Genomic DNA, 57671 nt, shown 5'->3' with positions numbered 1-57671 from the left:
TTTTCGTGCTTCTGGGCGAGCAGCTTCCAGGCATATTTTCGGGTGCGGTCGACAACGTCCATCACGTGGGGAGGGCGAGTTACTGGTGGCTGCCGGTCTATGTGGTGGTTATCTATGCGTCGCTGGTCGCGCTTCGCTTTGCGTGGGTCTGGGTCTCGTGGCGCTTCGCCTTTCGCCGGTCTTCCAAAAATGGACAGCCTGTCGTAAGGCCAAATTGGCAGCTCGTCGCCGCCATGTCCTTTGCCGGGGTTCGCGGCGCCATCACCCTGGCCGGCATCCTGACGCTGCCGCTATTCCTCAATGATGGGAGCTTGTTTCCCGCCCGTGATCTTGTGATATTCTTGGCCGCCGGCGTCATCATCCTGTCCCTCATCATGGCAAGCATCTGTCTTCCGCGCGTGCTCAAGAATATCGACCTGCCGGTCGAAGATTCCCACCAGCGGGAGGAGGACTACGCCCGTATTGCCGCCGCGGAAGCCGCGATCATGGCCATCGAAAAGGCCCAACACGAACTCGCATCCGGCCGTGCCGACGCCGATGCTTTCACCGATGTGGCCACGCAGATCATGGAGCTCTATCGCAAGCGCATCGACGGGCGCATGCATCTTGGTGAGGAACGCGAACAGGCGGCACGAAGCGAGGAAATCGGAAAACAGCTGCACATTACCGCGCTGAAGGCAGAGCGGCAGGAAATCTACCGTCTGGTGCGGGCGCGGCGGCTGGAAAGCACCGTCGCCAGCAAAATGGTGCGCGATATAGATTTGCTCGAGGCAAGATATAGCTGACTAGGGTCAGGACTCATTAACATGATCGAAATGGCGCCTGAAACGGCAAGAAGATGCGAGGAGAACTGGGAAGGGCGGGGTCTTTCCCCCGGCCGAGCGGTTCGACACTGCAGCTTACAGCCGTTTGGGCGTCCGGAGGATAGGGTCCATTTGCTCCTCGTAGCCGCGCAAATGGCCTCCTACCATTTCGACCAGATTAACGGGTCCTGACCCTAGGGCGCGGGCTCACTAACCCTATGAGGACGCGCCCTAGTGCGGCTCCTAACCCAACAAGGGTCAGTAGTCCCAGAATATCGGTACCCAACGAAAGGTATCGCCGTCGGTCGCTACATGGCCGATGGATGGGAACGGCAGGTGAGTGGCCACCAGCAGCTCGCCGGTCGCCGACAGCTCCTTCAAAAGACGGACGCGGACGCGGGCCGCTTCCTCGGGGTCATGTTCGAAGCCGTTGAACCAGTCGGGATGTTCGAACCCGACCGCGAACACGGCGTCGCCGGCGAACATCAGCCGGTCGTTGCCGGATGCGAGGCGCACCACGCTGTGTCCGGGGGTGTGACCGCCGGTGCGGGTGACGACCACCCCCGGCGCAACCTCGTACTCCTCCTCGAACGTCTGCAGATTGCTGCGGTACTCTTCCGCAAACCGCTTGGCGGCGGCCCGAAGCGCGTCCGGGAACCCCTCCGGCATGGAGACGTGGGAGAAATCGGGGTGCGTCCAGAACTTGACTTCGGCGGCTGCAACGTGGATCCGCAAGTCCTTACGCAGTTGGTCCTTCACCCCGTCGACGAGCAGCATGCCAATGTGGTCCATGTGCATGTGGGTAAGCACCACGTCGGTCACGGACCCAAGATCGATGCCGGCGGCCTTTAGTCGATGGGCCAGTTGCCCGGCCCGTGGCAAATTCAAGTTCGGGTCGTCCCCCAGCCCGGCGTCGATGAGGATGGTCTTGCCGCCGCTTCGAACCACGACCACGTTCAGCCCCCAGTCGAGCTTATCCGTCGGCAGGAAATTGTAGTTGAGCCAAGCCGCCCGGTCGGCCGCATCGGCGTTGTGGCCCAACATCTTGCCTGGCAACGGAAGCACCCCGTCGCTGATCACCATGACGTCGATCTCGCCGATCTTCAACGCGTAGCGCGACGGAACCAACTCGTCGGGGGCCGATCTAGCGGGATGTGAAGTGTGTTGTAGGTTCATGTTTGCCTCCTGTGTTTGCTGACCGCCGCCTTACACACGGCATCGACGAAGCTACGTTGAGGCGTGTTCGCGGTAAATTGGGGTCGAGGGGTAGGGCGAGCTATACCACGGTATAGGTCCTGCCATTCAAGTTGCGGGGCGTCGAATAACCGGAGTGGACGCCCGCGACAGCGCCGCGGCAACAGTTTTCGAATGGCTATCGTTGGAACGGTATGTCGGCGGCGCCGGAAGCGTTTTCGACTTCGAGCGTGCTATTCAGTGCTAGTCACTGTCTTCCAGAACAAGTTCTGCTCCCTTGGCACCTACCATCATGGCAGCGGCGTTGGTATTGCCGGAAATGATATTGGGAAATACCGAGCAGTCGATGATGCGTAGTCCCTCTACGCCGTGAACCCGCAAACGCGGATCGACCACCGATTGCGCTGCATCCGGGCCCATGCGGCAGGTGGAGACGGGATGGTAGACCGTGCCACTGCGCCGCCGGAAATCCGTGATCAATTCTTCATCGCGCTGGCAGGCTGGACCCGGCAGCAATTCCTCCACGATCAGCTTGGACATTATCGGCGTTGCGGCGATCTTGCGCAGGAATTTCACCGCGTCGAGCATCTCTGCCACGTCATGGTCAGTGGAGAACGCGTTCGGCACGATGCGCGGCTGCTCCAGCGGGTTGCTTGAGCGAATGTGGATCGACCCCGTGCTTGTCGGACGACAATTTGAAAGCCCGATGGAAAAGCCTGGCCATGGGTCGGGCGTCAGGATCGGCCGTTCGCCGTTTTTGGGGACCAGCGTTGAAAAAGCCTGGAAATAGAGCTGCATGTTGGCGCGCTTGCGCGATGGATCGCTGCGAAAAAAGCCGCCGCCCTGATTCATGCTGATTGATAGGGGTCCGCTCCGCAGCAGCAGGTATTCCATGCCCGCAAGCGCCTTTCCCCACCATGGCCGCAACACCTGGTTGAGCGATGGAACATTGGCCCGGTAGGTGTAGTTGATGCCAAGGTGGTCCTGCAGATTTTCGCCCACCTGGGCGTTGTCATGCACCACAGGAATGCCAAGATCGCGTAGACGCGTGGCATCGCCGATACCCGACAGCTCCAGAAGTTGTGGCGTATTGATCGTACCGCCGCAGAGTATGACCTCGCGGCCGGCCATTGCAGTTTCGCTCTTGCCGTGGCGGGTGAATTCGACACCAGAGGCACGTTTCCCATCGAAAAGAATGCGCGTCACCATCGCTTGCGTGATGACGGTGACATTGCGCCGCCTCATCGCAGGTCGCAAGAAAGCCCGAGCGGCGGACATCCGCCTTCCGCCTTTCGTCGTCAATTGAAAAGGCCCGACGCCTTCCTGGCGCGCGCCATTGAAATCGGGGTTATAGGCAAGTCCGGCCTCCTGCGCCGCCTTGATCAGCTGGTTGGCAAGCGGGTGAAACAGCTTTGAGCAGTCGCTGACGTGTAGTGGCCCGCCCTTGCCAAGGTTCTGTGCTGGCCCGTCATGATCCTCAAGCGAGCGGAATACCGGAAGAACATCGTCATAGCCCCAGCCCGGATTGCCCCTGTCGCGCCACTCGTCAAAGTCTTCGGGTGCGCCGCGAACATAGACCATGGCATTGATCGAACTCGATCCACCGAGCACTTTACCGCGGGGCCAGTAGTCGGCATTGCCGTCAAGTCCGGGATCGGGTTCCGCGCGGTACATCCAGTTGACGGATTTGTCGTAAAACGTCTTGCCATAGCCGAGCGGCATGGTCACGAAGAAGCGCCGGTCCGAGCCGCCAGCTTCCAGCACCAGCACGGAATGTCGTCCACTTGCTGAAAGACGCTCCGCGACGACCGATCCAGCCGATCCAGATCCGACAATGACAAAATCAAAGGAGCGCATGCATGCCATTCCAAATGCGTTAGTGCATGCGTTCACGATATCCGGCTTCGACTCCCTAAACCCAAACGGCTTTCCGCCATGGCTTATGGAAATTGCGACAGATGGTCCTTTACTAGGTCCCGCTCACCGCTGCGTTGAAGTTCTCGAAGAACTGCGTGGCGAGTTTCTTGGAGGTCGAGGCAATCAACCGGCTGCCGAGTTGGGCGATCTTGCCACCGACATCCGCGTTGACCACATAGGCCAGAACGGTCTCGCTACCTTCCTCGATCAGCGTGACATCGGCTCCGCCCTTGGCAAATCCGGCAACTCCGCCCTTGCCTTCGCCGGAGATCGTATAGGAGGAGGGCGGATTGAGATTCGTCAGCTGCACCTTGCCGTTGAAACGTGCCTTGACCGGACCGATTTTGACGCCGACGGTGGCTTCGAGCTCCGTATCCGAGATTTTCTCGAGGCTTTCGCATCCGGGTATGCACGCCTTCAATATTTCCGGATCGTTCAAGGCTTTCCAGACGGTGTCGCGCGATGCGGCAATACGTTCTTCTCCGGTCAAGTCCATGCTCAGCCCTCCCTTTTGAAGCAAATTAGAATACTATTCAGGCAAATAGAAGCGCTTGAAGCGCCGCAGTTCCGCCAGCATTTGCGGCACAGACTTGCCGTATCATGGAAAGACGGAGATTCTTCCTCCGGTTGATTGAACTAAAACGATTCCGGTGGCAGTTTGCCCACCATCAAGCGTGATTTCAGGAGACAGACATGGCGTCAGGACAAGCGAACGACCTCAAGCGGCAGGTGTTGGCATTGAAAGCACATTGGAAAAAGGGCGCGCCGAAGGATATGCGCGCGACCTTTGCCGATGACCCGAAGCGCTTCTCCCGCTATTCGCTCCAGCTCGACGATCTGCTGCTCGACTGGTCGAAATGCCTTGTAGACGACGAAGCGCTGTCGCTGCTCGGCGATCTCGCCAAGGTAGCCAAGGTAGAAGAACGCCGCGATGCAATGTTTGCCGGCAGACCAATAAACAATACGGAGGGCCGGGCAGTCCTGCACATAGCCCTGCGCAACCGGTCCGGCAAGCCGATCAAGGTCGATGGCGAAGATGTCATGCCCGGTGTCAAGGAGGTGCTCGATCGTATGGCGGCATTCGCCGACGGTCTGCGTTCCGGCGAAATCAAGGGTGCAAAGAACAAGCCGATCACTGACATCGTCAATATAGGCATCGGCGGTTCCGATCTCGGCCCGGCCATGGCCACACTCGCCATGTCGCCCTACCATGACGGGCCGAGAGCCCATTTCGTCTCCAATATCGATGGCGCTCATATCGCCGATACGCTTGCCGGTCTCGATCCGGCAACAACGTTGATCATCATCGCCTCGAAAACCTTCACCACCATCGAGACCATGACCAACGCCAAGGCAGCGCGCAAATGGATCGCCGATGCGCTGGGCGAGAAGGCCGTCGGCAAGCACTTCGCCGCTGTTTCCACCGCGCTCGACAAGGTGGACGCCTTTGGTATCCCTGCAGACCGTATTTTCGGTTTCTGGGATTGGGTTGGCGGCCGCTATTCCATCTGGTCGGCGATCGGTCTTCCACTGATGATCGCCATCGGACCGGAAAATTTCGGCCGCTTCCTCGATGGCGCCCATGCCATGGACGAGCACTTCCGCAAAACTCCGCTGAAGAAAAACCTGCCGATGATGCTGGGTCTGATCGGCTACTGGCACCGCGCGATTTCCGGCTATACCAGCCGCGCCGTGATCCCTTACGACCAGCGGCTGGCTCGTTTGCCAGCATATTTGCAGCAACTCGACATGGAATCGAATGGCAAAGGCGTTACAGTCGATGGCAAACCGGTTACCGGGCCGACCGGACCCGTCGTCTGGGGCGAGCCCGGAACAAACGGCCAGCATGCGTTCTTCCAGCTTCTGCATCAGGGTACCGATACAATTCCTGTAGAATTCATTGTTGCAGCCAAGGGCCATGAGCCGCAGCTCGACAACCAGCACGAAATGCTGCTCGCAAATTGCCTCGCCCAATCCGAAGCACTCATGCGCGGCCGCACACTGGACGAAGCCAAGGCACAGCTGGCGGCAAAGAACCTGCCCAAATCCGAGGTGAACCGCATCGCGCCGCACAGGGTTTTCACCGGCAACCGGCCGTCGATTACCATCATCCACGACATTCTCGATCCCTATACGCTCGGACGTCTGATTGCCCTTTACGAGCACCGCGTGTTCGTCGAGGCGCAGCTTTACGGCATCAACGCTTTCGATCAGTGGGGCGTCGAGCTTGGCAAGGAACTGGCGACGGAACTTCTGCCGGTAGTCTCCGGCGAGGTAAAGCCAAAGGACAAGGACGCTTCCACGCAAGGTCTTGTCGCGCACCTGCGCAAGCGCCGCGGCAAATAGAGCTAAAGTCACACGAAATAATCGGAAAAGAATGATGAAGACGGAAAAGATCACGCTGGCCGGCGATGTGCCGGGCAACAGCATTGAACTGCGCGTCCTGCGCTTTGAGGGCGGGAACAACGAAGCCATCAACGCCTATCTGCAGTCGTCGCTGCATGGTTCGGAACTGCCGGGCCAGGCGGCATTGCATTTCCTCATTCCGATGCTCGAGAGGGCCGAGAGCGATGGCCGCGTCGCTGGCAATATCACCGTCGTTCCACAGGCCAATCCGATCGGCTCGGCGCAATGGCAGGCGCATCAGCATCTCGGCCGTTTCGACTATTTTTCCGGTGTCAATTTCAACCGTTCTTTCCCGCTGCTCGCATCGTTCGATACCACTGGACTCCCCGCTATAGATGCGCCGAAATCTCTGGCGGAGCGGTTGAAGGCGCAGCTCCTGCGTCTGGCGTTGCCGCACCAAATCGTGCTCGACCTGCACTGCGACGACGAGAGCGAGAACTACCTTTATATCCATCAAGCTTTCTTGCCGGAAATGTACGATCTTGCTTCCGCGCTCGGTTCGACCGCCATCCTTTCATGGGATAGCACGGCCGATGCCGCCTTCGAGGAGGCGTGTGCGCATCCGGCCTTGCATCTGTCAGAGCAAGAACGAAAGGCCCGCGCGGTCACCACCGTCGAGTTTCGCGGCCTGAACGATGTCGATTTCGAAACCGGCAGAGCCGATGCCGAGGGTCTTTACAAATTCCTTGTGCATCGCGGTGTGATCATCGACGACAGCGTCAAGTTGTCGGTCGATTTTAATGGCCCGGTGACGCCACTCGAAAATGTCGAGATGATCCGCGCGCCGCAGGGCGGGATGGTCCTGTTCCACGTCGATATCGGCGATGAGGTGCAAGCGGGTGCCAAGCTCGTGACGGTCGTGACTGTCCCGGGTGATCCAAGCGGCGACATCACGCTGACCGCACCGCAGGCAGGGCGGGTTCTCACGCGCCGTAGCCACCGTTATACCCGTCGCGGCGATGATCTGTTGAAACTCCTCGGCGGCAAGCGTTCGGAAAACGCCCGACCGGGATCACTGGAAGCCTGATGCCAACCGAGCAATCGACAAAGATCCGCGGCATCCTGTTCGACAAGGATGGCACGCTCGTCGATTTCAACCGCACCTGGTTCGGAATCACCATGGAACTGGCGCACAAGGCAGCCGATGGTGACGAGGCACGGGCGCGGGCACTGGTCGAAGCGGGCGGTTATGATTGGGAGATGGAAAAGTTTCGCGGCGGTTCGGTCATCGCCGCGGGAACTGTCAACGACATTGTCGATCTGTGGCATCCCGAATTGACGCTTGAGGAAAAGCGCGAGCGCATCACGGCCTACAACGCCTATGCGGTGCAGGAAGGCTCGCGCCGTGCTATCGGCATCGAAGGGTTGCACGCGACGCTGGAAGCGCTGGTGGCACAAGGGTTTGTCCTTGGCATCGCGACCAACGACTCGGAAGCCGGCGCGCGAGCAACGGCGGAAGCGCTCGGCCTGACCGCATTGTTCAGCGTGATTATCGGTTATGATTCCGTGGCGCGCGCCAAGCCGCATGCGGACCAGCTGCATCTATTTGCGGTCAGGACGGGCCTCGAGCCAAATTCTATCGCCATGGTCGGCGACAATGCCCACGATCTGGAGATGGCCCATGCAGCCGGAGCCGGCCTTGCCATCGGCGTCCTGTCCGGCAACAGCACGCTGGATGACCTTGCGCATCTCAGCGACGCCATTCTGGGTTCCATCGCAGAACTGCCGCAGTTTCTGGAAAAGCGTGCTGAAACAAGACCCCTCCCCGTCGCTGCGCTCCGTCCCTCCCCACAAGGGGGAGGGTAGGTGGCGCCCGTCAGGTGATGGAGGCTTGCAGGAATAGTGCTGTTACCCTCCCCCTTGTGGGGAGGGAAGCTGTGTAGCAGCAGGGAGGGGACTTCTGGCGAGTCGATGACCCTCCGATTGCTATGATGACAATGATTTGAGTGCCTGTTGCGGATCGCGGTGCTATCAATCCTTCGCATTGTAGAGCGAGGACAGCATGGACAGTCAGGGTTTGGCGATTAACATAGGTGACGTCGAGGTGGCCGCAGCGAGGCTCAAAGGCCAGATCGTGTCGACGCGGCTTGTAGAATCCGAAGCCCTGAACGCAAAGTACAAGGCGCGTATCCTGTTCAAGCCGGAATGTCTGCAACGCACAGGGTCGTTCAAATTCCGCGGTGCCTACAACCGTATCAGCCAGTTCACCGGGGACGAATACAAGCGCGGCATCATCGCCTATTCCTCGGGTAATCACGCCCAGGGCGTTGCCAGCTCAGCCAAGCTATTCGGCATTCATGCCACTATCATCATGCCGCTTGATGCTCCGCAGACAAAGGTCGCCAACACGCGCTCCTACGGCGCGGAAGTCGTGTTTTACGACCGCTACAATCAAACCCGCGATGAGGTTGCCGCACCCTATATCAAGGAGCGCGGCATGGTTCTGGTGCCACCGTATGACGATCCATCGATCATGGCGGGGCAGGGGACGATCGGCCTTGAGCTTGTGGCCGATGCCAATGAGCGTGGACTAACTTTCGACCACTTGTTCGTACCGACGGGCGGCGGTGGTCTTATCAGCGGCATTTCCGTAGCGGTGAAGGCTGGGTCTCCTGGAACGCGCATATGGGGCGTCGAGCCTGAAAATTTCGATGATCTGCGCCGTTCGCTCATCGCGGGTCAGCCGGTCGCCAATGAACCCGGGCATCGCTCGATCTGCGATGCGATCCTGACGCCGCAGCCGGGCAATCTCACCTTCCCGGTCAACAAGCGCAATCTTGCCGGCGCCATCGCAGTCACCGACGACGCCGTGAAGGCCGCCATGCGCGATGCAGCGAACTACCTGAAATTGATTGTCGAACCCGGCGGCTGCGTCGGGCTTGCGGCATTGGCAAGCGGCCAAGTCGATATCGAGGGCAAGACGGTCGCTGTGGTGCTATCCGGCGGCAATGTTGATCTCGACCTCTATGGCGAATTCATCGCGGCAGCTTAGACCTTCGTACTAATAGCGCGCGTCTGTCATCATATTGTTACTCTGGCGTCATAGCGGGGAGGTACGTTTAAGAGACGTTGAGGACCCAGCCAGATAGCCAGAGGTAAGCGCCATGAACGACCAGTCTCCGACATTCCGCACCAGCCAGCTCGAGGAAAATGACGGTCCGGGCCACAACCCGACCGACAATGCCACCATGGGCGAACTCATTGCCGCGCGCTTCTCGCGGCGGGGTTTTCTCAAGGGCTCTCTCGCCGTATCCGCCATCGCCGCAACTGTTAGCCCCATGGCGCTGATGATGGCCGACGATGCGCGCGCCGAGAGCAAATCGGCTTTCACTTTTGAGGAAGTCGAGGTCGGCATCGATGAGACGCACCATGTCGCGGCCGGTTATGACGCGGATGTCCTTCTGCGCTGGGGTGATGGCATTTTTGCAGATTCGCCCGAGTTCGATCCGCTGAACCAGACACCGGAAAGCCAGGCCAAGCAGTTCGGCTATAATAATGATTATGTCGGCTATATTCCGATCGACGGTTCTTCCGAGCACGGCCTGCTCGTCGTCAATCACGAATACACCAATGAACATCTGATGTTCCCGGGTATTGTCAAAGTCGTCAAGGATGACAAGGGCGACGCCAAGATCGAGATCGCGCCGGCCGACCAGAAGCGTGTCGATATCGAAATGGCCGCCCATGGCGGCACAGTCGTCGAAATCAAAAAGACCGACGGCAAGTGGCAGGTCGTCAAGGACGGCAAGCTCAACCGGCGCATCACTGCCAACACGGAAATGCAATTGTCCGGCCCGGTTGCCGGCCATGACCGCGTCAAGACCGTTGCCGATTCTTCCGGCAAAAAAGTCTTCGGCATGATCAACAATTGCTCAGGCGGCGTCACCCCTTGGGGGACTTATGTGTCAGGCGAAGAAAATATCCATGGGTATTTTACCGGTAAACTGCCGGAAGACAGCAAGGAAGCTGCCAACTACAAGCGCAATGGTATTCCGGAAACCACCTATGATTGGGGCAAGTTTCACGATCGCTTCGATCTGTCGAAAGACCCCAATGAAGCCAACCGCTTTGGCTACGTCGTCGAGATCGACGTGAACGATCCCAATTCGATCCCCAAGAAGCGCTCGGCGCTCGGGCGCTTCAAGCATGAGGGTGCGGATTCCATCGTAGCCAAGGATGGCCGCGTCGTCTTCTATCTCGGCGACGATTCGCGCTTTGAATATGTCTATAAGTTCGTCACTGCCGGGAAGTTCAACCCGGACGACCGCGCCGCCAATATGGATCTTCTCGATGATGGCACGCTTTACGTTGCCAAATTCGATGTCGACGGCACTATCAACTGGCTGCCGGTCGTCTTTGGCCAAGGTCCGCTGACGGAAGCCAATGGCTTTGCCAGCCAGGCAGACGTTTTGATCGAAACCCGCCGGGCCGGCGATCTGCTCGGCGCGACCAAGATGGATCGCCCCGAAGACATTGGCCCGAACGGGGTCAATGGCAAGGTCTATGTCATGCTGACCAACAACACCAAGCGCAAGGACGATCAGGTCGATGCCGTCAATCCGCGCGCCAAGAACGCCTTCGGTCATATAGTCGAGATTGCCGAGGAAGACGGCAATTTCGCCGCCACCAAGGGCAAGTGGGAAATCCTCTTGAAATGCGGCGATCCATCAGTCGCCGATGTCGGTGCATCCTTCTCTACCGATACCACCAAGAATGGCTGGTTCGGCATGCCGGACAATTGCGCGGTCGATGCGGAAGGCCGCCTTTGGGTGTCAACCGATGGCAATTCGCCCAAGGAAACCGGACGCACCGATGGCATCTGGGCGGTGGATACGGACGGTCCCGCCCGTGGCACGTCGAAACTGTTCTTCCGCGTACCGGTTGGAGCCGAAATGTGCGGCCCGCTCATGTTGCCGGATATGGCGACCTTCATGGTCGCTGTTCAGCATCCCGGTGACGGCGGTGACGATTGGAAGCCCTTCGGCCGTCCATCCTATTACGAGGACCTGTCCACCCGCTGGCCGGATTTCAAGGACAACATGCCCGTTCGCCCCTCTGTCCTCGCCATCACCAAAAAGGGCGGCGGCAAGATCGGCGTTTGATCTCCCGGCATCACGACCAAATCTTCTCCCCATGACGGGGAGAAGAGAGCGAACCTTGGCGGTCCTCAGCCAGCGAATTGAGGCTGTCGTCGCGCCGGAAAGCTGTTTGGGGTATCGCCGCTCTGGTGCGCTTGGGCGGCGACACAAAGGAGCGGCGGCGGCAATGTTGATCCCGACATCTATGGCGGGTTGATCGCGGCGGCTTAGACCTTCGTTCAAAGGCAAGCTGAAACACGATATTTTGTCATCGAACTGTTACCTTGGCGCGTCAAAGCACTGCGATATTATTTTAAAAATTCATTCTTCAAGCCATTTTTAGCCAGAGGTCATCCATGAACGATCAGTCGCCTGTACCGATGTTAAGTGCCAGCCAGCTCGAGAATAATGAGGGGCCGGTCGACAACCTGTCTGACAATGCTACGATGGGAGAACTCATTGCCGCGCGATTTTCACGTAGGGGATTCCTGAAAGGTTCTCTCGCCGTTTCCGCCATTGCTGCTACTGTTGGCCCTATAGCGTTGACGCTGGCCGATGATGCCCGCGCTGCAGGCAAGTCTGCCTTCACTTTCGAAGAAGTCGAGGTCGGTATCGACAAGACCCACCATGTCGCCAACGGCTACGATGCCGACGTTCTGCTGCGCTGGGGCGATGGCATATTCGCCGATTCGCCCGAGTTCGATCCCTTGAACCAGACACCGGAATCTCAGGCCAAGCAATTCGGCTACAATAATGATTATGTCGGCTATGTTCCGATCGAGGGGTCCTCGGAACATGGTCTCCTCGTCGTCAATCACGAATACACCAATGATTATTTGATGTTTCCGGGCATTTCCAAAGTCGTCAAGGATGCCAAAGGCGTTGCCAAGCTGGAGACTGCGCCCGCTGACCAGAAGCGTGTCGATATCGAAATGGCCGCCCATGGCGGTACTGTTGTCGAGATCAAAAAGACCAACGGCAAGTGGCAAGTTATCAAGGATGGCAAGCTCAATCGCCGCATCACCGCCAATACGGAAATGCGATTGTCCGGTCCTGTTGCCCATAATGACCGCCTTATGACGAATGTTGATCCATGCGGAAGCGTCGTCTTTGGCACGATCAATAATTGCGCCGGCGGGGTAACTCCCTGGGGGACTTATGTGATGGCGGAAGAGAATATTCATGGCTATTTCAGGGGCAAATTGCCGGAAGGTCATAAGGAGGCCGCCAACTACAAGCGCATGGGCATCCCGGGCGGCACCTATGCATGGGGCAAATTCCACGACCGCTTTGATGTTTCGAAGGACCCGAACGAGGCCAACCGCTTTGGCTGGGTGGTAGAGATCGATGTGAACGATCCCAAATCCATTCCCAAAAAGCGCACGGCTCTTGGCCGCTGCAAGCATGAAGGTGCCGAATCCATCGTCGCCAAGGATGGCCGCGTTGTTTTCTATCTCGGCGACGATTCCCAATTCGAATATATCTATAAATTCGTGACCAGGAATAAGTTTAATCCAGATAATCGCGCTGCCAATCTGGATCTGCTCGACGAAGGTACACTTTATGTCGCCAGGTTCGATGCAGACGGCACCATCGCCTGGCTGCCGGTCGTCTTTGGCCAAGGCCCGTTGACGGAAGCCAATGGCTTTGCCAATCAGGCCGATGTTTTGATCGAAACGCGCCGTGCCGGCGATCTGCTCGGCGCGACCAAGATGGATCGCCCCGAAGACATTGGCCCGAATGGGGTCAATGGCAAGGTCTATGTGATGCTCACCAACAATAAAGCCCGCGACGCCGCCAATGTGAACCCCGCCAATCCGCGCGCCAACAATGCCTTCGGCCACATCATCGAGATCGCCGAGGAGGACGGCAATTTCGCCGCCACCAAGGGCAAGTGGGAAATCCTCCTGAAATGCGGCGATCCTTCCGTTGCTAAGGTCGGTGCCTCCTTCTCCACTGAGACGACCAAGAACGGCTGGTTCGGCATGCCCGACAATTGCGCGGTCGATGCGGATGGCCGTCTGTGGATATCCACGGATGGCAATTCGCCGGAGGGAACCGGCCGCACCGATGGCATCTGGGCTGTGGATACGGAAGGCGCTGCCCGCGGCACATCCAAACTGTTCTTCCGCGTACCGGCTGGCGCTGAAATGTGCGGCCCGCTCATGCTGCCGGACATGGCCACGTTCATGGTGGCGGTCCAGCATCCAGCTGAGGACGGCACGGATTGGAAAGAGTTCGGACGCCCATCCTATTACGAGGACCTGTCGACCCGCTGGCCGGACTTCAAGGACAACATGCCGGTGCGCCCATCTGTCCTCGCCATCACGAAAAAGGGCGGCGGCAAGATCGGCGTTTGATCACGGGACCTTCTTGCCCTCATGAGCCATGAGGGCAAGGCTTGTCTTAAGTTCCGGTCAGTCTTCCCAGCCGAACGCTGGTTCACTCAAATGCCGCACATGGTCGCGCACATCAGCGGGCCAGCCTTCCGTCAGATCCATGAAGCGCTGCACATTGCCCGCATAGAGCGCCCGCGCTGCCTCTTCGTAATGCGGCTCGTTGCCGGCCATCACCATCATGAAGCTGTCGGCTGCACCTTGGGCCTGCCGCTTCTTTTCGCGCCCGCCATTTTCGTTACGTGCCGCGTCGACCAGCTTGCGCAACGTAACGGAAGCGCCGCCCGGCTGGCCATTCAGCCAGTCCCACTGCCGCGGCAGCAGCGTTACCTCACGTGCCGTAACGCCGAGCTTCGGCCGCCCGGGCTTGCGCGGCTCGCTCGTATCCAGCCGCGCTGCGATTTCCGCATCGCTGCCGCGCAGGTCGAATTCGACCTGTTTCCCCGTGGTATCGTCGAAGACGAGGATCGCCTCGCCGGTATCGGACACGCGCTTGAGCGAGAGCGCCACCTCTACCCGCGTGCCGCTCGCGATCTTCCGCATGCCCTGAAAGGCCGTGCATGTCTGTTCTGTCGTTTCCATGATCCTGCTCACCCGTTGGATGGCAGGCTTTTACCCGGGTAAAATACCCTCGTCAATATACCCGGGTAAAATTATTCTCCGCTATTCTGTCACCACCCGCACGCTACCCTTCCAAATCCGCCCGAAATGCTCTATGTGGCGCGCATGAGCACTCCACTAGATCACATTCGTAATTTCTCCATCGTCGCCCATATCGACCATGGCAAATCCACCCTTGCCGACCGGCTGATCCAATCGACCGGCGGGCTGGAACTGCGCGACATGAAGGAGCAGGTGCTCGACTCGATGGATATCGAGCGCGAGCGCGGCATCACCATCAAGGCGCAGACCGTCCGGCTGAATTACAAGGCCAACAATGGCGAGACCTATGTCCTCAACCTGATCGACACGCCCGGCCACGTCGATTTCGCCTATGAGGTGTCGCGGTCGCTGTCCGCCTGCGAAGGTTCGCTGCTCGTTGTCGATGCCTCGCAGGGCGTCGAGGCGCAGACCCTCGCCAATGTCTACCAGGCCATCGACAACAATCACGAGATCGTCGTTGTCCTCAATAAGGTCGATCTTCCCGCCGCCGAGCCCGAGCGTATCCGCGAGCAGGTCGAGGAAGTCATCGGCATCGATGCGAGCCAGGCCGTGCTCATCTCCGCCAAGACCGGCCTCGGCATCCCGGATGTGCTGGAAGCCATCGTCAAGCAGCTGCCGCCGCCACGCGAGGGTGATCGCACCAAGCCGCTGAAAGCCATGCTGGTCGATAGCTGGTATGATGCCTATCTCGGCGTCATCGTCCTCGTGCGCATCATCGATGGCGTCCTGAAAAAGGGCCAGACCATCCGCATGATGGGCACCGGCGCCAAATATCCGGTCGAGCGCACCGGCGTGTTCACACCGAAGATGCTCGCCGTCGATGAGCTTGGCCCCGGCGAGTTCGGCTTCATCACCGCCTCGATCAAGGAAGTCGCGGACACTCGCGTCGGCGATACCATCACCGAGGACAAGCGCCCGACCGCGTCGATCCTGCCCGGCTTCAAGCCGGCGCAGCCTGTGGTCTTCTGCGGCCTCTTCCCCGTCGATGCGGCGGATTTCGAGGATCTGCGCGCCGCCATGGGCCGCCTGCGCCTCAACGATGCCTCGTTCTCCTTCGAGATGGAAAGCTCCGCCGCGCTCGGCTTCGGCTTCCGCTGCGGCTTCTTGGGGCTGTTGCACCTCGAGATCATCCAGGAACGGCTGGAGCGCGAGTTCAATCTCGATCTCATCGCCACCGCGCCGAGCGTCGTCTACAAGCTCAACATGACCGACGGCACCCAGCGCGAATTGCACAATCCCGCAGACATGCCGGAGGTGATGAAGATCGCCTCCATCGAGGAGCCGTGGATCCGCGCGACGATCCTCACTCCCGATGATTATCTCGGCTCGATCCTCAAGCTCTGCCAGGACCGCCGCGGCATCCAGATCGATCTGAACTATGTCGGCAAGCGCGCCATGGTCACCTATGACCTGCCGCTCAACGAGGTGGTGTTCGATTTCTACGACCGGCTGAAGTCCATCAGCCAGGGCTATGCCTCCTTCGACTATCATTTGTCGGATTATCGCGAGGGCAATCTCGTCAAGATGTCTGTGCTGGTGAATGGCGAGCCGGTGGACGCATTGTCGATGATGGTGCACCGTGCCGCCGCCGAAAAGCGCGGCCGCGACCTGTGCGAAAAGCTCAAGGACCTGATCCCCAAGCACATGTTCAAGATCCCGATCCAGGCGGCCATCGGCGGCACGGTGATCGCGCGCGAGACCATCTCGGCCCTGCGCAAGGACGTGACGGCCAAGTGCTATGGCGGCGACGTCTCGCGCAAGCGCAAGCTTCTGGAAAAGCAGAAGGAAGGCAAGAAGCGCATGCGGCAGTTCGGCAAGGTCGAAATCCCGCAGGAAGCGTTCATCCAGGCGCTGAAGATGGGCGATAGTTGAGGGCTCCTCCACCCCTTACCCTCCCCCTTGTGGGGAGGGAGACTGCGAAGCAGTTGGGAGGGGCGCTTCTCGCCCTGATCCTGTGCAGCGCGGCGCTCGCCGGCTGCACCACAACCGCGCCGCGCACCCCACCTGCACCCGCGCCCGTCGCGCAGGGCGACGACCAGCCCGAACCACCGACGCCCGGCATCAAGCCGCTGACTGTGGAACAGGAGGAGCAGTTCGGGGCCAACTAAGCAATTTGTCAGGCGGGACGTCGAGAGATTCGGACCGTGTTCTGTGTCAATTCTCGAAGTTTAGCGTGAGCTACAGCATTTACCCTCAGGATCGATTGAGGGTGTCCTTTGACAATCTCTTGTGACTTCAACGTTTCCAGATTTATTAGCGGCGTTAGATAGCCCATGTGAATAAATCGAATGACTCGTGTGGGATTTTTCCTCTGCAGAATCGTTAAAAGTTCCGAACTGGAGTAAACGGTGCGCTTTGCAGTAGCCGCGACCAAGCTTTCAATATTTGGTACAGTAATATAGTCGTCAACTATTCCATGCGCGACCAGTCGCTGCGATACCCCTTCGTTTTCGCAAACTGTTTGATAGAAATATAGATCTGAGCCACTTGCGATTGAATCCATCGCTGCATTGCAGACGTACGCCTTTCTAATGCTGGTCGAGGGGATCAGGGTTTCTCTGTCTGAATCAATACCAACTGCATGGAAAAGTGATAGCTGTCCCTTGTGTGAGAGGGAATCGATCTCAGGGAAGAGACGTTGTGTGAAAGCGTATTTAATAGGAATTAAGAATGCGTCTGATGAAAATTCCGGTAGCCGCGGATAATCGGACCTGGCCGCAAGAAATCTATCGGCTATTATTTTGCCGTTAACCCACTCTTTTTCAAAACAAATCTCGCCATTTGCAGATCGGCCGACTTCTCGAAAGCCATAGTATGTAATCAGGCTTATAAGAGAATCTTGTTTAGCGAACACCGTAAGGTAGATGGATTCGTAGCGGTTCTCATATGCATACCAAAGTATCTGACGAACAAATTGTTCTCCTAGGCGACCACCGCGGTATTTTTCTGAAATCTTGAAAGTGCATATTTTGAGTATTTTTTGACCCGCTAGAGGCCACACTTTCTGTCTATCCGTCTCGTCATTGAAAATGCATATGCCGGCGATCGTCGATTCGTCATTGATTATCCAGCATTTTCTTTTTTCTGTCCGGCACTTTGCGAACCATGAATCAAAGCCGTCGTAATCCTCGCGAATGCTATCAAAAATCGTGTCGCTTAGGTCAATCTCATAACAAAAGCGCTCGTTTATGAGTTGTAAGTTGACCAGAACATTTGCGTACTTCTCTTCTAGAAGGTCGATTATCTGGCGAAGGTTTAGCAGTCGGTCCGGTAAACCGATCCGTTCTGCGCGCTTATGGAGACCGAGGTCCTCAGTAACTACAAAATCTACAAGGTTGTCTTTGACGGTAGAAAGAATGTGACAGTCGGAGATGTCATTATCATTTCTGCTATAGCCGAACTCCGTCTCAAGTTGATCTTTGTTGCGAAAAGACTTCTTAAGAATCGCGTACTTTGCTAGCTTGGATTTTGATACGGTTTTTCTTAGTTTGTCTCTGTCGCGTTCTATGTCATCGACCGACGCTGGTGAACATGGAGGGTGATGTTATTTTCAGCACAAAGTCTAGAAAACTGAGCATAGTTGGCTGGCGTAGGATCGTTGTCCTCAAGCCGAAATAGAATATTCGTCTCTATGAGAATTCTGTTTACCGGCATTGATAATCCAAGCAGATTCGTCAGGCGTCAAATAGCGATACGATTGTGGAGGTACCATAGAAAGATTATTTTTTAGAGTATATGCAGGTATTCTGTTTTCAAATATTTCAGTTTTTGCCAAACATATGGCACTTACAAGAGGCAAGTCGCCAACATAATCCAGAAAATAGTTTCTACTTATACGTGCAAGGGGTCCGTACTTGGCCCAGATGTTGTCGGCGTTATCACGGTCGATATCTCTTATCTCAGCAATTCCAACGATCGATGCAACGGGCTTGGTTGAATAAATAAACAACCGATCGGTCTCGCTGACCTCCCGCCGAAAACTGCGTCTTAGTTCAACTGTTTTTTCGCCCCGTAGGATGCTATCCGCAAAATGCGGATGAATACTTATAAGAATATCCATAGACGCGATTTCCCTTTTGGCGAATCGGTGAGCTCAGACTAGGCCTTACCCGATTTTTCAGCAATGATGAGATAGTAGGGGTCTTTTCTAAAGAAACTGGTCTTGCACCGCATACCTCCCATGCGCATATTGCACTGCACAATAACCACACCTGCGCCTATCCTGTGTCTGTTGAACCAACGCCACCAGGAAACAGGCCATGAGCTTTTTGATTGATTTTGCCACGCGCGACCGCCGTGCCAATGACAGTGCCTATCGCGAGGCGCTAGCCATGCTGCAGGGCATGAGCGCGCGCGATCGCGCCGATATCGGCATCAAGCAGGCGGATTTTGCCCGTATCGCGCGCGAGATGTCGCGCCGCTGATTTTTGCGCCCCGCCGGGCCCTGATGGAGGGTCAGGCTTGGGAGGATGCTGCCCGTTCCATGAGGCCCGGCTTGAGGCGCGGCGCATCAGGTGCGCGGGGTAAACTCCATCACCCAGTTGGTTTCCCAGGTTTCGCCGCCATCCTTGGAAAACGCCTGCGCCCAAAGCGGTGCTTCGGGCGAGGGGGTCCACAAGAAGCGCACGCGCACCGGCACGCCATTATCCGTGTCCTCGCCGTAGAAAACGCCCTTGCCATTATCGAAATGGCCGATCACCGGCGGAAACAGCACATTCGCGCGGCTGTCGGCCCAATGCAGCGCCCATGATCCGTCGCGCGGGTTGAACAGGCGCAGCGTCATCCCGGTGAAGCCTTGCGAGGGCATATGCATCTCTTCGAAATTCCCCGTCCCTTCGAGAATCTTGCGCACGCTCGACGTGGCGGGGAGGATCTCCCAGTCGTCGGAGCCGGCAAACCGTTCCTTCAGGCGCAGATTGCGGATGTTCCAGTCGCCGATGAAAAAATCAAAATCCGCCGCGCTGCCAAGGGTGTCTATCGCTCCGTCCATGATGCCGTCCTCCCGTTATTTTCATCCCGTTTCGTGGATAGATATAGCGCAGGGCTCCTGACAACCTACTGTCAGGAGGATGTCAGGAAGTGGGGGATTTTTGGCAGTCTGGTTGCGCTACAAAACCCCTCCCCGTCGCTTCGCTCCGTCCCTCCCCACAAGGGGGAGGGTAACAGCGCTTTATCCTGCAGCGTCACCTGTTTCGCGTGTGCAGCGATGACAGTTGCGACGGTCTCACCCTCCCCCTTGTGGGGAGGGAGGCTGCGTAGCAGCAGGGAGGGGCTCTTCTCAAAATTTCAGTTACTTCAAAAAATAATCGTGGCTGTTTATCCAACACCTCCAAACCTCACTTATTCTATCCCCGTCCTTTCCACGGGAACTGCTTCCGGAGCCGTTCGAAGTGGGGAGAGGATCGGCGCCTCCGATGGCGGGTAACGGACCCGCTGTCCGGGGAAGTTCTGTCCAAGGGTTCCCCTGCCGGTACTACGACTGGCGTGTGCTGGACGAGCACTTCGAAAGGGGCTTCGGCAGCGGGCGAAGCAATTTACCCGGAGCCGAGGCCTCCCAAGCGGAACGGACGGGATCAAAAGACGCCGGACGGGCGGTCTTCGGATCGCATTTTTATTCTACAAAGACGCGCTTCGACGACCGCCCGTCTTCCCAACCATTCAATGGCCAGACTCGGGATGAGGGCGTGGCAAGGAACAACCGCAAGGAGGCGAAGCATGGGCAAGCAGAAACAGACTTCGACAGACAACATGATTCCATTCGTCGAGTTCATGCCGGATCCATTGGCGCCGGTTCCCCTGGAACGAGCGCCCCGCTGGCCCCAGCAGACCGATGAGCAATATGCTGCGCAATGGGAGATGACCAAGCGGGCACATCGGCGATGGGTGGTTGCGCTGTCGGCTTTTCAGGCAATGGCAACGATCTATGGCTACCACAAGACCTGCAAGAACCCGCAATGCCGGCGCAAGCACCGCTGCACCGGAATAAGGCTGGAGGAGAACGACGATTATCCAGTTCCACTGTTCCCGCTCTGCGGTACCATCGAGATGGCCGAACGGGCTCGTAGTGGGATCGTCGCGATGTCCCGCATCGTTGCCACGAACCATCGTGCAATGGTTGCCCCAGACGGCAGCTTACATCCGGGTGTGGAAATGCTAGAAGACGAAACATGACAACGAAACCGCGTATCACCATCACCTATTGCACCCAATGCAGCTGGATGCTGCGCGCCGCCTGGATGGGGCAGGAACTGCTGTCCACCTTTGGCGCCGATCTTGGCGAGGTGGCCCTGATCCCCGGAACCGGCGGCATCTTCGAGATCCATGTCAACGGCGATCTCATCTGGGAACGCAAGCGCGACGGCGGCTTTCCCGAGGCGAAGGTGCTGAAGCAAAAGGTGCGCGATATCGTCTGGCCCGAACGCGATCTCGGCCACTCGGACGGGCATAAAGCCACCCGGGTCCCCGCCAGCAACGAGCCAAGCGAGGCGCTTAAGGGTGGGGCAGACAAGTGAGTAAGCCGGAGGTTACCACGACCAGGCTCGACGACGCGGCGCGCGCCGGCTGGCTCTATTATGTCGCCGGCAACACGCAGGATGAAATTGCTGCCAAGCTTGGCATTTCGCGCCAGTCGGCGCAGCGCATGGTATCGCTCGCCGTGTCGGAAGGGCTGGTCAAGGTCCGGCTCGACCATCCGATCGCCCGTTGCCTCGATCTCGCCGAGCAGTTGAAGCAGCGTTTCGGCCTGAAAATGGCGGAAGTGGTGCCGACCGACCCGGGCTCAACCTCAACGACGCTTGGCGTTGCCGATGCGGCGGCGGCGGAGATGACGCGCTGGCTGAAGTCGGAAACGCCGATCGTTCTCGGCATCGGCACCGGCCGCACGCTGAAGGCGGCGATCGAGCTGCTGTCGCCGATCGAATGTCCGCAGCACAAGGTGGTGTCGCTGACCGGCAATATCGCGCCGGATGGTTCGGCGGCTTTCTACAACGTCATTTTCAACATTGCCGACAAGATCAAGGCGCGCTCCTTCCCGATGCCGCTGCCGGTCATCGCCTCTTCGCCGGAGGAGCGCGAGCTCCTGCACAGCCAGGCGATGATCCGCCCGGTGCTGGAATTGTCGGCGCAGGCGACTGTCGCCTTTGTCGGCATCGGGGACCTGTCGGAGGAGGCGCCGCTCTTCATCGATGGCTTCATCTCGCGCGAGGAACTTCTGGCGCTCAGGCAGGCGGGCGGGGTCTGCGAAATCGTCGGTCGCGCCTTCGACCGCAACGGCGTGCCGCTCAAGGGCCTGACCAATGATCGTGTCGCCAGCGCGCATATTCCTTCGCGCGACACCGCCATGGTCATCGCCATCGCCAAGGGACCGAAAAAGCTGCCGGGCATCGAAGCGGCCTTGAAAGGCAGTCTTATCAATGGCTTGATCACTGATGAGGCGACGGCGGAAACGTTGCTCGCGGGCTAAAGCAATTCCAGGAAAAGTGGGAACCGGTTTTCCGTCCGGAATTGCGTTAATAGGCAAAAATCCTTCTCATTATTGCAGTGCAGCGACGAATTGCTCTTGACTTGTTTTGCCGTTGTGTGAGTATTTGCCCATACCACAAGCAATTGCTCATAACATTCGGGAGGAATGAGATGTTATCAAGAACGCTTCTGCTCGGCGCGGCGTCGGTACTCGCCATGTCGAGTTTCGCGCATGCGGAAACGCTGACCATCGCCACGGTCAACAATGGCGACATGGTCCGCATGCAGAAATTGACCGAAGATTTCACCAAGAAGAATCCGGATATCCAGCTCGAGTGGGTGACGCTCGAAGAAAACGTATTGCGTCAGCGCGTTACCACCGACATCGCCACCAAGGGCGGCCAGTACGACGTCATGACCATCGGCACCTACGAAGTGCCGATCTGGGCCAAGCAGGGCTGGCTCCTGCCGCTCGACGGTCTTGGCGCCGACTATGACAAGGCCGACCTTTTGCCGGCTATCGATGCCGCCGTCTCCGTTGACGGCAAGCTCTACGCCTCGCCGTTCTACGGCGAAAGCGCGATGGTCATGTACCGCACGGACCTCGCCGAAAAGGCCGGTGTCAAGATTTCGGAAAAGCCGACCTGGGACGAGATCGCCGATGCGGCAAAGAAAATGACCGACAAGTCGACCGAGACCTACGGCATCTGCCTGCGCGGCAAGGCCGGTTGGGGCGAAAACATGGCGCTCCTGACCGCGATGTCGAATTCGTTTGGCGGGCGCTGGTTCGATGAAAAGTGGCAGCCGCAGTTCGATCAGCCTGAATGGAAGAAGGCGCTGACTTTCTACGTCGACCTGATGAAGGAAGCCGGCCCTCCCGGAGCTTCGTCCAACGGCTTCAATGAAAACCTCGCGCTGTTCCAGACCGGCAAATGCGGCATCTGGATCGATGCGACGGTGGCTGCGTCCTTCGTGACCAACCCGAAGGACTCCAAGGTTGCCGATAAGGTGGGCTATGCGCTGTTCCCGACGGGCGGCGTTGAGAACCATGGTAACTGGCTGTGGGCATGGAACCTCGGTATTCCTGCAGGCACAAAGAAGGCTGAAGCTGCGCAGAAGTTCGTCTCCTGGGCGACCGACAAGGCCTATACGGAGCTTGTCGCGAGCAAGGAAGGCTGGGCCAACGTTCCCCCAGGCACACGCAAGTCGCTTTACGCCAACCCTGAATACGAGAAGGCAGCTCCCTTCGCCAAGATTACGCTCGATGCGATGAATGCGGCCAATACCACCAAGCCGACTGTCAAGCCGGTGCCTTATACGGGTGGCCAGTTCGTCGCCATTCCCGAGTTCCAGGGTATCGGCACAGCCGTGGGTCAGCAGTTTTCGGCGGCGCTTGCCGGCTCGATGAAGGTCGATCAGGCTTTGCAGAGTGCGCAAGCGCTCACGACTCGCGAGATGACCAAGGGCGGCTACATCAAGTAGGATTCCCTTAGGCATCCGGACGGTTTCCTGACGCGAATGTCAGGCGCCGCCCGGGCCTCCTTCTGCATTCTCGCTTTTTTGATGATTGCTGTATTGGAACCTGACCATGGCTACGCTTCAGACACGTGCAACCGCCCGTCTCATGATGTCGCCCGCCGTCATCCTTCTGTTTTTGTGGATGATCGTGCCGCTTGTCATGACGCTGTATTTTTCGTTCCTCCGTTACAATCTTTTGATGCCGGGAACCGAGGAATTTATCGGCTTTCTCAATTATCAGTACTTTCTCACTGACCCGGCATTCTTCACCGCGCTCGGAAACACGCTCATGCTGGTCGGCGGCACCCTGCTGATCACGGTTATTGGCGGTATCTTGTTGGCGATCGTGCTGGATCAGCCATTCTGGGGTCAGGGTATCGTCCGGCTTCTGGTCATCGCGCCATTCTTCGTCATGCCGACCGTTTCGGCACTGGTTTGGAAGAATATGCTGATGCATCCGGTGAACGGCCTGTTCGCGTGGATCGCCCGTTCGTTCGGTTTTCAGCCTATAGACTGGTTCGCCCAGCTGCCGCTGTTTTCCATTATCCTCATTGTCGCCTGGCAATGGCTGCCTTTCGCCACGTTGATCCTGCTGACTGCTTTGCAATCGCTCGACGGCGAACAGATAGAGGCGGCGGAAATGGACGGTGCCGGCGCGCTTTCGCGGTTCTACTATCTGGTCTTGCCGCATATGTCCCGCGCCATCACCGTCGTTATCCTCATCCAGACTATCTTCCTGCTCAGCGTCTTCGCCGAGATTCTGGTGACGACCAATGGCGGTCCGGGCCTTCAGACGACAAACATCACCTATCTCATTTACGCACAGGCGCTGCTGCAGTTCGACGTGGGCGGCGCCTCAGCTGGTGGTATCGTCGCGGTGATCTTGGCCAATATCGTCGCCTTCTTCCTCATTCGCCTCATCGGCAAGAACCTGGAGAGGTAGAATCATGGCCCGCTCAGTCACAACACAGCGCAAGCTGACGTTCACCATCCTCGGTTGGGCTATCGGTCTGCTGATCTTCTTTCCGATCCTGTGGACATTCCTGACCAGCTTCAAGACCGAGGGAACAGCCGTGGCAACGCCTCCGCAGTTCCTGTTCTTCGACTGGACCCTTGAAAACTACCACGAGGTGCAAAGCCGATCCGACTATATGAAACACGTCACGAATTCGGTGGTGATCTCCGTCGGCTCGACACTCATAGGTCTGGCTCTCGCCATTCCTGCGGCATGGGCGATGGCGTTCTCGCCAACGAAGCGCACCAAGGACGTGTTGATGTGGATGCTGTCCACCAAGATGATGCCGCCGGTCGGCGTTCTGGTTCCGCTCTACCTGATTTTCCGCGATTGGGGGCTTCTGGACACGCGTCTTGGCCTTGTAGCAGTCCTGACCATGATCAATCTGCCGATCATCGTGTGGATGCTCTACACGTACTTCAAGGAAATCCCGGGTGAAATCCTCGAAGCGGCGCGCATGGACGGCGCATCGCTGATGAAGGAGATCGTCTATGTGCTGACGCCGATGGCCGTGCCGGGGATCGCGTCGACGATGCTGCTCAATATCATTCTTGCATGGAACGAGGCGTTCTGGACGCTGAACCTGACAGCCGCAAATGCTGCGCCGCTCACCGCCTTCATTGCGTCCTATTCCAGTCCCGAGGGCCTGTTCTGGGCCAAATTGTCGGCGGCATCCACCATGGCGATTGCGCCGATCCTGATCATGGGATGGTTCTCGCAAAAGCAGCTGGTACGCGGCCTGACCTTCGGCGCTGTGAAATAAGGGGGAAATATTATGGGTAGCATTACACTTGAAAAAGTATCGAAATCATTTGGAACCACAGCCGTGATTCCGGAAATCGATCTTGAAATCGTTGATGGTGAATTCGTTGTCTTCGTCGGCCCTTCCGGCTGCGGCAAGTCCACGCTGTTGCGGATGATCGCGGGTCTTGAAGATTTGAGCGGTGGCCGCATCATCATCGATGGCAAGGATATGTCGAGCGAGGCGCCCGCCAAGCGTGGCCTCTCCATGGTATTCCAGTCCTATGCGCTTTATCCACACATGAGCGTCTACGGCAACATCGCGTTCCCCCTGAAGATGAACGGCCAGGACAAGGCTGCCATCGACAAGAAGGTCAAGGATGCGGCGCATATCCTCAATCTCACCAACTATCTCGATCGCCGGCCCGGACAACTATCCGGCGGTCAGCGCCAGCGTGTCGCAATCGGTCGTGCAATCGTGCGCCAACCCAAGGCGTTTCTCTTCGACGAGCCGCTGTCCAATCTCGATGCGGCATTGCGCGGCAACATGCGGCTGGAGATAAGCGATCTGCATCACCAGCTGAAAACAACGATGATCTACGTCACCCACGATCAGGTGGAGGCGATGACCATGGCCGACAAGATCGTCGTCCTGAATGCCGGACGCATCGAGCAGGTCGGATCGCCACTCGACCTCTACCGTAGCCCGAGGAACGTTTTCGTTGCCGGGTTCATCGGCTCTCCGCGCATGAACTTGATCGAGGGGCAGGAAGCTGCCAAGCACAACGCGGTCACACTCGGCGTGCGGCCGGAACATGTCCGTATCTCGAAGACCGAGGGCGCCTGGAAGGGCACTGTAGGCGTAACGGAACACCTCGGCTCCGACACGTTCATCCACGTGCAGGTCGATGGCATAGGCAAGATCACCGTGCGGACGGATGGCGATTTCAGTACCGATTTCGGCCAGCAGGTGTTTCTCACTCCCGAACCGGCGCGGCTGCATCGCTTTGATGCGAACGGCCAGGCAATCTGAGCAATTCCAGGAAAAGTAGGAACCGGTTTTCCGTCCGGGAATTGCGAAATAAAACAGAGATAATGAGTACAATGAAATGAACAGACTGGCAGGCAAGACGGCATTTATCACTGGTTCGGCACGAGGCATCGGGCGTTCGTTCGCTGAGGCCTATATACGTGAAGGCGCCGCGCATGTGGTAATAGCCGACATCAATCTGGAGCGTGCGCAGGAGACTGCCAACGAACTTGGCAGCCAGGCGTACGCAGTTCGCCTTGATGTTACAGATCAGGCCTCGATTGATGCCGCGGTCAAGGAAACCGTTGACAAGTTTGGCGGCATAGACGTGCTGATCAACAATGCCGCTTTGTTCGATCTGGCACCGATCGTCGAAATCACCCGCGAAAGCTACGAGAAGCTGTTCGCCGTCAATTTCTCCGGCACGCTGTTTACCTTGCAGGCGGTCGCCAAGGCGATGATTGCGCGCGGCAAAGGCGGCAAGATCATCAATATGGCCAGTCAGGCAGGGCGTCGCGGTGAGCCACTCGTGGCGATTTACTGCGCCACCAAGGCTGCGGTGATCAGTTTGACCCAGTCCGCCGGCCTGAATCTCATAGAACACGGCATCAATGTGAACGCGATTGCTCCGGGTGTGGTCGACGGCGAGCACTGGGAAGGCGTGGATGCTCTCTTTGCCAAGTATGAAAACAGACCGCGCGGCGAGAAGAAGCGCCTCGTCGGCGAAGCCGTGCCCTATGGTCGGATGGGCACCGCCGAAGATCTGACTGGCATGGCAATTTTCCTTGCAAGCAGCGAGAGCGATTACATCGTCGCGCAGACCTACAATGTCGACGGCGGCAATTGGATGAGCTGACGTTTCCGCGGCGCGCTGAATGGTGCACGCAACCTATAAGAATAGAAGGGTTAGGCCCGATGACTGTAAAACTCTCGAAAGCGGCGCTGCAGAACCTGCCGGAGAAGGTCGGCGTTCCCGGCTATAGCCAGTCCGACCTGAAGGCCGGGATCATTCATTTCGGCATCGGCAATTTCCATCGTGCACATCAGGCCGTCTATCTCGATGCGCTGTTCAACGCCGGGACAGATCATGAATGGGGTCTTGTCGGTGCGGGTGTGCTTGCCTCCGACGAGGTCATGCGGCAGAAGCTGAAGGAGCAGGATTGGCTGACCACGGTCGTCGAACAGGACAGCGGACACCGGGTTGCCCATGTCACGTCGTCGATGATCGATTATCTGCAGCCCGGCGATAGTTCAAATACCATCACACGACTTGCGGATCCCGAAATCCGTATCGTTTCGATGACCATCACCGAGGGTGGTTATTTCATCGATCCGGCTTCAGGTGTGTTCAATCCGCAGCATCCGGCAATCGTGGCCGATGCAGCCGACATCGCAAACCCGAAAACCGTCTTTGGCCTTATCCTCGCTGGCCTCATTCGCCGCCGCAACGAAGGCACCGCGCCGTTCACCGTCATGTCCTGCGATAATATTCCAGGCAATGGCCATGTAACCAGCGATGCCGTCAGCGGCTTGGCCGCGCTAGTCGATGCGAATCTGGCAGAATGGATCAGGCAGAACGTTGCGTTCCCCAACAGCATGGTCGATCGCATTACACCAGCGACGACCGATCGCGAGCGCAACCTCCTGGCCACGGATTTCGGCATAGATGATAATTGGCCGGTTTTCTGCGAGCCATTCAAGCAATGGGTGCTGGAGGACCATTTCCCTACGGGCCGGCCGGCGCTTGAAAAAGTTGGCGTGACCTTCGTCAGGGATGTCGCACCCTATGAGCTGATGAAAATCCGCATTCTCAATGGTGGTCACGCGGCGATTGCCTATCCCGCGGCTTTGATGGATATTCATTTTGTCCACGAGGCCATGGAAGAACCATTGATTCGCGAATTTTTGACCAAACTTGAGCGGGAGGAGATTATTCCGGTCCTGCCGCCCGTACCCGACATGCCGTTCGAGGACTATTTCGACCTCATCGTGCGGCGGTTCTCCAATCCGAAGATCGGCGACACGATCCAGCGCCTCTGCCAGGACGGATCCAATCGCCAGCCGAAGTTTATTCTACCGACGACTGCCGACCGGCTGAAAGCGGGCAAGAGCATCACCGGCCTGTCGCTGGTTTCGGCGCTTTGGTGCCGCTTCTGCGCAGGGACGACCGATACAGGCAAGCCGACGAACTATCTCGACGCCAGCGCTGAACGCTTGAAAGTTGAAGCCTTGAAAGCCAAGGACGATCCGAAAGCATTCCTCGCGATGACCGATATTTTCGGAGAGGTTGGCACATCGCCGATTTTCGCCGAATCGTTCTCGCGCATCCTCCGGACGCTCTGGGACAAGGGCGCTCGCGAGACCCTCAGGCTCTACCTGGATGACAAGCTTTGACGACAGCGAAACCAGATCTGGTGATATTCGACTGCGACGGCGTTCTCGTCGACAGCGAACCGATTTCCATCGCTGTCCTGCTCGACATGATCGCCAAGAATGGCACTGTCATGTCGGAGGATGACGCCTACGACCGTTTTCTCGGGCGCAGCATGACGACGATCAGCAAGGTCCTGCATGAAGAATACGGTTTCGCCGCAAGCGAGGCAGATCTCGATGAGATGCGGGCCAATCTGTTCGCTCGCTTCGAACTCGATCTGAAGCCGATACCGGGTATCGCCGATACTCTCCGCAAACTTGATGTGCCGCGCTGCGTGGCCTCATCAAGTCAGCCCGATCGCATTCGCCTGTCGTTGAAATTGACAGGATTGCTCGGCCTTCTGGATCCGCATATTTTCAGTGCGACGATGGTAAAACACGGCAAGCCGGCACCGGATCTTTTTCTATTGGCTGCGAAAACGATGAAGGTCGAGCCGAAGGACTGCCTCGTGGTCGAGGATAGTCCGGCCGGAATCGAAGCGGCCAAGAGCGCCGGCATGCGGGTCTTTGCTTTCACAGGCGGCACGCATTCGCGCGGCGGACGGCTTGAGGCTGCACTTGCGTCCCGTCATCCAGACCGTATATTCAGCGACATGTTGGAGTTGCCGGGCTTGCTCACGCAGGCCACACCGAAAGTTCGTTGATGCTTAGAGCCTCTTGCGACAATATTGACGCGTTCTGCCGGAGGGAATTTGTGGACAAGGTCGAGGGGTTTGGCGAGGCCGATGTTTGTGCATCGGACGACGCCGAAGCCCGAAGGATTTGGCCCAAATTCACCCGGCCCTTCGGGTTTCCGGCTGGCGGCCAACCACTTTGTCAGGCGTCGTCGTCCGATGTACACACATCGGCCTCGCCACCTTCCGCGTGGATTGTCTCGCCATCCGAGAAACAGAACAGCGCCAATATTATCGCAAGAGGCTCTCAATTTGTCTGCGCGGTAGATGTCGGGACAGGGAGCGCGCGTGCGGGCATTCTCGATGCCAGTGGAAAACTCCTTGGTCGGGTCGAACATCCAATCCTGATGAACCAGCCGCTTGCCGGTCATGCAGAGCATGATTCGGAAGACATATGGAAATCCGTCTGTATCGCCGTACAGGGCGCCGTTGCCGCGTCCAAGGTCGATCCCTCCCATGTTGTTGGCATAAGTTTTGACGCCACCTGTTCCCTCGTCGTTCGAGATGAAGAGGGCAGGCAACTGACCGTCTCGACGTCCGGCGAGAAACGCTGGGATACAATCGTCTGGCTCGATCACCGCGCGCTGGATGAAGCGGATGAATGCACGGCGACCGGCCACAAAGTACTGAGCTATCTCGGCGGCGTCATGTCGCCGGAAATGCAGACACCAAAACTGATGTGGCTGAAGCGGCATTTGCCGGAGACATGGAACAAAGCCGGCTATTTCTTTGACCTTGCGGATTATCTGAGCTGGAGGGCATCAGGTTCGCTGGCCCGTTCGCAATGCACACTGACCTGCAAATGGACTTACCTTGCGCATGAGCTGGAAGGCTGGCAGCCGGACTACCTTGAAACCATTGGCCTGGAGGATCTGGTTGAGCGCGGCAATCTGCCCGAGCGTGCCAGTCCTGTTGGAGCAGATGTCGGACGGTTGACGCCCGAAGCCGCCAAGGCGCTCGGATTGACCACTTCCTGCCACGTCGGAGCAGGGTTGATCGATGCCTATGCCGGCGCGCTTGGAGTACTTGGCGGCTTTGCCGGCGATCTGTCGCAAATCGATCGCCACCTTGCGCTGATCGCTGGTACATCGAGCTGCCTTATGGCGCTGTCGCAGGAGCCGATCTCATTCAGCGGCGGCTGGGGGCCGTATTATGGCGTTGCTCTGCCGGATTGCTGGCTCAGCGAAGGCGGGCAGTCCGTAACCGGAGCATTGCTGGACCATATCACCCGCTGGCATGGAGCCGTTGGTGATCCGAACGCTGCCGTGCACAGGAAAATCACCGAACGGATCATGGAACTGCGCGAAAGAGAAGGGCCGGACCTCGCCAGCCGCCTGCACGTTCTACCGGATTTCCATGGCAACCGCTCGCCGCTCGCTGATCCGCACGCGGTAGGGGTGATCAGCGGACTGACACTGGACGCATCGTTCGACAGTCTCTGCCGGCTCTACTGGCGCACCTGCGTCGGGATTGCGCTGGGTGTCCGGCATATTCTCGATGCGCTGAACGACAAGGGCTATGCCATCGACACGATGCATGTCACCGGCGGCCACACCAAAAGTCCGCTGCTGATGGAGCTCTATGCTGACGCTACCGGCTGCACGGTGATAACGTCGGCAGCCGAAGATGCCGTACTGCTCGGCACGGCCATGGTGGCTGCGACGGCAGCGGGCCTCTATTCCGACTTACCTTCCGCCTGCATTGCCATGAAACAGGGTGGCCGGCCGCGCCAACCGGACCCGACCGCGCGCGCCCGTCTCGACAGGGACTACCGCGTTTTCCTTGAGATGCATGCCCAGCGCAAAGTGCTGGATACGCTTCAGTAATAAAGACGGCTCCGACTATCTCTCCCCTTGTGGGAGAGATAGGATTTTCTTGGATTTAGCCTCTTTGCTAAATTCTTAGAAAATCCAAGTGAGGGGATCTGGACCATAATTCACTATCCCCTCTCTTGTGATTTCTAGCACTTAGCAAGGGCTAAGATGCTGAAATCACATTCTCCCCCACAAGGGGGGAGATAAGACGAGTCTCTAATGCGCTTCATCCCAGTTATGCGCCGCCCGCGCATCAACATGCAGCGGCACTGACAACGACACCGCAGGCATGGCGGCATTCTCCATCACATGGCGGATGACCGGGATCGTCGCCTCGACCTCTTCCTCGGCAGTCTCGAAGATCAGTTCGTCATGCACCTGCAGGAGCATGCGCGCCGAGAGCTTGGCTTCATCCAAGGCTGGTTCCATGCGCACCATCGCCCGGCGAATGATATCGGCTGCTGAGCCCTGGATCGGCGCATTGATCGCGGCGCGCTCGTTGAATGCCCTATGTGTCGGGTTGGACGACCGTATCTCCGGATAGTGCGCGCGCCGGCCGAAGATCGTCTCGACATAACCATGCTGGCGGGCGAAGGCTTTCGTCGCTTCCATGTAATCCTTGATCCCCGGAAAACGATCGAAATAGGTGCGGATATATTGGCCGGCCTCCTCGCGCGGAATGGACAGCTGATTGGCGAGACCGAAAGCCGAAATGCCATAGATGATACCGAAGTTGATCGCCTTGGCGCGGCGCCGAACCTCCGAAGGCATATCCTTCACCGGCACGCCGAACATTTCGGAAGCCGTCATGGCGTGAATGTCGATGCCATCGGCAAAAGCTTGCGTCAGTTGCGGAATTTCGGCGACATGCGCCAGCACCCGCAATTCGATCTGGCTGTAATCGGCGGAAATCAGCTTGTTTCCCGGCTCGGCAATAAAGGCGGTGCGGATCTTGCGGCCCTCGCTCGTGCGCACCGGAATGTTCTGCAGGTTCGGCTCGGAAGATGAGAGGCGGCCTGTAGAGGTCGCCGCCATGGCGTATGAGGTGTGCACGCGTTTGGTCCGCGGGTTGATATAGCCGGGCAGGGCGTCCGTATAGGTCGATTTGAGCTTCGTAAGCTGACGCCAGTCGACGATCTTGCGTGGCAGCTCGTGACCCTCCGCAGCAAGATCTTCAAGGAGTTGGGCCGATGTGGACCATTGCCCGGTCTTCGTCTTGGAACCGCCGGGCAGGCCCATCTTGCCAAACAGGATATCGCCCATCTGCTTTGGTGAGCCGATATTGATCTTCTCGCCGGCGAGCCGGTAAATGTCCTCCTCGATCGCTGCGGCGGATTGGGCGAGATCACCGGACAGGCGCGAAAGTATCTGCCGATCGACGGAAATGCCGCGCTCTTCCATGCGTGCAAGCACAGGAATAAGTGGCCGCTCCAGCCGCTCATACACCGACATCAGCCCGTCAGCGACGAGACGAGGCTTTAGCAGACGCCAGAGCTGCAAGGTGACATCGGCATCTTCCGCCGCATATTCCGTTGCCCGCTCGATGGAAACCTTGTCGAAGGTGACCGATGACTTGCCCGAGCCGATCAACTCCTTGTGGGCGAGAGGCTTGTGGCCCAGCCAGCGATCGCAAAGACTGTCCATGCTGTGACTGCCTTCACCGGCATCGAGCACATAGGAGATGAGCATCGTATCGTCGAGTGGATGAAGATCGATGCCGTAGCGGTGCATCACCAGCCACTCATATTTCATGCTGTGCGCTATCTTGAGGACCGACGCGTCTTCGAGAAGCGGCTTCAACATGCGAAACACTTCGCGCTCGGGTATCTGGTGCTCGATCAGCCCACCGCCGAGGAGATCGCCGTCGCCTGATACGTGATTGATCGGGATATAGGCGGCACGTCCCGGCCGCGTCGCCAGCGACAGCCCAACGACTTCGGTCTGCATCGGGTCTGCGGACGTGGTTTCCGTGTCGAAAGCGATGACACCCGATGCCATCGCTTCGTCGATCCAGACCTGCAGTGCAGCAACGTCCCGAATGGTCGCGTACGAACTGCGATCGATCTTGGCTGCAAGCGCCTGGTCGGTGCGGGATTTCACCAGGTCGGCTGGTGTCCCCTCTACATTGCCAAAAGCTGGCTTGGCGCGGCTCGGTGCTGATGCAGCCGGTTTTGGCGGGCTGGGGGGACCGTCTTCGGATGCGATATCAAGGTCCGGTCCGTGCGCCTCTGCAACAGCCTGGATGAGCACGTTTGCCGGTTCGATCTCGCTGGCCTCGACGCCCGTTGCCTCTGCCGCCCGCCGCGTCAGCGCATTGAACTCCATTGCCTTGAGAAAGGCGACCAGCTTGGGGCCGTTTTGAGGTTCAAGGCTAAAATCCTCGATGCCGACGTCGACCGGGGTGTCCGTCTTCAAAGTTACCAACTGGCGGGAGATGCGGGCCTGTTCCGCATACTGGATAATGTTCTCGCGCCGCTTTTGCTGCTTGATCTCGCCGGCCCTTGCAAGCAGCGTATCGAGATCGCCGAATTCTTCCAGCAACTGCGCTGCCGTTTTCGGTCCGATGCCTGGAATTCCCGGCACATTATCGGTTGAGTCGCCGGTCATCGCCTGCAGGTCGATCATCTTCTCAGGCGGCACGCCCCATTTCTCGATGACATCGGGGATACGGATCTGCTTGTCTTTCATGCTGTCGTACATCGTTACCAGCGGCGTGACGAGCTGCATCAGATCCTTGTCGGAAGAGATGATGGTGACCTCCGCGCCGACCGCTTCGGCCTGGCGGGCATAGGTGGCGATCAGATCGTCCGCCTCGTAGCCGTCCTTTTCGATGCAAGGCAGGTTGAAGGCCTTGGTTGCCTGGCGGATCAAACCGAACTGCGGAATGAGATCTTCCGGCGGTGCCGAGCGGTTTGCCTTGTATTCCGGATAGATTTCCTTGCGGAATGTATGCGACGAATAATCGAAGATCACGGCAAAGTGTGTGGGCGTATCGCGCACGGATGTGTCGCGCGCTTCCCGTAGCAGCTTCCACAGCATGTTGCAGAAACCCGACACAGCGCCAACCGGCAAACCGTCGGATTTGCGGGTCAGAGGAGGTAATGCGTGATAGGCTCTGAAGATATAACCGGAACCGTCGACGAGGAAGAGATGATCACCTTTTTTCATGGCGCCTACGATTAAATGATGATCGGGAAAAAGGGAATGCGGTGTCTTTCGGTTTCGCGGAAACTACCCTTGGAAACATAATCATCCTGACATTTGCGCATCACACCTTTGTTACAAATATGTAATCTCTTGTGCCCTTGAATTGCCACGGTTTGCCCCCCAAATCCATACTTGTCGACGTTAGATCGATGTCCGGTTTATAAGGCTCGTCCCCCGCCTAACACCGGACTTGCGGCCAGCCTCATCCCCCTCTCCAGGGTTGACCGCAAAGTGAGTGTAGTGATCTGGTCGCCTGTGGTCCCCCCGCCACGGCGGCCATTTCTTTTGGGCATTGGGTAGCAAAGACAACCAACCAGGTTCTATGTGGCTGAAAAATAATGACCTTGCGTTGATTGTTTTAGGATCTTGCAAATTTGAATGCTATTTGGCGAACTTCGACTACTTGACGTTTCCAGTTTAAAACCAAGTATTTTTCGGTTCGCGGACGAATGTTACGGTTACGTACTTTACCGCTATCCAATATCCTTAGATGCTATCGCAGCCACCAGCACCCAGCCCGGAGAGCTGAGCGTTATAGATGGCATATTCATAGGAACTGTGCCCTGCCGAGATAGAGGCTAAACGCCGCCAATTTTTCTTGGTTCAGCGACGTTTTTGAGAGCGAATGTTTTATACCCCATCAGTCTAGCCCATCTCGCATTATGTCTGTTCCGGCCGCCGCACAGGCCACAAAACGGAGGAGAGCGGTCATGATTAAGAGAAGCCTGAAATGCTTGGCGCTAGCTGTTGCACTGGCATCCAGCGCTATCGCTGGGGCGCAAGCTCAAGACAAGAAACCCAATATCCTCGTCATCATGGGTGACGATGTTGGTTGGTTCAATATCGGTGCCTACCATCGGGGGATAATGTCTGGGAAAACGCCAAACCTCGACAAGCTGGCGTCTGATGGCATGATGTTCACCGACTATTATGCCGAGGCGAGTTGTACGGCGGGCCGGGCGAGTTTCATCACGGGTGAAATCCCGTTGCGCACAGGCCTGACGACCGTCGGTCAGGCTGGCGCAAACGTCGGCATGCCGGACAAGGCCGCAACCATCGCAGCCGCGCTCAAAACCGAGGGCTATGCCACGGGTCAGTTCGGCAAGAACCATCTCGGCGATCTGAACAAGTTCCTGCCAACGCTGCATGGCTTTGATGAGTTCTTCGGCTATCTGTATCACCTCGACGCGATGTCTGATCCCTATTGGTATTCCTTCCCGAACGACCAGTCGTACCGTGACAAAGTCGGCCCGCGCAACCTGGTGCATAGTTTTGCGACGGACACGGACGATGCGACCGAGCAGCCGCGTTGGGGCAAGGTTGGCAAGCAGAAGATCGTGGATGAGGGCCCGCTGGCACCCTATCCCGACATGTCTAATGTGCCCAACATGCACGACGTAACCCCCAAGGCCAAATATGACATGGGCACGTTCGACGAAGTGCTGGTCAAGGCTTCGTGCGACTTCATGGACAAGGCCAAGACCGACGGAAAGCCGTTTTTTGTCTGGCACAACACGACGCGCATGCACGTCTGGACGTTTCTGTCGCCAAAGTACCAGGCGATGATGAACAGCGACACCAACTACGGTCTCGAAGAAGCCGGAATGGCACAATTGGATGACAGCGTTGGCGCTGTCCTGAAATGTGTTGAGGATGCGGGTGCGACCGACAACACCATTGTCGTCTTCACCACCGATAATGGCGCTGAAGTATTTACCTGGCCCGACGGCGGCATGACCCCGTTCAAGGGCACCAAGGGCACCGTGATGGAAGGCGGCTTCCGCGCCCCGGCGATCATCCGCTGGCCCGGCAAGGTCAAGGCGGGCACGGTCGAGAATGGTATTTTCTCGGCTCTCGATTGGTTCCCCACGCTCGCGGCCGCAGCTGGCAGACCCAACATCACCGACGAACTTCTGAAGGGCGTGAAGCTGGGCGAGAACACCTACAAGAACCACCTCGACGGCTACAACCAGACAGACCTGCTGCAGGGCAAGGGCCCGTCCGCCCGCCAGGAATTTTTCTACTTCGGTGGCCCGCAACTGGGTGCAGTTCGCATCGGCGACTTCAAGTTCCAGTTCTACCAACAGCCGCAGGGATGGCCCGGTGGAAAGGTTACAACGGACATGCCGACCATGGTCAATATCCGTCAGGACCCATTTGAGCGCACACCATCGATAGGCCAGCAGAGCCTCAATGACCTCGGTGGAGGCTACATGAATGACTTCTTTGCGCGCGAGTTCTGGCGGTTCGTCAGTGTTCAGCAGGAGGTTGGTAAACTGGCCCTGACGGGGATTGACTACCCACCGATGCAGGACCCGGCGTCCTTCAACCTCGACGCTGTGAAGAGGCAGATCGAAGCTGCGATCAAGAACAAGCCGGGGAACTGACGAGGGAATGCGTTACAGTGCGGCGGGCGGCTCATTGCGGGTTGCCCGCTCGATTTGATGAGGTTCCAAGGGTGAAGAGCGCGCCCCGCATTTTCCAATGCGTGGTCTGTAGTGTTCCAAAGACGGCCTCCGCATCTCGTTTGATTGATCGTTTCGGGCCAACAGGGTTGCGGCGACTAGCGTTACATCCATCGCACTGCTCCTGATCTGCTCGATCAAAGCTATCCAATTCCGTTTCTTTTGCGCAATGGGACGCAGCAATTTTATGTGCCGCCGCATTCAAAATGCGCTAAGAAGAACTCCCTTCACGAATTCCGGCCAGAATCAGGAAATAGCATGTCAGCTCTCGAACCTGTGTTGAATACGCTCGATAATAATTTGGACAAAAGTCTGGAGCGACTTTTCGAACTCCTGAAAATCAAGTCCATCTCAACCGATCCCGCCTTTAAATCCGAGTGCCGCAAAGCTGCCGAATGGCTGGCTGCCGATCTGAAATCGATAGGCTTTGAAGCCAGCGTCCGCGACACACCCGGCCATCCCATGGTCGTCGGCCATCATGAAGGTCCAGGCGCCGACGCTCCCCATGTACTGTTCTATGGCCACTACGACGTGCAGCCGGTCGATCCACTCAATCTGTGGGATCACGATCCTTTCGAACCGGCGATCAAGGACGTCGGTAATGGCCGCAAGATCTTGACGGGTCGCGGCACATCCGACGACAAGGGCCAGCTGATGACGTTCGTCGAAGCTTGCCGCGCCTACAAGCAAGTGCATGGCAAGTTGCCGGTCAAGATTTCTATTCTCTTCGAAGGCGAAGAGGAATCAGGTTCGCCATCGCTGAAGCCGTTTCTCGACACTCACCGGGACGAATTGAAGGCGGATTTTGCTCTCGTCTGCGATACGGGCATGTGGGACGGAGAGACACCGGCGATCTCGGTTGGTCTGCGTGGTCTTGTCGGCGAAGAAATCGTCATCAAGGCTGCGGATCGCGATCTTCATTCCGGCATGTTTGGTGGCGCTGCCGCCAATCCGATCCGCATCCTCACCAAGATTCTTGCCGATATTCACGACGAGAATGGCGCGGTGACCATTCCTGGCTTCTATGACGGCGTTGAGGAAACGCCGACGCAGATACTGCAGATGTGGAAGGGGCTCGATGCCACGCCGGAGAATTTCCTGGGGCCAGTCGGCCTTTCGATACCATCCGGAGAAAAGGGCCGTTCGCTCCTCGAACTGATCTGGGCTCGCCCGACAGCCGAATTCAATGGCATCACCGGCGGCTATACGGGGAAGGGCTTCAAAACCGTGATCGCAGCCGAAGCCTCTGCCAAAGTGTCGTTTCGGCTTGTGCACAAGCAGGATCCGGCGAAAATCCGCGAAGCTTTCCGTGCCTTCGTCCGCGAACGTGTTCCTGCCGATTGCTCGGTCGAGTTCCACGAGCACGGTGCGTCGCCCGCAATTCAGCTTTCCTACGAATCGCCGCTGCTGAGCAAGGCAAAGAACGCTTTGAGCGACGAGTGGCCGAAGCCTGCCGTTTTGATCGCCATGGGCGGATCAATTCCGATCGTCGGGGATTTTCAGCGTATGCTCGGCATGGAATCGCTGCTCGTGGGCTTCGGGCTGGAGGATGACCGCATCCACTCACCGAATGAGAAATATGAGCTGACCTCTTTCCATAAGGGTCAGCGCTCCTGGGCGCGCATACTAGACGCTTTGGCAATTCCAGGAAAAGTGTGACAGGAAACGACGATGACAATCCGCTTTCACCGCAATGATCTGCCCGACCTCAAGCACTACCAGGTCGATGCCGTCGCCATCGACACCGAAACGCTCGGGCTCAATCCGCATCGCGACCGGCTCTGTGTCGTGCAAATATCACCGGGCAATGGTTCGGCGGATGTTATCCAGATCGACAAGGGTCAGACGGCGGCGCCCAATCTCGTCAAATTGCTTGGCGATGACGCCATCACCAAGATTTTTCATTTCGGACGATTTGATCTGGCTGTGCTTTTCCACGCTTTTGGGGTCATGCCGAAGCCGGTGTTCTGTACGAAGATCGCCTCGCGTCTGGTGCGGACATACACGGACCGCCATGGCCTGAAGGATCTCTGCAGCGAGCTTTTGGAAGTCAATCTCTCCAAGCAGCAGCAATCATCGGATTGGGGCGCCCCCGACCTGTCGCAGGCGCAGCTTGAATATGCCGCTTCAGATGTACTCTATCTGCACCGCTTGCGCACGATCCTGCAGCAGCGGCTCATTCGCGATGGGCGTTCCGAGGAAGCGGCCGCTTGTTTCGAGTTCTTGCCAACCCGCTCCAGGCTCGATCTGATGGGATGGGACGAGCAGGATATCTTCGCCCACAGCTAATTATTCAGCTGAAGCCAGCGCCCCTCTTGGAGCCGGAGCCCGATCGATATGGGCCCATTGCGGCCGCTTGAACAGAAACTGGCCATAGCCGCTCCACTGGATCAGCAAATAGAGAACCACTGGACCGATCACGCCGCAGATGACGGTCAGAAGCGAGATCGTTCCTATATCGGTGATAATGCCGCTCTTCAGGAGAATGGTACGAGCCAGCGCCATCGGCAGAAAGAAGGCGAGATAAACAACGATCGAATGCGCTCCGAGCCAGCGCAGCGGTTTCACGACGGCTTCCCACGACTGCGCCATGTGGGCAATCAGCGCGGAAACGGACACGATCGCCAGCGCTCCGGCACCTCCAGCCGCAAGTGAGATCAGCGGCACGTTAGCCCACCCGCCGAGTCCGCCCGACGTATAGGCCTCCGCGGGTATCCAGGCGGCGAAAGCCTCGGAAGCGGGCGTGAACACCAGCAAGCCATTGATCAATGCCCATACGCCAAGGATGAGGAGGGCGGTAACGGGCCGCTGCCGCAGCCATTCGGCTAGGCGGAATATCGCCGGCGCAAATGCATAGCCAGCGAAGAAATAAACGAAACGGCTGCAGAATTCATCGACCACCAGCCAGCCTGTATGGATCGGCAATGTTTCGAGCACGGCAGCGATCAGCAGGACCAGCCAGACATTGACGCCTTTGACGAGGCGCGTGACGACAAAGAAAACCGGCAGGAGATAGATGAACCACAACGTGCCGAATGGCTGGATGAAGGCTAGCAGATAGGCGGATAACGCTCCCCCTGTACCGTTCTCCGCCACGATGCCCGGCGCCTTGAACAGGAACTGGATGGTCAGCCAAAGCACGTAGAAATAGGCGAAGTGCACGATCTTGCGATCGGCATAGCGCAACCACGAGCGGTCGATGACAAGGCCAAGAAACAAACCCGAGATCATGAAGAAATCCGGCATGCGGAAAGGCTGGGCGAAAGCAACGACAGGGTGCATCCAGCCGCGCGCACCGGCTTCGTTCTCGACGCCAAGCACCGAATGCATCATCACGACAAAGATGATGCAGATACCCTTGGCGATGTCGACCCAATCGACGCGCGCTTTTTCACCCGTGCTCATAACTTTTTGTACCCCAGAACCCATTTCCCTTTGATACGCGAAAATTGAGAAGGGAAAGTAAAATTCGGGTGATAACAGAGCGAAATCGAAGAAACAAAAAAGCCGGGCAGAAGCCCGGCGAATTGTGAACGCTAAAGCGTCCAGAGGGGAACACGCAACGAGTGAAAATGGGAGGAGAACCACTCGTTACGCAAGGATTAAAGTAGAACCACCCGGGCAAGTTTTCAAGGGCCGCAAAATAATATTTTACGCGCGCGATAATTTTTATGCGAAATCCCCGAAATTATTACGTTTATTGGCTGGGAACAGAGGATTCCTGCAGGTCCTTGCAAACGCCATGTCCACGCAGCTGACAGCCGCCGAGGCGATATTGCGCTTCCGCGTCAGGGTTTGGATTGAGCCTCTGGAACGCGCCACCGCCACAACCGCTCAAAATCACCACCAAGCCTGCAAAAACGACAAAACGCATAATGTACTCCGTGAGATTGCACGTGTCAGACTAACCCCGGTTGGCCGGTTTCTCAATCGCGCGATAGTCCTCGATCCAAATCGCAAGTCCGGTCTTAACCGCACCTTAAATCGCCGCATTTACCCTGCAACGGGGCGCTTGCAACTATTCGGGCTCATCGGGGCGGGACTTCTCATCAATGGCATCACGCGACAAGGGCAGACAGCGCATTGAGCCGGGGTTCGGTACGGACCGCCGTTCGGGCGATGATTTGCGCGCAGATCCGGAGGACAGGCCTGTGGCAAAACGCAAGACGGCACGCAAACCGGCTAAATCGCAACGAGGCAAATCGCGTCGCGTCCGCAGCGGAGGCGGGTTTTTCGGTGCGCTGCGCCGTCTGGTCTATTGGTTATTCGTTCTGTGCATCTGGGGCGGCATAGCCTTGGCGGGCACGGTCATTTATTTCGCCGCAAAGATGCCGCAGACGACCACATGGGCCATTCCCGATCGTCCGCCCAACGTCAAGATCGTTTCGGTCGAGGGTGATCTGATCGCCAATCGCGGCGCTTCGGGCGGCGAGGCGATCAGTCTGCATGATATGTCGCCCTATCTGCCGGAAGCTGTCGTCGCCATCGAGGATCGCCGGTTCTATTCGCATTTTGGCGTTGATCCGATCGGCTTCACGCGTGCCATGGTTGCCAATGTCATGTCCGGACGGCTTGTCCAGGGCGGCTCGACCATCACCCAGCAGCTGGCCAAGAACCTTTTCCTGACGCCGGACCGCACCATCGAACGCAAGGTGCAGGAAGTCATGCTCGCCCTCTGGCTCGAGCAGAAATACACCAAGGATCAAATTCTCGAAATGTATCTGAACCGGGTTTATCTTGGTTCCGGTTCCTATGGCGTTGCCGCAGCCTCCCGGCGTTACTTCAACAAATCGGCCAAGGAAGTGACCTTGCCGGAAGCCGCATTGATCGCCGGGCTGTTGAAGGCACCATCGCGCCTGTCGCCTGCGCGTGATCCGAAAGCCGCGCGTGAACGGTCGCAGCTTGTGCTCGCGGCCATGCGCGAACAGGGCATGATCGGCGACAAGGAACTCAACTTCGCCATGAAACAGCCGGCAACCCGCGCCGCCTCCTATTGGAGCGGTTCGGAGCAATATGTTGCCGACCGGGTCATGGAAGACCTGCCGGATCTGATCGGCGACGTCCGCAGCGATATGATCGTCGACACCACTGTCGATCTCGGGCTGCAAAAGCTCGGCGAGGCGTCGATCCGCGATCTGATCAGCAAGAATGGCGAGAAACTCAACGTCTCGCAGGGTGCGCTGGTTTCGGTGGATGGTACGGGCGCGGTGCGGGCGCTGGTCGGCGGCTATGATTATGCCAACAGCCAGTTCGATCGTGCCAGCGAGGCCAAGCGTCAACCGGGCTCGGCGTTCAAGCCGTTTGTCTATCTATCCGCGCTCGAGCAAGGGTTCACACCCGAATCCGTACGCAACGACGCGCCCATCCGCATCGGCAACTGGACGCCCGGCAACTTCAACGGCAAATATTTCGGCAAGGTCACCTTGGCTGAAGCCCTGGCGCGCTCGCTGAATTCGGTTTCGGCGCAGCTTGTGATGGAGGTCGGCCCGACGACAGTCGTGTCGACAGCCCATCGCCTTGGCATCGAATCGAACCTCACGGCAAATGCTTCACTGGCACTTGGAACGTCGGAAGTCACACTTCTGGAACTGACCGATTCTTTCGTGCCGTTTGCCAATGGCGGCTACAGGGCGCCGCCCTATATCATCCGCCGCGTGACGACCAATGAAGGCAAGGTCCTGTACCAGCACAAGAACACGGCTACAGACCGTGTCATCGACCCGCGCAACGTCGGCATGATGAATGCCATGCTGCGCCAGACAGTCGATACGGGGACGGCGACGAAAGCCAAATTCGGCTGGCCGGCGGCGGGCAAGACCGGCACTAGCCAGAACTTCCGCGATGCCTGGTTCATCGGCTACACATCGAACCTGACGACCGGCGTCTGGTTCGGCAATGATGACGGCAAGCCGACGAAGAAGATCACCGGCGGCTCCCTGCCAGCCATCGCATGGAAAGACTTCATGGTCGCTGCACACAAGGGCGTGCCGGTGGCGCAGTTGCCGGGTGATTATCAGCTGCATCAGCAAGTCAATGACGGCAACGATATCTTGCCCTCTTCCGGGGTTGATCCAACAGTACCAGCCGCCGAGGGCGTGCCTTCCGCGCAACTCGATCCGGTCGGCCCGGTTCCTCCTGCGGATCTCGGGGATCAAACCGGCTCAACCCGGCCCGTGCCTCCCGGCGAGGTTGGCCACAAGGGCCGCAAGACGACGCTGTTCGATCTGATCATGGGCAATTGATTTGGATTTATATGCGTAGCGCCAACGTCGCCCCCTTACCCTCCCCCTTGTGGGGAGGGACGGAGCGAAGCGACGGGGAGGGGTCTTTCTTACAAAGTCGAGAGGCTAATTAAGCCCCTCCCTGCTGCTACGCAGCCTCCCTCCCCACAAGGGGGAGGGTTTGGCGGAATCGCTGGCAACATAGTCTAGCACCAGCCCCGCCATTCTTCAGGTGCTAACTCGTCAAAGTCCGCTTCACCGCCGTCCGCCATCCTGCAATTTTGGCCTTGCGCGTCTTGTCGTCCATTTTCGGCACAAACCGTATGTCGCGTTCCCAGGTCTTGGCGAAATCGCGCTTGCCCGGCCAGATGCCCGCCTTCGAACCCGCCAGCCATGCGGCTCCGAGTGCTGTCGTTTCGAGAATCGTCGGACGATCCACCGGCGCATCGAGAATGTCGGCGAGACGTTGCATCGTCCAGTCGGAAGCGACCATGCCGCCATCGACACGCAGAACGGTCTTCGTACCGGAAGACTTCCAGTCCTTGCGCATCGCATCGAGCAGATCGCGCGTCTGATAGGCAACCGATTCCAGAGCGGCGCGGGCAAATTCCGCCGGTCCGGTGTTGCGGGTAAGGCCATAAATCGCGCCGCGCGCCTCGGCATCCCAATGCGGCGCGCCAAGCCCGACGAAGGCTGGAACGAGATAGACGTTCTGGCTTGGATCTGCCTGATCGGCGAGTTTGCCGGTTTCGGGTGCGGAGCCGATGATTTTTAACCCGTCGCGCAGCCACTGCACGGCAGCGCCGGCAATAAAGATCGAGCCTTCCAGGGCATAGGTCGTCTTGCCGTTGAGACGGTAGGCAATTGTCGTCAGCAGCCGGTTCTTCGAAAGCACCATGTCGCCGCCCGTATTGAGAACGGCAAAGCATCCGGTTCCATAGGTGGATTTGAACATGCCCGGCTCGAAACAGGCTTGCCCGATAGTCGCCGCGTGTTGGTCGCCGGCCACACCGAGAATGGGAATTGAAGCGCCAAAGATGTCAGCTTCGGCAGCGCCGTAATTTGCCGCGCAGTCTTTTACTTCTGGCAGCATGGCGCGGGGGATGCGGAGAATCTCGAGGAGCTCATTGTCCCATTCATTCGTCGCTATGTTGAAGATCAACGTCCGCGAAGCATTCGTAGCGTCGGTTGCATGCACCTTGCCGCCGGTCAGCCGCCAAATGAGGAAACTATCGACCGTGCCGAAGAGTAGTTCGCCGTTTGCCGCGCGTTTGCGTGCACCGGGCACCTTGTCGAGGATCCATGAAAGCTTGGTGCCGGAAAAATACGGATCGAGCAGCAGGCCTGTCTTCTTCGTGAACGTCTTTTCGAGGCCCTGCTTTTTCAGCTTCTGGCAAAGCGATGCCGTGCGCCTGTCTTGCCAGACGATGGCATTGTGAATTGGTTTGCCGGTCTCCTTGTCCCAGACAATGACCGTCTCACGCTGATTGGTGATGCCTATAGCCGCAACGTCGCCAGCCTCTATCTTGGCGTTCTCGATCGCCACTTCGCAGGTTTTGAGTACCGATCGCCAGATTTCTTCCGGATCATGCTCCACCCAGCCCGATTGCGGATAGATCTGTGTGAATTCCTGCTGGCTCTTGCCCACAACCTTGCGGTTCTTGTCGAAAACAATAGCGCGGCTCGACGTCGTTCCCTGGTCGATGGCCAGAATATATCCGTTCATGCTTCCCCCCTTGATCTGCGCGCCACGATATTGGCTTCGCCCGGGCGGATCAATCGTTGCGACAATGATATGCCTCGAATTTTGCAGTGCGATAAGCTATTGCTGGTGCAACGGAGTATTCCCATGACCAACGAAGAACCACGCAAGGTACTTGTCCTGACGGGCGCGAGCCGCGGTATCGGCCACGCCACTGTCAAACGCTTCTCGCGCGCCGGTTGGCGCGTCATCACCTGTTCCCGCCAAAGCTTCGACGATAATTGCCCTTGGCCGGCTGGTCCCGACGATCACATAAAAGTCGATCTCGCAGACCCCGCCGATGTCGAACATGCGGTGTCCGAAATCAGGCAGAGGCTTGCCGTGGAGGGCGGTAAGCTCAATGCGCTGGTCAACAATGCCGGTATTTCACCGAAAAACAGTTCGGGTGCCCGTCTCGATTCCATCGAGACCCCCATGCAGACATGGATGAGCGTATTCCAGGTGAACTTCTTCGCGCCTATCATGCTGGCGCGGGGGCTTTTTGCCGAACTCGAGGCGGCGCAGGGATCGGTGGTGAATGTGACATCGATTGCCGGCAGCCGCGTCCATCCTTTCGCGGGCACCGCCTATGCCACCTCCAAGGCGGCACTGGCATCTCTCACACGCGAAATGGCGTCAGACTTTGGGCCGCATGGCATTCGCGTCAATGCAATTGCACCGGGTGAAATCGACACGGCGATTTTGTCCCCCGGCACCGACAAAATGATCGAGCATCTGCCGCTACGGCGGCTGGGTAAGACGGCCGAGGTGGCTGAAACGATCTACTTCCTTTGCACCGAATCGTCATCATATGTGACGGGTTCCGAGATCCATATCAACGGCGGCCAGCACGTTTAGAGCGCCGAGACTTACCCTCCCCCTTGTGGGGAGGGACGGAGCGAAGCGACGGGGAGGGGTCTTTCTCAGCGTTGCAAAAATACCCCTCCCTGCTGCTGCGCAGCCTCCCTCCCCACAAGGGGGAGGGTTATTGACGGTGCCATCTGAGAACGCAGTTCTGCGGGTCAATTATGTCCTGACCCCACAAAAAAGCCATGGTTTCGCCACGAAATTCGGGATAAGTTTTGGCGAATTTGGCGCAAGAATAGCTCGTTTTCACGCAAAAACGGAGTGAACCCGCACAAAGATTCGCTAGCTCTATTCCCAAAATGCTAAAGGAATAAGTTCTCAGCTGAGAACTTATTCCTTTCACAAGTAGCGTCAAACGTAGCGATTAACGACGTTTTCGAGATATTCCTGGCGTCCGGAGCGCGGCTGCGGCTGCAGGTTTCTGTCGTTGACTTGCTTTGCGATCTCTTCAAGCGAGACCTTGCCCGAGAGCATGGCCTGCGCCTCTGGTTTCGACCAGCCGGCATAGCGATCATCGACGAACCCGGTCAAAACCTTGTCCTCGACCATCTTCGCCGCTGCCTTGAGGCCCCGCGCGCAAGTATCCATGCCGCCGATATGCGCGATCAGCAAATCCTGCGGATCGAGCGACTGGCGGCGCAGCTTGGCGTCGAAATTCGTGCCGCCGGAAGTAAAGCCGCCGGCTTTCAGAATTTCGTAATAGGCGACGGCAACTTCCGGGACATTGTTCGGGAACTGATCCGTATCCCAGCCGGACTGGTAATCATTACGGTTCATGTCGATCGAACCGAAAATGCCAAGCGCCGCTGCCGTGGCGATTTCATGCTCGAAGGAATGCCCGGCCAGAATGGCGTGGCCCTGTTCCAGATTGACCTTGACCTCTTTCTCAAGGCCGAAGCGCTTGAGGAAGCCATAAACCGTCGCGGCATCGTAGTCATACTGATGCTTGGTGGGCTCCTGCGGCTTCGGTTCGATCAGGATCGCGCCCTTGAAGCCGATCTTGTGCTTGTAGTCGACAACGAGGCTCAAAAACCTGCCCATCTGGTCGAGTTCGCGCTTCATGTCGGTGTTAAGCAGCGTTTCGTAGCCTTCGCGTCCGCCCCAAAGAACGTAGTTCTCGCCTTTCAGCTTTTGCGTCACATCGATACAGGTTTTCACCGTCGCGGCGGCATAGGCAAAGACATCCGGGTCAGGATTGGTCGCCGCGCCCGACATGTAGCGGCGGTTGGAAAAGAGGTTGGCGGTGCCCCACAGAAGCTTGGTACCGGTCTTTTCCATCTTGCCGGCAAAGTGGTCGGCGATTTCATGCAGGCGTTTGTCGCTTTCCGCGATGCTGTCGCCTTCCGGGCGCACGTCGGCATCGTGAAAGCAGAAGTAGGGCGCGCCGAGGATCGAGAACATTTCGAATGCTACATCCGCCTTGAGCTTGGCCCCATCCATCGTATCGTTGAACCAGGGACGCTCGAAGGTCTGCCCGCCGAACGGATCGCCGCCCGGCCAGACGAACGAATGCCAATAGGCGACGGCAAATCTCAAATGGTCCTCAAGCCGTTTGCCAAGAACGATTTCGTCTGGGTTGTAAAAGCGATAGGCGAGCGGATTGGTGCTGTCCGGCCCTTCATACTTGACTGGTTTTACGTCGCCGAAAAATCCGCTGCTCATGATTGAACTCCTTTTAATGCTGGATAGAGATTGTGGTAGCGATTGTACGCCGCGTCGAAATGGCCGATGAGCCTGGTTTCCGGTTCGATCGTGTAATCGGTTGCAGGCGCGGCGCAAATCGCCCGTGGGTCAGCTTTTTCTGCGGCGATCAATCCGAGGCGTGCGGCACCGAAAGCCGCACCGAAATCGCCGTCCGCTGGCACATCGATGGGGATATTCAGCGCAGTTGCGATGGCTTTAAGCCAATAGGTCGAACGTGACCCGCCACCGACCGCGGTAACACGATCGAGCTTGGTGCCCGCCGCCGCAAGTGCGTTGAGGCAATCGCGAAATGCGAAAGCCACGCCTTCCAAGACTGCCTGTGTGAGGACCGCGCGGTCGCTGGCATGCTCAAGCCCTTGAAACGATCCCCGAATTGCGGAATCGTTCAGCGGCGTACGTTCACCGGAAAGATAGGGCAGGAATGTCACGCCGGATGGTGCACGCAGCTCATCGCCTAGTTCTCCGGTAAGTTCGGCAGGTTTGCGTGATGTAATGCCGGCGTACCAGTTCAGGGCATCGGTTGCCGACAGGATAACACCCATCTGGTGCCAGGTATCGGGTAGGGCATGGCAGAATGTGTGAACCGCGCTCTGCGGATTTGGCAGATACGAGCCATTGGCAGCAAAGAGCACGCCGGATGTTCCGAGTGAGACGAAGGCGTGGCCTTCGCCGACCGTCCCCATGCCGCAGGCCGAAGCGGCATTGTCGCCCGCTCCACCCGCAATCACGACGACGTTTCTCATGCCCCACCGTGAAGCGATATCGGCCTTCAGAGTCCCGGAGATTTCGGTCCCCTCGACCAGCGAAGGCATATGGCTGACATCGAGGTCGGTTGCTGCGAGAAGCTCCGACGACCACGCGCGCTTGCCGACATCGAGCCATGACGTTCCTGCAGCATCCGACATTTCCGACACATGTTCCCCGGTGAGCCACAACCGCAAATAATCTTTTGGCAACAGCACGCGGCGCAGCTTGGCAAAGGTCTCGGGCTCGTTGTTCCTGACCCAAACGACCTTCGGTGCGGTAAAGCCTGGAAAAACAATGTTGCCGCTCAGCGCCCGAAACTTCGGATCGCTGTCGAGTTCGGCAGCCTCCTTGTGGCTGCGGGTATCATTCCACAGGATGCAGGGGCGAAGGACGTGGTCATTGCTGTCGAGTAGCGTTGCACCATGCATCTGGCCGGATAGGCCGATACCTTTGACCGCAGCAAGCTCTTTGGCATGCGTGGTCTTGAGCGCCTGAATTGCGTCTTCGGTGGCCTTGATCCAATGCGAAGGATCCTGCTCCGACCAGCCGGAATGTGGTCGTGAAATATCGAGCGTCCCGGTTCCGGATCCGATGACCGATTGGTCTTCGCCGATCAACAGCGCCTTGACGCCGGACGTGCCCAAATCAAGGCCAAGATACATGGATTCTCCTCCTGAATTCTTTTCAAATCGCCCGTTTAATTGGCGTATCACTTGCGTCGCCCGGGGCAAAAACCTGTGTGTCGAGGTGAAGCAGTGAAGTCATCATACAGCCTTGCAGGATGAGCGGATGTTCATCCGGATAGCAACGTATATTCAACTCCTGCGCTGCTCCCCAGCCCGAGGTGCCGGAAACGACATCGCGCAGTTCATCTTCGATGAGGTCGAAGACAGCTGCGCCAGATCCAACCAATGCGACCGGAATGGGGTCGATCAGGGAATACAGGCTCCGCAAACCGGAACCTATTGCCTGACCAGCCTTGCGGAAAGCGGCGCGCTCTTCGCCGTCGCGGGTGCGCGCCCGGTTGGCAATCTCATTATAGGTTGCAGCATCCACATCCTGTGCCGGCTGGTCTTTCTCGTCCTGACCGGATGTCCTCCTCAAAATGGCATAGTCACTGGCATAGGCTTCGATACAGCCATGACGTCCGCAACGGCAAAGTGCGCCATTTGGTACATGCAACATGTGACCGAACTCCGCGGCGGAGGAGTGGGCACCGAGAAAAGGCTTGCCTTTAAGATAGAGGCCCATGCCGATCCCGTGGGAGAGGAGGATTGCCGCAAAGTCCTCTGCGTAGTGCTCTGGATCAATCCAGCGCAGCGCCTCGGCAATCATGTTGCAGTCATTGGCAACAGCGACTGCAACACCATACCGCTTGGAGAGGGCATCTCCAAAAGAGATATTGCTATCCGGAGTGATCGGCGACCATAGCATGGTTGCTCTTGCCGCGTCGGTCACGCCCTGCACGCCCATCGAAATATGCATCAGCCGGCCTGCGTTGGGCGGACGGCTTTCGAGCAGATTGTCAAGCATCAGGCATATGGAACGGATCAGATCATCCGACTTTGCATCAAGTGTTGAAACGCGGTGGAATTCCTCGGCGATCATCTGGCCTTTGTAGTCGAACAGAACGGCATGGACGAGATTGAGCGCGAGTTCGACGGTTGCAACCGTCGCTACTGCCGGGCTCAGCGTGAGGGCCACCTGAGGGCGTCCACGCCGATTGGCGATGATATCGCCGTCGCGGCTCTCGGCTATAATTCCCTCAGCAATAAGCGCGGTCGTGATGGCTGAGACGGTGGACGGACTGAGGCCGGTTTGCGCGACAATGTCTGTGCGAGAAAGCAGTCCGTGACGCCGCAACGTAGCGAGCACAAGCCGTCGGTTCTGCCGCCTGACGTCGTCAGGACGCGCAATCTCATCTAGGAACAAGCGATTTCCTCCCAAAAACCTGATTCCAGTGCGCCACAATACCCCATGCGGCGCGGTGTGCCATGCTACGAAAATCTAAGTTGACACGTAAATGCTTTTAAGTCACTATTTTTTTCGAGCCTCGAATTAAAGAGGTTTGAGATGCTGGCCGGAGGTAAAGTGCCTGCATCCATTCAGTCAACGTGCTAAATGCACCGGGAGGGTTACCATGAAGAAATATGCAACCGCATTGGCGGGGGCTGCTGTCCTTGCTGTATCATTTGCCGGCCCCGTTCTGGCGAAGGACAAGATCGTCGGTGTATCGTGGTCGAATTTCCAGGAAGAGCGCTGGAAGACAGACGAAGCCGCGATCAAGAAAGCGCTGGAAGCCAATGGCGACAAGTATATCTCGGCAGATGCACAGTCCTCTGCTTCCAAGCAGTTGACCGATGTTGAAAGCCTGATTTCGCAAGGCGCCAATGCCCTTATCATTTTGGCGCAGGATTCAAGCGCCATCGGACCTGCTGTCGAGAAGGCCGTTGCTGAAGGCATTCCGGTCGTAGGCTATGACCGCCTGATCGAAAACAAGGATGCGTTCTACATTACGTTCGACAACAAGGAAGTCGGCCGCATGCAGGCACGTGGCGTATTTGCTGTGAAGCCAGAAGGCAATTACGTGTTCATCAAGGGTAGCTCCGCTGATCCGAACGCGGATTTCCTTTTCTCCGGCGCCCAGGAAGTGCTGAAAGAGGCCATCGACTCCGGCAAGATCAAGAACGTCGGTGAAGCCTATACGGATGGCTGGCTACCTGCCAACGCCCAGAAGAACATGGAACAGTTCCTGACTGCCAATGACAACAAGGTCGATGCCGTCGTTGCTGCGAACGATGGAACAGCCGGGGGTGCTATCGCAGCGCTGCAAGCTCAGGGCCTTGCCGGCACGGTTCCAGTCTCCGGTCAGGATGCCGATTTCGCCGCACTCAACCGCGTGGCACTCGGCACGCAGACCGTGACGATCTGGAAAGATTCCCGCGAACTTGGCAAGCAGGCCGCAGGCATCGCCTCGGCCCTCGCAGATGGCAAGAAGATGGAAGAAATCCCGAACGTTCAGAAGTTTGCTGGCGGCGTTAATAAAGTTGAGGTCAACGCTGTCTTCCTCACTCCGGTTCCTGTCACCAAGGATAATCTCGATGTCGTCATCGACGCTGGCTGGGTGAAGAAGGACGTGGTCTGTCAGGGCGTGAAGGCAGGTTCAGTACCAGCCTGCAAGTAACATCGTTAAATCTGTTAAATTGAACGCCGCTGGTCCATTGGATCGGCGGCGTTTTAAGAAGACAATAAAACTGGGAGAGTACAATGAGTGATCCGGCCATCAGCCTCGATCGGGCCCGTTCGTCGGAGCTCGGCATTGTCGCCAGATTCTTCAAGGCGACTGAGCTTGACACCCGTCTTCTCGGCATGATCGGAGCGCTGGTCATTATCTGGCTCGCTTTCCAGTTTCTCTCGGGCGGTCAGTTTCTGACGCCACGCAACCTTTGGAACCTGTCTGTTCAGACATCGTCGGTTGCAGTCATGGCGACCGGGATGGTGCTGATCATCGTTACCCGTAACATCGATCTGTCTGTGGGCTCGATTCTCGGCTTTGTCGGTATGATCATGGGCGTGACGCAAGCCGAGTTCCTGCCAAGGCTTATTGGTTTCGAGCACCCGGCCACATGGATCATTGCGCTGGGTGTTGGCGTCATCACCGGCGCGCTCATCGGCGGTTTTCAGGGTTTTATCATTGCGTTCCTGGGAGTGCCCGCTTTCATCGTCACGCTTGGTGGTCTTCTTGTATGGCGCGGCGCTGCCTGGTGGGTTACCTCGGGCCGCACGGTTGCGCCAATGGACTCGACGTTCCGCCTTATGGGCGGAGGTCCCGAGGGTTCAATCGGTGCATTCTGGAGTTGGGTTGTTGGCGTCGTCGCCTGTGTCGCCATCGTCGGGATGATCGTTAACAGCCGGCGCCAGCGTAAACGTTTCAACTTTCCCCGTCGTCCGATATGGGCTGAAGCCTTCATGGCTGCCGTGGGGTGCGTTCTTGTGCTCGGCGCAGTCGCCATTGCCAACACATACTACTGGCCGATCGGTATCGTTCGTAAATATGCCGAAGCCAACAACATCACAATTCCCGATGGCGGGCTGTTCATCTCACACGGCATCGCAATTCCGGTGCTGATTGCTGTTGCTGCAGGTCTCATCATGACGTTCCTGTCGACGCGCACCCGTTTCGGCCGTTATGTCTTCGCCATGGGTGGCAATCCGGAAGCGGCAGACCTTGCGGGTATCAATACGCGCTGGGTGACGATGAAGATTTTCATCATTATGGGGATTCTCTGCGCCATTGCAGGTGCCATTTCCACCGCTCGTCTCAACGCGGCAACCAATGCACAAGGCACCCTCGATGAACTCCTGACCATCGCCGCCGCCGTTATCGGCGGAACGTCGCTGGCGGGCGGTGTCGGCACCATTGCCGGTGCCATGATCGGTGCAGTGCTGATGCAATCACTGAGCTCAGGCATGGTTTTGCTCGGTCTCGACACGCCGCTGCAGAATATCGTTGTCGGCCTGGTTCTTGTCGTAGCCGTCTGGCTGGACACAATCTATCGCCGCCGTACAGCTTGAGGGAGGAACAATCATGACAAACACACAAACGCCCCTCATCGATATGGAAGACATCTCGATTGCCTTTGGTGGCATCCGTGCAGTGGATGGAGCTTCGATCGATCTTTTTCCGGGTGAAGTCGTTGCGCTTCTCGGTCACAACGGTGCCGGCAAATCGACCCTGATCAAGATACTGTCGGGCGCTTACAAGCGCGACAATGGTACGATCAAGGTCAACGGGGAAGAAGCTGCAATCAACAATCCGCGTGATGCCAAGGCCTATGGCATCGAAACGATCTATCAAACCCTGGCATTGGCGGACAATGTAGACACGGCCGCCAATCTCTATCTCGGCCGTGAATTGATGACGCCTTGGGGTACTCTTGATGACGTCGCGATGGAGCACAGCGCCCGCGAAGTCATGGGTAGGCTCAATCCACGGTTCCAGCGTTTCAAGGACCCGGTCAAGGCACTTTCGGGCGGTCAGCGGCAATCCGTGGCAATCGCACGCGCGATTTTGTTCAACGCCCGGATCTTGATCATGGACGAACCGACTGCGGCGCTGGGACCCCAGGAAACCGCACAGGTCGGCGAACTGATCAAGCAATTGAAAAGTGAAGGCATCGGTATCTTTCTCATCAGCCACGATATCCATGACGTATTCCACCTCGCTGATCGCGTGGCGGTGATGAAAAACGGTCAGGTGGTTGGCACTGCCAAGGTTGGTGATGTCAACGAGGACGAAGTGCTCGGCATGATCATCCTCGGCAAATGCCCGCCCGGTGCGATACCGGGACCTGGCGCGGTGAACTAGAGCAATAAAAAAGGCCGCTTAAAGCGGCCTTTTTCAATCACCAAACTGAAAATTTAGATCGACTCGACTTGCTGTACTTCCGGAACGAAATGCTTCAACAGGTTCTGGATGCCGTGCTTCAGCGTCGCGGTGGACGATGGGCAGCCCGAGCAAGCGCCCTTCATGTGTAGAAACACCGTACCGTTTTCATAGCCGCGGAATGTGATATCCCCGCCGTCCTGAGCCACAGCGGGACGGACGCGGGTTTCAAGAAGCTCTTTGATCGTATCGACGATCTCGGTATCGGCGCTGTCGAAGAACTCGCCATCGGTCTCGCGTTGGGCGGTGTCAGCGATTTGGGTGACATTGGCCATGACCGGGGCGCCGGACATGAAATGCTCCATGATCGCGCCTAAAATGGCAGGCTTGAGGTGTTGCCACTCCGGGCCTTCACTCTTGGTGACGGTGACAAAATCATAGCCGAAAAATACGCCGGTGACGCCCGGGACGCCAAAGATCTTGCCAGCAAGCTGGGAAGATTCACCAGCACTTGCTGTGTCGCGGAAATCGGCGGTTCCTTCTTCAAGCACCACCTTTCCAGGCAGGAACTTCAAGGTCGCTGGATTGGGCGTTGCTTCGGTCTGGATGAACATGGCGTATCTCGCGTATCTAGTTTAGAACTATTCAAATAGGCATATAGGCCTTTAAACCATTCTCTTCAAGTCAGGACTATATCACGTTTGGTCGACGTAATCAGGTAATCGCGTCTATATCCTCATCCGATAAATGATAAGGTACGACCGTGACTGGAATGGAAAAGGATTCTCGCCCCGCCAGCGATTGAACGAGCGGGCCAGGTCCGTCCTTGCCGGAGCCAGCCGCCAGGACGAGGATGGCGATATCCTGATCTTCTTCGATAAGCTTCCGAATCTCTTCGGATGTAATGCCTTCGCGAACAGCAAGTTCCGACTCGATACCGATCATTTCCCGGACGCTGGCGGCAAACTTGCTGAGCGTCGAATTGGCCCGCTCCTGGGCTTCCGCACGCATGATCTGCTCAACCCCGAGAAACTGCTGAAAGTCTGCTGAATCGATAACGAACAGCAGCAAGAGTACGCCGCCGGTCGTCTTGGCCCGGCGCGAGGCATAGGCAACGGCCCGCTCGCATTCCGGCGTTTCGTCAATGACGGCCAGAAATTTGCGGCGGTGGCCGGCTTCGCGGCTAAGACGTCTTGATACCATGTGCGCAACCTGCCCTAAGCATTGATCGGCCGCAAGGCCTTCCCTGGCGCGGTCTAGTTCTGCAGAAATCCGACAATATCACGGACATTGCGCATCGTCTTCTCCGCAAGAACGCTCGCCCGTTCACCACCATCTTTGAGGACGGCATCGACAAAGCCGGGGTCGGCAGAAATTCGCCGCATTTCCGCAGCGATCGGCGCCAGCTTTTCTACCGCGAGGTCTGCAAGGGCGGGCTTGAAGGTTGAGAATTGCTGTCCGCCGAAATCGCGGACCACGGTGGCCTTGTCGCTGTCGACCAATGCGGCATAGATACCGACGAGATTGTCAGCTTCCGGCCGATCCTTCAATCCTTCGAGTTCGGACGGCAACGGTTCTGAATCGGTCTTGGCCTTCCGGATCTTTTTCGAGATCGTATCCACATCGTCTGTCAGGTTGATGCGCGAGAGGTCCGATGGATCGGACTTTGACATCTTCTTGGTCCCATCGCGCAAGCTCATGACGCGTGCTGCTGGTCCGCCGATGACCGGTTCGGTCAGCGGGAAGAAGCTGGCAATCGTTTCATCCCCCGATTGCGTTTCAACACCAAGCCCAAGTTCAGCGATCCGGTCCGAAAAATCAGTGTTGAACTTCTGGGCGATGTCACGCGTCAGCTCCAGATGCTGCTTCTGGTCTTCACCAACAGGTACGTGGGTGGCACGGTAGACAAGAATGTCCGCCGCCATCAGGTTCGGGTATGCGAACAGGCCGACGGACGCATTTTCACGGTCTTTACCGGCCTTGTCCTTGAACTGGGTCATGCGGTTGAGCCAACCCATCCGGGCAACGCAGTTGAAAATCCATGCCAGCTCGGCGTGCTGATGCACGCGGCTCTGGTTGAAAACGATGTTCTTTTTTGCATCGATCCCAGAGGCGAGGAAGGCTGCCGTGACTTCACGCGTATTGCGCATGAGTTCGGCCGGCCCGCCCCAGACGGAGATGGGAGGGGTGATCGCGTGCTGGTCCACAACGCAGTACATGCATTTGCTGCTTTCCTGCAGAGCGACCCAGCGACGGATCGCGCCGAGATAGTTTCCAAGATGCAGGTTGCCGGTAGGCTGGACACCGGAAAAGACGAGCGGTTCAAACGTGCTCATAAAATCGTCCTTGATCGTTCGGGGATCGGGCTTGGAGGCTCCGAAAGCAATGAAACCGAGCTTTTGGCAGAGGGAGACGCTCTATTCAAGCCCTATCGCTACCAACCTTCATTTGAGCTCCAGCAGATCCCATTTATTACCATAGAGGTCTTCGAACACTGCGACGCTGCCATAGGGCTCGTGGCGAGGTTCTTCAAGAAAATGTACGCCCGCCTCCACCATCTTCGCGTGGTCCACGGGGAAATCATCCGTATGCAGAAACAGTGCGACGCGGCCGCCGGTCTGGTTGCCGATGCTGGCTTTCTGTGTGTCGTCATCCGCTTTCGCCAGCAATAGCCGGGCGCCATCACTCCCTGGCGCGACGACAACCCAACGTTTGGTTTGGGAAAGCGCCGTATCGTTGACAAGCGAAAAGCCGAGCACCTTTGTGTACCAGGCAATCGCCTCGTCATAATCGCGCACGACAAGCGTGACCATGCCGATAAACCGGCTCACGACGCGTCCTCAGGCACTTTTGTTCCCCGTTTCACATTCCGGCGGATCATCCCGAAGCTGGCACCACCTGTACCGAAAGCGAGCGCAAAGTAGAGGATCATCGACAACCCGACCAGCGACACGACTGCGATGGCTTGCGTATGCAGAGGCGCATGTGGCTCCAGCGCCGGGCCCATCCAGCGAATTGCATAGTAGAGTGCAAGACCCATGAGACCTGCGGAAACAATCAGCCGTGGGATGCGGGTAAGCAGAGGAATGTCGCGCCCCCAATGCCCCCGCCAGACGAGGGTAACGAAAAGTAGAATTGCGTTCGTCCAACCGGCGACGATCTCGGCAGTTGCGATTCCTGTCTCTGCCATGATCGGAAATAGCGTCAGTGCGAGACTGACATTCACAATGACGGCAATGGCCGCAAAGATCATCGGTGTGCGGGTATCTTCGCGGGCGAAAAACCCCGGCAAGAAGGCTTTGATCAGGACGAACGCCGGAAGGCCAAGCCCGTAGATCGCCAGGATATTGCCGACCGTGTGCGTCGATGCGGTGGAGAAATTGCCGCGTTCGTACAGCATCCGAACGATCGGTTCGGACATGACCAACAGCGCCGCAGCAGCAGGAAGCGTAAGAAACAGTGTGAACTCGACTGAGCGGTTCTGGAGGCTACCGGCTTCCTTCAGATTTCCGGAGCGCAGTGCACGCGCCAATTCGGGCAGGAGAACCGTCGCGACTGCAATGCCGACGACACCGAGCGGCAATTGATAGATGCGGTCGGCATAGGCCAGAGACGAGATGGCGCCCGATTTTGCCGAAGCGATGTTCGTGTTGATCAACAGGTTGATTTGGGTGATGCCGCCGGTTACGGCGGCGGGGAAGGCCAATATCAGCAGGCGTTTGACGTTGGCGGTTATGTGCGGCAACCGGAATCCGATGGAAATGCCGGCATTGCGCACCGCGAACCAGACAATGGCCAGCTGGACCACACCGGAGACCATGACCCCCCACGACAGTGCATAGCCGACGGCCCTGCCGTCTTGGCCCTTCCACCAGGCATAGCCGAGCACGCCGATGAGAATGATGTTCAGGAAAACTGGAGCGATCGCCGCGGCGAAATAGCGATGCAGGGAATTCAGCATCCCGCTCATCATGGCGGCGAGCGACATGCAGGCGAGGTAGGGGAACATGATGATCGCCATCGATACGGTATTGTCGAACTTCATCGGGTCAGCCACAAAGCCCGGAGCTATGACGAAGCGCACGATCAGCGGCATTGACAGTTCCATCAGGATCGTCAGGCCGAGCAGCACGGTAAAAAGGACTCCGAATACCTCTTCGGAAAAACGGCGCGCTCCATCAAGCCCATTG

At 57.6% G+C, this 57671-nt stretch carries 48 protein-coding genes (2 of these 48 cut by a window edge); 30 read left to right on the top strand and 18 right to left on the bottom strand.

Features of this window, described 5'->3' with window-relative positions; genetic code table 11:
- A protein-coding gene (locus LB462_RS11885; protein ID WP_224508073.1) for a Na+/H+ antiporter crosses the window boundary here: on the top strand, positions 1 to 785 show its 3' portion. Its footprint begins 850 nt before the window's first position; only the last 785 of its 1635 coding nucleotides appear in the window; its start codon lies beyond the left edge, outside the window; its stop codon occupies positions 783 to 785.
- Positions 786 to 1061: 276 nt separating this feature from the next.
- Here LB462_RS11885 and LB462_RS11880 read toward each other — a convergent pair whose 3' ends face one another.
- The 3 genes from LB462_RS11880 to LB462_RS11870 all read right to left on the bottom strand — a co-directional run bounded on the left by LB462_RS11880 (position 1062) and on the right by LB462_RS11870 (position 4410).
- Positions 1062 to 1979 (bottom strand): MBL fold metallo-hydrolase, encoded by a 918-nt coding sequence (locus LB462_RS11880; protein ID WP_224508072.1) that lies wholly within the window; start codon positions 1977 to 1979, stop codon positions 1062 to 1064.
- A gap of 261 nt (positions 1980 to 2240) precedes the next feature.
- Positions 2241 to 3854, bottom strand: coding sequence for a GMC family oxidoreductase (locus LB462_RS11875; RefSeq protein ID WP_224508070.1), 1614 nt, complete (start codon positions 3852 to 3854; stop codon positions 2241 to 2243).
- 112 nt (positions 3855 to 3966) lie between these two features.
- Positions 3967 to 4410 carry an SRPBCC family protein gene (locus LB462_RS11870; RefSeq protein ID WP_224508068.1) on the bottom strand — a complete coding sequence of 148 codons (444 nt, stop codon included), beginning with the start codon at positions 4408 to 4410 and terminating at the stop codon, positions 3967 to 3969.
- Positions 4411 to 4607: 197 nt separating this feature from the next.
- On the opposite strand from LB462_RS11870, the gene pgi reads away from it, so the two are divergent.
- From pgi to LB462_RS11840, 6 genes are all read left to right on the top strand, one after another.
- A complete protein-coding gene (gene pgi / locus LB462_RS11865; RefSeq protein ID WP_224508066.1) occupies positions 4608 to 6260 on the top strand; it encodes a glucose-6-phosphate isomerase in 1653 nt (550 codons plus the stop codon).
- 34 nt (positions 6261 to 6294) lie between these two features.
- On the top strand, positions 6295 to 7347 hold the full coding sequence (locus LB462_RS11860) for a M14 family metallopeptidase (RefSeq protein ID WP_224508255.1): 1053 nt from the start codon (positions 6295 to 6297) through the stop codon (positions 7345 to 7347).
- Positions 7347 to 8126: an HAD family hydrolase gene (locus LB462_RS11855; RefSeq protein WP_224508063.1), complete on the top strand. Its 780-nt coding sequence runs from the start codon at positions 7347 to 7349 to the stop codon at positions 8124 to 8126. The genes LB462_RS11860 and LB462_RS11855 overlap by 1 nt, the downstream gene beginning before the upstream one ends.
- Positions 8127 to 8322: 196 nt before the next feature.
- Positions 8323 to 9312, top strand: a complete 990-nt coding sequence (locus LB462_RS11850) for a threonine ammonia-lyase (protein WP_224508061.1) — start codon at positions 8323 to 8325, stop codon at positions 9310 to 9312.
- Positions 9313 to 9424: 112 nt separating this feature from the next.
- Positions 9425 to 11422, top strand: a complete 1998-nt coding sequence (locus tag LB462_RS11845) for a PhoX family protein (protein WP_224508059.1) — start codon at positions 9425 to 9427, stop codon at positions 11420 to 11422.
- A gap of 332 nt (positions 11423 to 11754) precedes the next feature.
- Complete coding sequence (locus LB462_RS11840; protein WP_224508057.1) at positions 11755 to 13758, top strand: PhoX family protein; 2004 nt, start codon at positions 11755 to 11757, stop codon at positions 13756 to 13758.
- A 57-nt stretch (positions 13759 to 13815) separates the two neighbouring features.
- Here LB462_RS11840 and LB462_RS11835 read toward each other — a convergent pair whose 3' ends face one another.
- Positions 13816 to 14376 carry a DUF2239 family protein gene (locus LB462_RS11835; RefSeq protein WP_224508055.1) on the bottom strand — a complete coding sequence of 187 codons (561 nt, stop codon included), beginning with the start codon at positions 14374 to 14376 and terminating at the stop codon, positions 13816 to 13818.
- Positions 14377 to 14520: 144 nt separating this feature from the next.
- Between LB462_RS11835 and lepA the strand changes: the two genes are divergently transcribed.
- Positions 14521 to 16329: a translation elongation factor 4 gene (gene lepA / locus LB462_RS11830; RefSeq protein ID WP_224508053.1), complete on the top strand. Its 1809-nt coding sequence runs from the start codon at positions 14521 to 14523 to the stop codon at positions 16327 to 16329.
- Between the two features lie 53 nt (positions 16330 to 16382).
- Positions 16383 to 16565: a hypothetical protein gene (locus tag LB462_RS11825; protein ID WP_224508051.1), complete on the top strand. Its 183-nt coding sequence runs from the start codon at positions 16383 to 16385 to the stop codon at positions 16563 to 16565.
- 8 nt (positions 16566 to 16573) lie between these two features.
- Here the strand turns inward: LB462_RS11825 and LB462_RS11820 are convergent, their stop codons facing one another.
- Together LB462_RS11820 and LB462_RS11815 are read right to left on the bottom strand one after the other, a co-directional pair.
- Complete coding sequence (locus LB462_RS11820; protein WP_224508253.1) at positions 16574 to 17593, bottom strand: GNAT family N-acetyltransferase; 1020 nt, start codon at positions 17591 to 17593, stop codon at positions 16574 to 16576.
- Positions 17594 to 18061: 468 nt separating this feature from the next.
- Entirely contained in the window at positions 18062 to 18517 is a 456-nt protein-coding gene (locus LB462_RS11815; RefSeq protein ID WP_224508050.1) for an ASCH domain-containing protein, read from the bottom strand.
- A gap of 199 nt (positions 18518 to 18716) precedes the next feature.
- Between LB462_RS11815 and LB462_RS11810 the strand changes: the two genes are divergently transcribed.
- Positions 18717 to 18881 (top strand): hypothetical protein, encoded by a 165-nt coding sequence (locus LB462_RS11810; protein ID WP_224508048.1) that lies wholly within the window; start codon positions 18717 to 18719, stop codon positions 18879 to 18881.
- A gap of 86 nt (positions 18882 to 18967) precedes the next feature.
- Here the strand turns inward: LB462_RS11810 and LB462_RS11805 are convergent, their stop codons facing one another.
- Positions 18968 to 19447: a hypothetical protein gene (locus tag LB462_RS11805; RefSeq protein WP_224508046.1), complete on the bottom strand. Its 480-nt coding sequence runs from the start codon at positions 19445 to 19447 to the stop codon at positions 18968 to 18970.
- 725 nt (positions 19448 to 20172) lie between these two features.
- On the opposite strand from LB462_RS11805, the gene LB462_RS11800 reads away from it, so the two are divergent.
- The 11 genes from LB462_RS11800 (at position 20173) to LB462_RS11750 (ending at position 31155) form a co-directional block, all read left to right on the top strand.
- Positions 20173 to 20628: a hypothetical protein gene (locus LB462_RS11800; protein WP_224508044.1), complete on the top strand. Its 456-nt coding sequence runs from the start codon at positions 20173 to 20175 to the stop codon at positions 20626 to 20628.
- Positions 20625 to 20969, top strand: coding sequence for an Rdx family protein (locus LB462_RS11795; RefSeq protein ID WP_224508042.1), 345 nt, complete (start codon positions 20625 to 20627; stop codon positions 20967 to 20969). Before LB462_RS11800 ends, LB462_RS11795 begins: the two co-directional genes overlap by 4 nt.
- Positions 20966 to 21919: a sugar-binding transcriptional regulator gene (locus LB462_RS11790; RefSeq protein WP_224508040.1), complete on the top strand. Its 954-nt coding sequence runs from the start codon at positions 20966 to 20968 to the stop codon at positions 21917 to 21919. The genes LB462_RS11795 and LB462_RS11790 overlap by 4 nt, the downstream gene beginning before the upstream one ends.
- A gap of 170 nt (positions 21920 to 22089) precedes the next feature.
- Entirely contained in the window at positions 22090 to 23400 is a 1311-nt protein-coding gene (locus tag LB462_RS11785; protein WP_224508038.1) for an ABC transporter substrate-binding protein, read from the top strand.
- A 106-nt stretch (positions 23401 to 23506) separates the two neighbouring features.
- Complete coding sequence (locus LB462_RS11780; RefSeq protein ID WP_224508036.1) at positions 23507 to 24379, top strand: carbohydrate ABC transporter permease; 873 nt, start codon at positions 23507 to 23509, stop codon at positions 24377 to 24379.
- 4 nt (positions 24380 to 24383) lie between these two features.
- Positions 24384 to 25214: a carbohydrate ABC transporter permease gene (locus LB462_RS11775; protein ID WP_112525588.1), complete on the top strand. Its 831-nt coding sequence runs from the start codon at positions 24384 to 24386 to the stop codon at positions 25212 to 25214.
- A 12-nt stretch (positions 25215 to 25226) separates the two neighbouring features.
- Positions 25227 to 26225, top strand: a complete 999-nt coding sequence (locus tag LB462_RS11770) for an ABC transporter ATP-binding protein (RefSeq protein ID WP_224508034.1) — start codon at positions 25227 to 25229, stop codon at positions 26223 to 26225.
- Between the two features lie 76 nt (positions 26226 to 26301).
- On the top strand, positions 26302 to 27078 hold the full coding sequence (locus LB462_RS11765; protein ID WP_224508032.1) for an L-iditol 2-dehydrogenase: 777 nt from the start codon (positions 26302 to 26304) through the stop codon (positions 27076 to 27078).
- Between the two features lie 59 nt (positions 27079 to 27137).
- Complete coding sequence (locus tag LB462_RS11760; protein WP_224508030.1) at positions 27138 to 28616, top strand: mannitol dehydrogenase family protein; 1479 nt, start codon at positions 27138 to 27140, stop codon at positions 28614 to 28616.
- The gene (locus LB462_RS11755) at positions 28613 to 29299 is read left to right on the top strand and encodes an HAD family hydrolase (RefSeq protein ID WP_224508028.1); all 687 of its coding nucleotides are present in this window, start codon (positions 28613 to 28615) and stop codon (positions 29297 to 29299) included. The genes LB462_RS11760 and LB462_RS11755 overlap by 4 nt, the downstream gene beginning before the upstream one ends.
- A gap of 263 nt (positions 29300 to 29562) precedes the next feature.
- The gene (locus LB462_RS11750; protein ID WP_224508251.1) at positions 29563 to 31155 is read left to right on the top strand and encodes an FGGY-family carbohydrate kinase; all 1593 of its coding nucleotides are present in this window, start codon (positions 29563 to 29565) and stop codon (positions 31153 to 31155) included.
- Between the two features lie 204 nt (positions 31156 to 31359).
- Here LB462_RS11750 and polA read toward each other — a convergent pair whose 3' ends face one another.
- Positions 31360 to 34311, bottom strand: coding sequence for a DNA polymerase I (gene polA, locus LB462_RS11745; RefSeq protein ID WP_224508026.1), 2952 nt, complete (start codon positions 34309 to 34311; stop codon positions 31360 to 31362).
- Positions 34312 to 35060: 749 nt separating this feature from the next.
- On the opposite strand from polA, the gene LB462_RS11740 reads away from it, so the two are divergent.
- The 3 genes from LB462_RS11740 to LB462_RS11730 all read left to right on the top strand — a co-directional run bounded on the left by LB462_RS11740 (position 35061) and on the right by LB462_RS11730 (position 39104).
- The gene (locus LB462_RS11740; protein WP_224508024.1) at positions 35061 to 36737 is read left to right on the top strand and encodes an arylsulfatase; all 1677 of its coding nucleotides are present in this window, start codon (positions 35061 to 35063) and stop codon (positions 36735 to 36737) included.
- A 336-nt stretch (positions 36738 to 37073) separates the two neighbouring features.
- On the top strand, positions 37074 to 38474 hold the full coding sequence (locus LB462_RS11735) for a M20/M25/M40 family metallo-hydrolase (RefSeq protein WP_224508022.1): 1401 nt from the start codon (positions 37074 to 37076) through the stop codon (positions 38472 to 38474).
- A 12-nt stretch (positions 38475 to 38486) separates the two neighbouring features.
- A complete protein-coding gene (locus LB462_RS11730; protein ID WP_112525573.1) occupies positions 38487 to 39104 on the top strand; it encodes a ribonuclease D in 618 nt (205 codons plus the stop codon).
- Here the strand turns inward: LB462_RS11730 and LB462_RS11725 are convergent, their stop codons facing one another.
- The gene (locus LB462_RS11725; protein WP_224508020.1) at positions 39105 to 40220 is read right to left on the bottom strand and encodes an acyltransferase family protein; all 1116 of its coding nucleotides are present in this window, start codon (positions 40218 to 40220) and stop codon (positions 39105 to 39107) included.
- A gap of 337 nt (positions 40221 to 40557) precedes the next feature.
- Between LB462_RS11725 and LB462_RS11720 the strand changes: the two genes are divergently transcribed.
- Both LB462_RS11720 and LB462_RS11715 read left to right on the top strand, forming a co-directional pair.
- Entirely contained in the window at positions 40558 to 40902 is a 345-nt protein-coding gene (locus tag LB462_RS11720) for a hypothetical protein (RefSeq protein WP_224508018.1), read from the top strand.
- Positions 40868 to 43057 (top strand): transglycosylase domain-containing protein, encoded by a 2190-nt coding sequence (locus LB462_RS11715; protein ID WP_224508016.1) that lies wholly within the window; start codon positions 40868 to 40870, stop codon positions 43055 to 43057. The genes LB462_RS11720 and LB462_RS11715 overlap by 35 nt, the downstream gene beginning before the upstream one ends.
- Before the next feature lie 214 nt (positions 43058 to 43271).
- On the opposite strand, the gene glpK is transcribed toward LB462_RS11715, so the two are convergent.
- Positions 43272 to 44762: a glycerol kinase GlpK gene (glpK, locus tag LB462_RS11710; protein ID WP_224508014.1), complete on the bottom strand. Its 1491-nt coding sequence runs from the start codon at positions 44760 to 44762 to the stop codon at positions 43272 to 43274.
- Between the two features lie 69 nt (positions 44763 to 44831).
- Between glpK and LB462_RS11705 the strand changes: the two genes are divergently transcribed.
- On the top strand, positions 44832 to 45635 hold the full coding sequence (locus LB462_RS11705) for an SDR family NAD(P)-dependent oxidoreductase (RefSeq protein ID WP_224508012.1): 804 nt from the start codon (positions 44832 to 44834) through the stop codon (positions 45633 to 45635).
- Positions 45636 to 45995: 360 nt separating this feature from the next.
- Here the strand turns inward: LB462_RS11705 and xylA are convergent, their stop codons facing one another.
- The 3 genes from xylA to LB462_RS11690 are packed head-to-tail and all read right to left on the bottom strand — an operon-like array spanning position 45996 to position 50027.
- Positions 45996 to 47306 carry a xylose isomerase gene (gene xylA / locus LB462_RS11700; RefSeq protein WP_224508010.1) on the bottom strand — a complete coding sequence of 437 codons (1311 nt, stop codon included), beginning with the start codon at positions 47304 to 47306 and terminating at the stop codon, positions 45996 to 45998.
- The gene (gene xylB, locus LB462_RS11695) at positions 47303 to 48757 is read right to left on the bottom strand and encodes a xylulokinase (protein WP_224508008.1); all 1455 of its coding nucleotides are present in this window, start codon (positions 48755 to 48757) and stop codon (positions 47303 to 47305) included. Before xylB ends, xylA begins: the two co-directional genes overlap by 4 nt.
- 22 nt (positions 48758 to 48779) lie before the next feature.
- Positions 48780 to 50027 (bottom strand): ROK family transcriptional regulator, encoded by a 1248-nt coding sequence (locus LB462_RS11690; RefSeq protein ID WP_224508006.1) that lies wholly within the window; start codon positions 50025 to 50027, stop codon positions 48780 to 48782.
- A gap of 208 nt (positions 50028 to 50235) precedes the next feature.
- Between LB462_RS11690 and xylF the strand changes: the two genes are divergently transcribed.
- From xylF to LB462_RS11675, 3 genes are all read left to right on the top strand, one after another.
- Positions 50236 to 51279: a D-xylose ABC transporter substrate-binding protein gene (gene xylF / locus LB462_RS11685; RefSeq protein ID WP_112525555.1), complete on the top strand. Its 1044-nt coding sequence runs from the start codon at positions 50236 to 50238 to the stop codon at positions 51277 to 51279.
- A gap of 83 nt (positions 51280 to 51362) precedes the next feature.
- Positions 51363 to 52670 carry a sugar ABC transporter permease gene (locus tag LB462_RS11680; RefSeq protein ID WP_224508004.1) on the top strand — a complete coding sequence of 436 codons (1308 nt, stop codon included), beginning with the start codon at positions 51363 to 51365 and terminating at the stop codon, positions 52668 to 52670.
- Positions 52671 to 52683: 13 nt separating this feature from the next.
- Positions 52684 to 53463 carry an ATP-binding cassette domain-containing protein gene (locus tag LB462_RS11675; RefSeq protein ID WP_114431504.1) on the top strand — a complete coding sequence of 260 codons (780 nt, stop codon included), beginning with the start codon at positions 52684 to 52686 and terminating at the stop codon, positions 53461 to 53463.
- Positions 53464 to 53516: 53 nt separating this feature from the next.
- Here LB462_RS11675 and LB462_RS11670 read toward each other — a convergent pair whose 3' ends face one another.
- From LB462_RS11670 to murJ, 5 genes are all read right to left on the bottom strand, one after another.
- A complete protein-coding gene (locus LB462_RS11670) occupies positions 53517 to 54095 on the bottom strand; it encodes a NifU family protein (protein ID WP_224508003.1) in 579 nt (192 codons plus the stop codon).
- A 100-nt stretch (positions 54096 to 54195) separates the two neighbouring features.
- Positions 54196 to 54684, bottom strand: a complete 489-nt coding sequence (locus LB462_RS11665) for a universal stress protein (protein WP_224508001.1) — start codon at positions 54682 to 54684, stop codon at positions 54196 to 54198.
- A 53-nt stretch (positions 54685 to 54737) separates the two neighbouring features.
- Entirely contained in the window at positions 54738 to 55817 is a 1080-nt protein-coding gene (trpS, locus tag LB462_RS11660) for a tryptophan--tRNA ligase (RefSeq protein WP_224507999.1), read from the bottom strand.
- Positions 55818 to 55925: 108 nt separating this feature from the next.
- Positions 55926 to 56294: a VOC family protein gene (locus LB462_RS11655; RefSeq protein ID WP_224508249.1), complete on the bottom strand. Its 369-nt coding sequence runs from the start codon at positions 56292 to 56294 to the stop codon at positions 55926 to 55928.
- 14 nt (positions 56295 to 56308) lie between these two features.
- Positions 56309 to 57671, bottom strand: partial view of a murein biosynthesis integral membrane protein MurJ gene (murJ, locus tag LB462_RS11650; RefSeq protein ID WP_224507997.1) — the 3' portion only. It continues 221 nt past the right edge of the window; the window shows 1363 of its 1584 coding nt (coding positions 222-1584); its start codon lies beyond the right edge, outside the window — the gene reads right to left on this strand; it ends in the stop codon at positions 56309 to 56311.

It is taken from the genome of Phyllobacterium chamaecytisi, from assembly GCF_020164455.1.
Lineage (GTDB): Bacteria > Pseudomonadota > Alphaproteobacteria > Rhizobiales > Rhizobiaceae > Phyllobacterium > Phyllobacterium chamaecytisi.
This window is presented reverse-complemented; position numbering and strand designations above follow the sequence as displayed.

What these genes read in the sequence shown, in the direction of transcription:
- LB462_RS11740 (WP_224508024.1), top strand. Translation starts at nt 35,061, where the DNA reads ATGATTAAGAGAAGCCTGAAATGCTTGGCGCTAGCTGTTGCACTGGCA.
- LB462_RS11855 (WP_224508063.1), top strand. Translation starts at nt 7,347, where the DNA reads ATGCCAACCGAGCAATCGACAAAGATCCGCGGCATCCTGTTCGACAAG.
- xylB (WP_224508008.1), bottom strand. Translation starts at nt 48,757, where the DNA reads ATGTATCTTGGCCTTGATTTGGGCACGTCCGGCGTCAAGGCGCTGTTG.
- pgi (WP_224508066.1), top strand. Translation starts at nt 4,608, where the DNA reads ATGGCGTCAGGACAAGCGAACGACCTCAAGCGGCAGGTGTTGGCATTG.
- LB462_RS11880 (WP_224508072.1), bottom strand. Translation starts at nt 1,979, where the DNA reads ATGAACCTACAACACACTTCACATCCCGCTAGATCGGCCCCCGACGAG.
- LB462_RS11850 (WP_224508061.1), top strand. Translation starts at nt 8,323, where the DNA reads ATGGACAGTCAGGGTTTGGCGATTAACATAGGTGACGTCGAGGTGGCC.
- LB462_RS11785 (WP_224508038.1), top strand. Translation starts at nt 22,090, where the DNA reads ATGTTATCAAGAACGCTTCTGCTCGGCGCGGCGTCGGTACTCGCCATG.
- LB462_RS11780 (WP_224508036.1), top strand. Translation starts at nt 23,507, where the DNA reads ATGGCTACGCTTCAGACACGTGCAACCGCCCGTCTCATGATGTCGCCC.
- LB462_RS11775 (WP_112525588.1), top strand. Translation starts at nt 24,384, where the DNA reads ATGGCCCGCTCAGTCACAACACAGCGCAAGCTGACGTTCACCATCCTC.
- LB462_RS11665 (WP_224508001.1), bottom strand. Translation starts at nt 54,684, where the DNA reads ATGGTATCAAGACGTCTTAGCCGCGAAGCCGGCCACCGCCGCAAATTT.
- LB462_RS11800 (WP_224508044.1), top strand. Translation starts at nt 20,173, where the DNA reads ATGGGCAAGCAGAAACAGACTTCGACAGACAACATGATTCCATTCGTC.
- LB462_RS11715 (WP_224508016.1), top strand. Translation starts at nt 40,868, where the DNA reads ATGGCATCACGCGACAAGGGCAGACAGCGCATTGAGCCGGGGTTCGGT.
- LB462_RS11795 (WP_224508042.1), top strand. Translation starts at nt 20,625, where the DNA reads ATGACAACGAAACCGCGTATCACCATCACCTATTGCACCCAATGCAGC.
- LB462_RS11870 (WP_224508068.1), bottom strand. Translation starts at nt 4,410, where the DNA reads ATGGACTTGACCGGAGAAGAACGTATTGCCGCATCGCGCGACACCGTC.
- LB462_RS11680 (WP_224508004.1), top strand. Translation starts at nt 51,363, where the DNA reads ATGAGTGATCCGGCCATCAGCCTCGATCGGGCCCGTTCGTCGGAGCTC.
- LB462_RS11835 (WP_224508055.1), bottom strand. Translation starts at nt 14,376, where the DNA reads ATGGAAACGACAGAACAGACATGCACGGCCTTTCAGGGCATGCGGAAG.
- glpK (WP_224508014.1), bottom strand. Translation starts at nt 44,762, where the DNA reads ATGAACGGATATATTCTGGCCATCGACCAGGGAACGACGTCGAGCCGC.
- LB462_RS11765 (WP_224508032.1), top strand. Translation starts at nt 26,302, where the DNA reads ATGAACAGACTGGCAGGCAAGACGGCATTTATCACTGGTTCGGCACGA.
- lepA (WP_224508053.1), top strand. Translation starts at nt 14,521, where the DNA reads ATGAGCACTCCACTAGATCACATTCGTAATTTCTCCATCGTCGCCCAT.
- LB462_RS11845 (WP_224508059.1), top strand. Translation starts at nt 9,425, where the DNA reads ATGAACGACCAGTCTCCGACATTCCGCACCAGCCAGCTCGAGGAAAAT.
- LB462_RS11655 (WP_224508249.1), bottom strand. Translation starts at nt 56,294, where the DNA reads ATGGTCACGCTTGTCGTGCGCGATTATGACGAGGCGATTGCCTGGTAC.
- polA (WP_224508026.1), bottom strand. Translation starts at nt 34,311, where the DNA reads ATGAAAAAAGGTGATCATCTCTTCCTCGTCGACGGTTCCGGTTATATC.
- LB462_RS11810 (WP_224508048.1), top strand. Translation starts at nt 18,717, where the DNA reads ATGAGCTTTTTGATTGATTTTGCCACGCGCGACCGCCGTGCCAATGAC.
- LB462_RS11675 (WP_114431504.1), top strand. Translation starts at nt 52,684, where the DNA reads ATGACAAACACACAAACGCCCCTCATCGATATGGAAGACATCTCGATT.
- LB462_RS11735 (WP_224508022.1), top strand. Translation starts at nt 37,074, where the DNA reads ATGTCAGCTCTCGAACCTGTGTTGAATACGCTCGATAATAATTTGGAC.
- LB462_RS11720 (WP_224508018.1), top strand. Translation starts at nt 40,558, where the DNA reads ATGTCCACGCAGCTGACAGCCGCCGAGGCGATATTGCGCTTCCGCGTC.
- LB462_RS11860 (WP_224508255.1), top strand. Translation starts at nt 6,295, where the DNA reads ATGAAGACGGAAAAGATCACGCTGGCCGGCGATGTGCCGGGCAACAGC.
- LB462_RS11770 (WP_224508034.1), top strand. Translation starts at nt 25,227, where the DNA reads ATGGGTAGCATTACACTTGAAAAAGTATCGAAATCATTTGGAACCACA.
- LB462_RS11705 (WP_224508012.1), top strand. Translation starts at nt 44,832, where the DNA reads ATGCCTCGAATTTTGCAGTGCGATAAGCTATTGCTGGTGCAACGGAGT.
- LB462_RS11725 (WP_224508020.1), bottom strand. Translation starts at nt 40,220, where the DNA reads ATGAGCACGGGTGAAAAAGCGCGCGTCGATTGGGTCGACATCGCCAAG.
- LB462_RS11805 (WP_224508046.1), bottom strand. Translation starts at nt 19,447, where the DNA reads ATGGACGGAGCGATAGACACCCTTGGCAGCGCGGCGGATTTTGATTTT.
- xylA (WP_224508010.1), bottom strand. Translation starts at nt 47,306, where the DNA reads ATGAGCAGCGGATTTTTCGGCGACGTAAAACCAGTCAAGTATGAAGGG.
- LB462_RS11815 (WP_224508050.1), bottom strand. Translation starts at nt 18,517, where the DNA reads ATGGATATTCTTATAAGTATTCATCCGCATTTTGCGGATAGCATCCTA.
- LB462_RS11840 (WP_224508057.1), top strand. Translation starts at nt 11,755, where the DNA reads ATGAACGATCAGTCGCCTGTACCGATGTTAAGTGCCAGCCAGCTCGAG.
- LB462_RS11875 (WP_224508070.1), bottom strand. Translation starts at nt 3,854, where the DNA reads ATGCGCTCCTTTGATTTTGTCATTGTCGGATCTGGATCGGCTGGATCG.
- xylF (WP_112525555.1), top strand. Translation starts at nt 50,236, where the DNA reads ATGAAGAAATATGCAACCGCATTGGCGGGGGCTGCTGTCCTTGCTGTA.
- LB462_RS11730 (WP_112525573.1), top strand. Translation starts at nt 38,487, where the DNA reads ATGACAATCCGCTTTCACCGCAATGATCTGCCCGACCTCAAGCACTAC.
- trpS (WP_224507999.1), bottom strand. Translation starts at nt 55,817, where the DNA reads ATGAGCACGTTTGAACCGCTCGTCTTTTCCGGTGTCCAGCCTACCGGC.
- LB462_RS11670 (WP_224508003.1), bottom strand. Translation starts at nt 54,095, where the DNA reads ATGTTCATCCAGACCGAAGCAACGCCCAATCCAGCGACCTTGAAGTTC.
- LB462_RS11760 (WP_224508030.1), top strand. Translation starts at nt 27,138, where the DNA reads ATGACTGTAAAACTCTCGAAAGCGGCGCTGCAGAACCTGCCGGAGAAG.